The organism is Bacillus sp. T33-2 (genome assembly GCF_002860205.1).
Classification (GTDB): domain Bacteria; phylum Bacillota; class Bacilli; order Bacillales; family Cytobacillaceae; genus T33-2.
Window position 1 is genome coordinate 115,344 of sequence record NZ_PGVB01000007.1, and the last position, 40,717, is coordinate 156,060.

Sequence of the window (40,717 nt, forward strand, 5' to 3'; positions counted from 1 at the left end):
GTTGAATGGCCATTCTCATCTAGAGCCCAACCGCTTGGAATTTCAGTCCCTTGTTTGGCTGCCAAAATTATTTTCCCTCTCGCAGCAATACTGGTCGATAAATCAATAATGACTGGGGTATCATTACCAGTTGGAAACCCAAAGGCAATAGGATTTGTTCCAAAGAATGGCCTTCTTCCTCCCCAGGGAGCAATGGCAGAGGGTGAGTTGGTTAAACCTATACAAGCGAGGTTTTCTTTACATGCTAACTGACAAAAAAATGACGCTGTTCCAAAGTGATTGCTATTGTTTACACCAATCGCAACAACCCCGGATTCCTTTGCCATTTCAATGCCCTTTTTGATTGCATGATAACCAACAACCTGGCCTAATCCATTATCACCGTTTACCATCAGCAGTGAATTTGTTTTAACATCCAAATCAATCGCAGGATTCGGATTAATTCTTTCCCCTCCTAACCTCTTCAAATAAATTGGGAGTCTGCTGATTCCATGACTATTTACCCCCTCAAGATTGGCCTGGATCAAGGACTCACTAGCTATTGAAGCATCTCTCTCATTAACACCATAGCTCGTTAATAACTTTTCACAAAAAATCTTCAAGTCCTCCGCAGCATAAAATTCCACGACTAATCATCCTTTTTCAATTAATTTATCTATAAAAAACCATCTCCCTACAACAAAAGTAGTAGGGAGAATAAATTATTTTATGCACTTCTATAAAGCTTTGTCATAACGAACTCACGATGTCCTAACGCTTCTGCACTTGTAAGCCTTCCATTAATGGTTCGACAGATTGTTTCCATTAGAACGTCTCCCGCTTCTTCTAACGTAATTTCGCGAGATAACAATCCTTTTACATCCACATCAATATGTTCGCTCATTGTTGCTGCTGTGTTAGGGTTAGCTGTTAGCTTAATTACCGGTTCGATTGGGTTACCAATAATGTTTCCTTGGCCTGTCGGGAATAAGTGAAGGACAGCTCCGGCTGCAGCCATCAGCGTGATACATTCAGCTGCGGCTGAAGAGGTATCCATAAAGTATAAGCCGTTTCCATTTGATGGTGCTTCTGCCGGCTCTAAAACGCCAATCACTTGTTTTGATCCTGTTTTAGCGATATTTCCTAATGCCTTTTCCTCGATAGTAGAAAGTCCACCAGCAATATTTCCTTGTGTAGGCTGTGATCCTAATAAGTCCACACCTTTTGAGATAATTTCTCCAATGTAGTCATCAAAGATCGCCATGAATTTATCTTCTAATTCAGGTGTAGCCATTCTATTTCGAATGATGTGCTCCCCGCCTGTTAACTCAGACGTTTCTCCAAAAAAGACCGTTGCTCCAGCGTCTACAAGACGATCAACCGCTTGTGATACAGTTGGACAAGATCCCAAGCCTGTTGTAGTGTCTGACTCGCCACATTTAATACTGATGGTTAAATCTTTTAATTCAACGTGTTCTCTCTGAAGTTCAGAAGCCCATTGAACAAATTCTTTTGCTTTCCAAGAAGCATTTTTGATGGTTTCGAAATCCCCATTTCCTTCAATGGAAAAGTAGGCAACTGGTTTTCCAGTTTCAGCGATTCCATCTGCGATTTTTCTCGTCCAATTTTCCTCAATCCCGATGACAATGCATGCGGCAACATTTGGATTAGAACCTGTACCGATCATTGTTCGGAAATGCAAATCTAAATCCGGACCATATTGTAGACGTCCATATGCATGTGGTAGAGCAAGTGTTCCTTGAACCTGTTTTGCAACCGCTTCACAAGCGGCGTTTGAAATATCATCTACAGGTAAAATGATTACATGATTACGAATACCAACCTTGCCATTTTCACGACGATAACCAAAAATTTGTTTTTCCATTTTTTCTACCACCTCGCAGTTTTAATATTATGGGTGTGAACATAATCGCCAACAACCCAATTACTTGTAGTGATTCCGACTGGGACACCGTACTTTAATACAGGCTCGCCTTCTTTACGCTGAACTAATGAAATTTTATGACCTAGTGGAATATCTCCGTGTGATACGACTTGGATTTCGGTGTTATCATCCATGAATACGCCGATTACCTTTTCCCCTTCAAGGATTTGACTTGTTGCAACACCGACATGATCTCCTTTTTGGTGAATCAAAAACTTGTGAGTGGAAAGACTTTTAGACTCATCTTTCCGGCTTTTTACAGCTGTGCTAGATTGGCTATTATTACCCATTTTTGAACCTCCTTGTTTTTATTGGTTGAGTGACCCAACCAATGTACCTATATTCATTTAATCACCCTATGAGCGATCCGTCAACTATTAATTTAGAATTTTTTGAATCTTTTTAAATTAAACAAACAAATCATAATATAGTTTGCAGCTTACTAGCAAAATAGAATAGGCAGCTATTCTTTTCAGAGTGATAGACTTCAGTTTTTTCGTAATACGTCCCCCTATCTGAGCACCTATAATACCCCCGACTATTAACACTGCCACTTGGCCAAAATCAATGTCTCTCATACTTAATTTAGAGACCAGACTGCCAGCTGACAATAAAAAGCATGTGATTAAACTTGTGCCAATCGACATCTTTATGGGCAATTTATAAAAAAAGATCATCAAGGGAACAAAGATGAATCCCGCTGATAAACCAACCATCCCTCCTAAAATACCGATGAGGACACCAAAAATAATACTCACTGTCCAGACCTTTTTGTTTTTAGGAATTGGCGTGGGATCTTCAGCCTTATTGGTTGGGATTTGCATGAGAATTGCAGATATGATTGCTAGAGTCGCAAACAGTATCCGCAGGTTAAAATCCGAAATCTGGTTAGCAAATAATACCCCGATGGTTCCGCCAAACATCGCCGGAATTCCGAGCATGAAGATAATCTTTTTATCCACAAGTTGGTTGCTAATATAATAATAACCACCAGATAGAGAAGAAAAAAATCCTTGCATAATCGAAAAAGAGAAAATCGTATGCATCGAAAATTGTGTATTTAATAGTAACGGAGGAATAATCATTAAAGAGAAAATCAATATAATTCCTCCACCAATCGATAATAATCCTGTTACAATTCCAGAAAACAAACCAATAAGAAACAGTGATATTATCATCTACAGGTCTCCTTTTAGAAAAGAACCTAATTAAGCTGTTTAATCAGCTCATCCAATTTTACTTTGGCATCCTTCTTTATATCTTTGTACTTATTATTTCCATGCGAATCAATAGAAACAATGAGCGGGCCAAAATCTTTGACCCTGAATTTCCATATCGCCTCAGGCATCAAATCTTCCCACCAAACATCTTCTATTTCCTCTACTTGAGTCGTTTCTAGAGCAGCTGAGCCTCCTAGAATCGTAAAATAGCACCCTTTGAAATCTACCAATGCCTGGGAACCTTCCTCTAGAAGTCCGCCTTTACCAACGATGACTTTCATTCCATATGTCTCCATCAGCCCGCGGGTAAACCGGTCCATACGATAACTAGTAGTGGTACCGATACTTACTTTTTCATATGTTCCATTAGGCAGCTTTCTGACACCAGGTGCCGTATGAAGTCCAATGGAACCTTTAAGCTGTGGAATTAAATCCGCAGGAAGTTCAACTCCTTTGTCAAAAAGGCGAATTAAATTTGCGTCACGAATTCCAAAGATATGCCCGTCGAGTGTTACAGTATCACCTGCATACAATAGGTTAATATCATCATCAGTCAAGGGTGCTTTTAAATGATAATGTGTCATGCCTTTCCTCCTCCTTTAATATGTAATCTCCGGCTGGGTATCCTCGTGTCTAAACGTTGCTCTCATTCTTCTAGCTGGCCAGCACATCATATTGACAGCAACGGGATTACAGGTCATATGAGTATCAGCTGCTTCAATATGCACCGCTAAAGCTGTAGTATTTCCGCCTAATCCATGTGCCCCTATGCCTAGTTCATTAATCAATCCATATAATTCTTCCTCCAGCTTTCTTACCTCGGGATCCGGGTTAGGAGACCCTACTTCTCTCGCTGCTGCCTTTTTTGCTAATGCCGCACATTTATCCGCAGTACCACCAATACCAATCCCTACAATGGTAGGTGGACAAGGATTGGCACCTGATTCAAAAACACATTCTAATACATATTTTTTAATTCCTTGTATCCCTGCAGCTGGAGTTAACATCTTTAAATAACTCATATTTTCAGAGCCAGATCCCTTAGGAACGATGAGAAGTTCCAGCTCATATCCTTCGACGAATTCATAATGGAGAACCGGAACTTGATTTCCTGTAGAAGTACCATGGTTCTTCCTCGTTAACGTATTCACTATACTGCTCCGTAAAGGATGTTCCAGCGTTGCGCGTTCTGTACCTTTTCGGATGGCTTGTTCTAAGCGCAAACCATCAAAACGTACCTGGTTTCCCACCTTAATGAAAAAAACAGGTATACCAGTATCTTGACAGATTAATAGTTTTTGCTCATCAGCTGTCGAAACCGTTTTCACTAATGTTTCTAGTATTTCCTTACCGGTTTTCAATGTCTCTTTTTCTAAAGCATTCTGCAAGGCTGTTCTTACATCTGGCGGTAAATCCTTTAGTGATTCGATATACAGAGTTTTGCATGTTTCTTCTACACTCTGATAAAAACTTTCATCTAGTTCCCAGCTTTTTTGATAGTCAGCAACATAATCTTGAACGGCCATTGATCGCACCCCTTTATTTTGAAGTCGCTAAAACTTTATAACCTTCGATTTCACTTACGTTTGTATGAGTTTGCTTTACGTTTTCTGTCCAATAGCGTGGTTCATCATCATCCGTTTTGGTGACATAAATATTACTCAACCATTTTTCATCATTGCTCTCAGGATAATCTTCACGATAATGCGAGCCCCTGCTTTCTGTCCGCATCAAGGCACTTTTGGTTACCATTTTCGCGATTGTTACTAGGTTCCTGACATTCATATATTCCTGCCAAGTCAAATTATATTTCTGAGAACCTTTTACACTTACTTTATTAATTCTTTCTTCTAGTAATTGGAGCTGAATCTCAGCAAATTGCAAGTCTTTTTGATTCCGGACTAATCCTACCTTTTCCCACATTAAATTCTTCAGATCATTTCGGATATAAAATGGATTTTCACCTTCTTCACGTTTAAAAGGTTCGAGGATATCATTCATCATCGAATGAACCTGAGTATCTGAGACGTTTGCAAGGTCACTTTTATTTTGGATATAGGAAACCACTGCATCGCCAGCTCTAGCACCAAAAACGGTAGAATCACATACTCCATTCCCGCCAAGTCGATTAGCTCCATGAACGCCAGCTGCATCCTCACCAGCAACAAACAGTCCTTCAATATTCGATTCACAATTTACTGATACTCGAACACCACCCATTTGGAAGTGGGCTGCAGGTGAAATCTCAACAGGCTCGACACTTAAATCCCTGCCGACATCACGGCAGCGTTCAACCATTCCTGGAAACATCCGCAGAACATTTTCTTTCCCTAGGTGGGATACATCAATGTAAACGCCTCCAAGACGAGTTCCCCGTCCCTCCATAATTTCCATGTAGGCGGCTCTAGAGACACGGTCTCTTGTAGATCGTTCCATACGCTCTGGATCATAATTCTTCATAAAGCGTTCACCTAATGAGTTGATGAGGAAACCACCAGCACCACGAAGTCCTTCCTCTAATACGCCCCCATTTAAACGGGAATTTTCAGCAAGCAGACCTGTAGGATGAAACTGCATCATTTCCATATCCATAAACTCTGTTCCGGCTCGATAACACATCGCCATACCATCTCCGGCTTTTTCAAGACTTGGGGTTGCTATTTTATACATCGTAGCAGCACCACCTGTCCCAACAATTACGGCTTTACAGTGAACAACAATGAATTGCCCAGTTCTCATATTCAACATTAGGCATCCGGCAACACGCTGACGGTCCTCATCAATTAATAAATCAATCGCTCTTACTTCATCCCATGTGATGACATTGGGCTTAGCGAACAACTGATCTCGCATCCGGGAAATGATTTCAATACCTGTTAAATCACCACGGTGAACGGTCCGGTCAAAAGATTGACCAGCAAATGGTTTTTGATGAATGGTACCGTCTTCATTTCGATCAAAGAACACACCCATCTTGGTCTCTAACTCTCGAATCCTCTTAGGAGCATCGCTGACAAGTGCCCATGCCATTTCTTGATTGTTAATACCGCCGCCGCCTTTAATGGTGTCTTTAAAATGTTTTTCTAAAGAATCATCAGGATGAAGGACCACGTTATAACCGCCCTGAACCATTCGCGTACATCCACTTTTCCCTATTAGTCCTTTTGCTGCGACAATAATTTTCAGAGTTGGATCAAGGTCTGCTGCATGGTGAGCCGCAAATAGACCTGCTCCACCGCTTCCTAAAATAAGAATATCCGCTTCAACATGTTCCATAACATTCACCTACTTTTCTGTAAATTTTTGTTTCTATGAAACTAGGAAGAAAAAGGTCACTGCACATAAAATCGCTGCGATGATGGTAAAAAGCTTAAAAACGCTTCGATTGTCCTTAACCACGCCTACGTCGATTAAAATAACTCGGATTCCATATAAGGCATGAAAAATCAGAGCAAAAATTAAACCAGCGTCTAAAAATGCGTTCAAGTGTAAGGTGGAAAGGACACCGATTCCGGGCAGCTTCCCAGCCATTGCATAACCGCTATAGATTTTTAAAGGTAAAAAGATTAATAGCACTAATGCTGTTATTCGTTGTACCAACCATGAGATATAACCAACAAAGGGCCGTTGTTTTAACTTCAAGGGTGCTACGTTTTCTTGTGGTACTGCTTTTGCTTTTAATTGTGGATTCGCCATGTGCAACATCTCCTTAAAATTGATCACCATTTCAAACCTAAGGACTTCTTTACTTTCTTCATTTTTATTTTTTGGATGGTAACCATCGGTTTAATCCCTTTTGGACATACCTCTACACAGGCTCCAAAGGTGTGACATCCAAAGGCACCATCTTCTTCGGTGACCAGATCCAATCTCTCTTCTCTCGCTCCGTCTCTTTCATCGGCTATTAAGTTATAAGCTCTGCTCAAGGCAGCAGGACCAATAAAATCATTACCCCTAATGGCTACTGCATCACATGATTGGTAGCATAGGCCACAGGTAATGCAATCCTGATTTTCGTCAATGATTTCACGTCTGCCTGAAGAAGGAGGAATGATACTAAATTGGTCGGTATCTTCTTTAGGAACAAAGTAAGGTTTAACCTTCTCCATATTCTTAAAGAAGTTATCCATATTGACTGATAAATCTTTAATCACAGTTTGATTGCGCATTGGCTGAACGGTAATTTTATCACCCAGCTCTTCAATTTTTGTCCGGCATGCCAAACGTCCGCGGCCATTAATTAACATCCCGCAAGAACCACACATCCCCAACCTGCATGCGCAGCGAAAGGATAGTGTCGGATCTTGATCCTCTACAATTAAGAAAAGACTATCTAGCACCGTCATGTTCTTCTTCGCTTCAATTTGAAAAGATTGATACTTTGGACTTTCATTTTCATCAGGGTCGTAACGCAAAACAGTTACTTCTACTTTACTCACAAATAATCCCCCTTCATTTTTACAATACAAATTTGCTTATCGAGTACATGATCTCTTCCTATTAGCCCCCTTTTTAAGTCTATGTGGTATAGTGACCCAACCAGTATAGATTAATTTAATCATATTTTTAGTAAATATTCAATATTTTTAAAATATTACGATAAAATAATGTTTACATTTATACTATGTGTTGTACTCTATTCAACTTTGACATCAATTCAGCGAAAAAAGGCTGGAAGGCAACTCCAGCCTTTTTTATTCATTTTGGTGTGTTAGATAATTCTTTTTGTAGCCCAAACTATTTATATAATTAGAAAATCATGCAGTTTCTGGCGTAATTTCTTTTAGTTTTTTCCAAACGTAATATCTTTTATCTATAAATTCTTTTACAGTGCGCGCTTCTGCTGGAATTGGACGTGGCCGTGGGATATTTACATCAACAATTTCTATAATTCGCCCTGGGTGAGGTGCCAAAATTATAACTCTATCAGCTAAATATACGGCTTCATCTAGATCATGAGTTACAAAAATGATAGTTTTCTTGGTTTCTTCATGAATTCTTAAGACTTCCCCTTGTAAGGTTTCCTTTGTCTGTGCATCCAATGCACCAAAAGGTTCATCCATTAAAAGGATTTCAGGGTTTACAGCTAGTGCACGAGCTAATCCAACCCTTTGTTGCATACCACCTGATAATTGATTCGGATATTGACTTTTTGCACTTTCAAGTCCCACAAGTCTTAGATACTCCAGAGCAAGTTCTTTTCGTTTTTCCTTAGGTACAGATTTTAATTCCAAACTTAATTCAACATTTTCGACTGTTTTTAGCCATGGCATTAATCCAGGTTGTTGGAATACCATACCCACATCATGTCCAGAATCACTGAGTTTTTTGTCATTTATGAGTATTTCGCCGCTTGTTGAATTTGTTAAACCACTAATAATACGTAAAAGTGTTGTCTTCCCGCATCCACTGCCGCCAATGATTGCGATAACCTCTTGTTCTTTTACAGAAAAGTTGATATTCTTTAAAACCTGAACGGATTCACTTTTGCCTTTTTCGATAGGAAAGTATTTATTGATATTATTAATAACAACTTTTCCCACTACATTCACTCCTTTATCAATCTACTCTGATAATAACGGCATCAGCTTGCCCATAACCTCCACAAATAGCCGCTGCTCCATATCCACCGCCTAATCTTCTTAGTTCATATGCTAATGTCATAATTAATCGAGCACCGCTTGCTCCGGTTGGATGCCCCATTGCTACTGCACCACCATTTACATTTGTAATGGAACGTAATTTAGTTAATAACCCGTTATCTCCGTCACTTAACACCTTTGTACTAACTAACGGCATAGCTGCAAATGCCTCATTGATTTCTATGCGTTTTAAATCCTTTAAAGAAATATTTGCTTTTTGTAGTGCTTTTTGGATTGCAATCCCAGGATAAATAACGGAAGCATTAGGGTCTCCAGATACATTTACATAGCTTAGGATTGTTCCAATAGAATGTAAATTTAATTCTTGTTGTTTTTTCTGAGACATAACAGTCAATACTGTGGCTCCATCATTTAAACCCGGTGCATTACCAGCAGTAATAGTCGGGCTGTCATATACTGTTTTTAGATTTCTTAATTTATCATAGGAGGTATCAGGACGTGGTGATTCGTCCTTATTCACGATGATTGGTTCCCCTTTTCTTTGTGGTATTTCCACACTCATTAACTCATCTTTAAATTTGTTTGACTCAAACGCAGCAAAATATTTCATATGACTGCCAAGAGCCCATTCATCCTGTTGTTCACGATCCACACCATATTTTAAGGCTTCGTGCCCTGTTACGTACGCTACAGGTGTATTGGTAATGGGGTTTTTAATTTTTAATGGGTCTTCCGCAGTAATATCTCCTAACCTGCTTCCCCATCTAGCTTCTCTTAATAACAATGGTGTTTGACTCATAGATTCGATTCCACCTGCAAGCACTACGTCCGAATCACCCACCAGGATGTTTTTCATGGCTACTCCTACAGCAGTTATAGAAGAACAACAAGCACGATCAATTGTCATGGATTTAGTGGTCTCAAGCAGGCCAGATTTGAAAAGCATTTGTCTGGCAGCAACCGAGGTGGCTCCTGCCAGCATGGCTGATCCCATAATTACTTCATCGACTGAATCAGCCTCCATTTTTGTTCTTCTCATCGTTTCCTTTATGACCATAGATCCAAGAGTTACAGATGAGAAATTTTTTAAATTTCCCCCAAGTTTTCCAAAAGGTGTCCTAACCCCATCAATAAGAACAATATTTTCCACTTCTACCCCTCCAACTAACTTATTTAGTTGTCGTAAATGTTTTTTGACTTTGAATGACCTTATTTTTATAGAGATCGGAAATTTTTTCATCATCATACTTTAAAACATCTCTTAGGATCTTTTCAGTATGCTCACCTAATCGTGGTGCTGAGTTAGTAGGAACACTTTCTGCTTTAGATAGGCTTAATGGGGTTCTCGCCAGCACAAGATTACCAGCAACAGGATCTTTCACATCGATTAACATATTCCTAGTTTTTAACTGTGGACAATTGATTAAATCTTCACTTGTTTGGATCGGACCGACTGGTACTCCTTGATTATTAAAGATGGAAACAATCTCATCTCGTGTACGGCCAATTATCCAATTTTCCACTAATGGATTTAGAAAATCCTTATTTGCAGCCCTGGCTGTACCTGTTTTTGTTTTAGGATTATCAATTAAATCCTCTCTATTTATTGCCACACAAAAGCGTTTCCAAATCATATCGTTGGCTACAATTAATGCGACATAGCCATCATCTGCCGTTCTATAAACACCAGCGGGAGCTTGAAAATTTTCTTTCCCCCGCATAGCGACTTCACCTGTGAAGGAATAAAGCATGATTGCCCTCTCATTTAGGGAAACCATATTGTCATACATACTAGAATCGATAAATTGCCCTTCTCCGGTTCGTTCTCTCATGAATAAGGCGAGTAAGATTTGATTGACTGTTACAGTTCCCGTATATAGGTCTGCAAGCCCATAAAATCCCCACATGGGCGGATTGTGTGCCTCGCCAATTAGATGCATAATTCCTCCCATTGCTTGAATGACAGGGTCAAATGCTGGTCGATCTGAATAAACTCCCGGATTATCTTTATCTCGTCCGAAGCCGCTAATGGCTGCATAAATTAATTTAGGATTGATCTCTTTTAAAACTTCGTAGTCAATTCCTAACTTTTCAACAGTACCCGGCTTCATATTTTCAATAACTATATCCGCTACTTTAATAAGCTCCTTATAAATCTTCTTACCTTCCTCGGTTTTTACATCAAGGACTAAACTTTGTTTATTACGGTTGTAGCTAATGAATCCACCATACGCTTCATTACCATCCTCATCTTTGATTACTGGCATATAGTTTCTTCTCGGCTCACCGGTGTCAGGGCGTTCAATTTTGATTACCTCTGCTCCTGCATCAGCTAACCACATTGAGCAATATGGACCAGATATATATTGCTCTAAAGCGATTACTTTGACGCCCTTTAATGGATAATATTTTGTCATTCTGTCCCCTCATTTCAAGAATTTTCAGATAAATTATGGTATAAAAATATCTTTTTACTCCACATTTCTCCACTTAAATAGACGCTTTTCTAATCGTAATAAAAGTTCATTACTTATAAATCCGATTAAACCAATGGCAATCATGCCCACTACTATTTCATTGGACCTTAATAGTTCTGCATATTTTAATATTAATCTACCAAGACCTACCGATTCGCCGCCAATCATTTCAGCCGCTACAATACACATCCATGCTAAACCTAATCCTACCCTCATACCAGAAATGATATCTGGCAGAACACTTGGAATAATTACCTTTTTAATAATCTGTGATTTAGTACCGCCATAGATTTTGACAACATCTTTTAATAAGTTTTCAACCTTTGGAACAGAAACTAGGATATTAATAAAAATTGGAAAAAATGCACCCAGCCAGATGAGAAAAATATACCTTGAAGTTCCCGAAAGTAATACAATCGCCATCGGTACCCATGCTATTGGAGGAATAAAACGTACGGGTTCAATAATAAGTCTACTTCCTTGATAAAGTGATGGATATAAACCCATAACTAACCCTATCAAAACCCCGGTAATGGCAGCAACAGCAAAACCTAATAGAACTCTAATAGTACTTGCCATGATGTGATCCCACATTGTGTACCCTTCTAAGTCTCCAAAAGAAAACAAGTTTATTCCTGCTTGTAAGACACCAACGGGAGTTGGAAAATACATGGATTTAATTAGTAAACTTACAATCTGCCATAAACCCAAAAATAGAAGAAGAACAAGTAAATTTTGAATTGTCTGCTTTAATTCGTTCGTTCGAAGAACACTTTTAAACTTATAGACATTATTGTTTGATTGATACTCTGTAAGTGTAGGCTTAGTGTCCATTCCATCCCCCTCACTTCCTATTTATAATTCAAATATAGTGGTTAAAGATAAATAAAGTTATGGCTTCAATTGGTCTAAAATAGTATTATCTATATATTTCTCCATAAATTTATCAACATCTGGAACTTCTGCTTTCGAAATTTTTCCTGTTGCAATCGCATCTTCAACCGCAAATTTAACACTCGGCATATCTATTTTTGGATTCTCCATGTTAACAGCTTTAAGAGCTGTCTCAATTACTTCATTTGGTTTTCCTATTTTCTTCGCAATGCTATCGATGCTTTCTTTATTATTTTCAGTAAAAAACTCAATCCCTCTCAAGTAGGCTTTTAAAAATTTCTTAACTACTTCTTTATTTTCTCTATAAATGTCGCCATTAAATGCTAACCCCACACTTTCAGCATTCTCAATCACTGGGTTTTCTAGGACATAATGTGCACCATCGATTCTATTAACCGCATCTGCTGCTACCCACTCCCAGCTTGTAAATCCATCTATCTCACCTTTCTCCAATAGTGTTGGCAGATCGGTTACCTTTGCATGTATATGCTGTTTAAATTTTATACCATATTCTGCTTCTGCAACGCTTAACATCGTATTTTGTATGGTACCTATACCTGGAGTTCCGATTATTTTACCATCCAAATCTTTGAATGATTTAATATCGCCTCTTGCAACTACAGGTGCATTGTTTTTAGCCATCGAAGCAACAATCATAATATCTGCACCTTGTGAAGCCGCCTGCAGCATTGGTGTATACCCAGTTTTAACGGCCACATCCACATCCCCATTGGCCATTGACATCATTAATGTTGGACCATTTGCAAATACTTTTTTTTCGATGATTATACCCTCTTCTTCAAAGAATCCCTTCTCAATAGCAACATCCATAGGAGCAATCATTTCCGCAGCAGAGATATCTCCAATCGTTAGGGTGATTTTTTCATCTTTTTCATCTTTATTCGGCTCTTTTGATTCTCCTGAACTTTCATTACTATTACTACACCCTGCTACGAATAGGATAAGAAAAATCGTTAATAGAAAAACTTTATTTTTTATTGAAAAGGTTTTCATTTTTATCCCCCTCATGATTAAAAAACTTGTTTAACTTTGTAAGAGCCATTTTGTACAAAGAATGAACGCACATTCCTTCTTTTTTCAAGTTCTTTTATTAATTCAATTAAAGGTTGACTTGTCGAGATTGGTAGTTTCAAATTCTTCTGGTTTTGATAAAACTCATTCATTGTTCGCTTGCTATTAAAAATATTTAATAACAAATCTTCATCTGACATCGTATGGCCAAGCTCGGCCCTTGCTTTCTTTATATACTCGTCATTGAAATTAGAAGTTGGATCAAGCATATCACTTTCACCGTCTCTTAATACCCTGTCGAGAACATTTTGATCAATAGGTGCTGCGAATTCTCCATAATAGCCTCTGACATATAAACGCAGATCTTCAGGAACAGTATGATACCTTTTCCCTTCCAACACGTTGAAGGTAGCTTGAACACCCACAAGTTGAGATAATGGGGTAACCATAACCGGATAACCCAATTCTTGACGAACTCTCCCAGCCTCTTCTAGTACCTCTGGTAATCTATTTTCAATTCCCAGGTCCTTTAATTGGCTTACGAGATTAGACATCATTCCACCAGGGATTTGATGAGATACATATTTATCAAATTCAATTTGATTAAAAGGCTCTGATTTACCTACAGGCTTTTGTTCTTTATAAGCAACCCAATGTAAGTAATCATCTAGTTCGTTAATATACCTTTCATCTAGACCTACATCGATCCCTAGCTTTCTCGCATCATGTATAATTTTTATATGGGATGGGACAGATTCACCTTCTGATAAAGGTAAAGCTGCTGTAGAAGCAACATCGATTCCTTCTTTAATGGCTTCGATATAACATTCGTTCGCTTGCCCAGTACTGCAGTGTGATTGAAATTGGAGTTCAACTTCACCTGCTGCCCTTCTTAAAGAAGCCATTAAGGATTTCGTGCGTTGAGGTGTTAGAACACCACTGGCATCTTCGAGCATTATGGAATCTACACCTAATCGTTTAAAATGTCTTGCTTTCTCTGCAAAATACTCATCTGTATGGACAGGACTCTCAGAGTATACAAGTGCTCCATTCACCTTCATCCCATAACTTTTTGCCACTTTAATATGCCATTCCAAATTCCGAATATCGTTAAGGCCGTCAAATACCATAATCCAATCTATACCAATGTTTTTTAGTGCTCGAATCGTCAGTTCAACTACATCATCTGGAAACCGTTTCCATCCTAATACATTTCTTCCTCGTAAAAGAACGCTTAATGGTGTATCAGGTATTTGCTGACGCAGTAACCTCAGACGGTCCCACGGATTTTCTCCTAGAAATTTCACACATGTTTCAAAAGCGGCACCACTAATGGATGTTACATAATGAAAACCCGCTTTATTGAATGCTCTGGCAACAGGAAGAATGGATTCCGTTTTCATACGAGTCGCCCATAATGATTGTTGGCCATCCCTTAAGGTTTCATCTACAAATTCAAGCCTTCTTTTCAAAGAAATACACCTCTAATCTGAATAGATTTCTTGTTTATTAATCGAGTGGATAAAAACTTCTTCCCCCCAACGTGTATTAAAATCGTTATTTTGAAAGGTTGAGTCACTCATAAGCTTGTTATGAAACAAGATTGTTGAAGGTACTCCATTGATGACAAACTCACTTAGAGCTCTACGCATTCGTTGAATGGCTTCTGCTCGATTCGCCCCGACAACGATTATTTTTGCTAAAAGTGAATCATAATAAGGAGATATTGTATACCCCTCATAGCAATGACTATCGACACGAACACCAGGACCAGAAGGGATTTGAAATTTAGTTAACTTTCCTGGACTCGGACTAAATCCATTTTCAAAATCTTCAGCATTTATTCTGCATTCTATCGAATGTCCACATAGTAATACATCATCTTGAGTAATGGTTAAAGCTTCACCATTTGCAATCCGAATTTGTTCTTTTACAATATCAACACCCGTAATAAACTCTGTTACTGGATGTTCAACTTGTACTCTAGTATTCATTTCAATAAAATAGAACTTTTGTGTATCTAAATCTAGTAGATACTCAATGGTTCCAGCACTATAATAATTCACATGTTGAGCAAGTTTTACTGCTGATTCACATAGTTGCTTCCTTACATGATCATTGATAACCTCACAAGGGGCTTCTTCTAAAAGTTTTTGGTGACGTCTTTGTACACTACAATCCCGTTCCCCTAAATGAATGGTATTTCCCTTTTTGTCACTGAGTATCTGTACCTCTACATGTCTAGCATTTTCTATATATTTTTCAACATATAAGGAACCATCTCCAAAAGCTGCTTTCGCTTCAGCCTTCGTGCGTAAAAATTCGTCCCGTAATGAATTTTCATCGTAAACAAGCTTCATCCCCTTACCACCACCGCCAGCAGCGGCTTTTAATAGGATCGGGTAGCCCGTTTCATTTGCTACAGCAATAATTTCATCTAAATTATCAATTTTGTTCAATGTACCTGAAATAACCGGTACACCTGCTGCCTTTGCAATTTCTTTGGCAGCAATTTTATTGCCCATCTGCCGTATGAGTAATCCTGACGGCCCAATAAATTGTATCCCGTTTAACTCGCATAGATCTGCGAATTCATCATTTTCCGCTAAAAAACCATATCCTGGGTGAATCGCGTCTGCCCCCGCTTTAATAGCTGTTTCGATAATATTTTGCATATTTAAATAGCTTTTACTGGCTGCTGGTTTCCCAATATTTACAGCAGTATCGGCCATTTGAACATGTAAACTATCTTTATCCGCATCTGAAAAGACAGCAACGGTTTGAATACCTAGTTCTTTACAAGCTCGAATAATTCGAACGGCAATTTCTCCACGGTTTGCAATAAGAACTCTTTTAATATTAGTCACCCGTTCAACCTCCTTCTAGTAGATTAGAATCTATATATTATTTAGCTTCTAGCAGTACGATAACTTGATTTGTTTCAACCAGATCCTCATTTTCTATTAATATATCTTTAACAACACCGCCACAGGGGGCTTTTATTGAATTAAATACTTTCATTACTTCAACGATTCCAATTTGGTCGCCAGCTTTCACTTCAGACCCAATACTCACGAAAGGCTCTGCATCTGGTGAAGGTGACGTATAAAACACACCCATAATCGGTGCTTTAACTTCAACATAATCACTATTCAATATGACTGGATTTACTTCTTGCTGCTTTTCTCGCTGATCTCCTATACTACTTTCCTTACTGCTTACTTCTGGGGTTTCAACCTTTTGAACTTCTCTTTTAATAGAAGAAACTTCTTTCTCCTGGCTTTGCTTTTCTTTTTCAATCTTTAACTTAAAATCACCCACTTCTATGTCTAAGCTCGTATAATTGTAATTGTCAATAAGAGATAAAATTTCAATCAAATTCTTAAAACTCAGCTCATACTGAACTGAAGTATTTTCCAGTGAATTGGTTAATTTAAGCTCTTTAATAATATTTTCTTCTAGTTTTTCTTTCACTTCAAAATCACTAACCAATATAATCCCTCCTTGATATTTAAAAAACGTTTTTTAATGGGAATTTACACTGTTATTTGCTTTTGTTTTTCCAATCAATAGCAATGAACCAGAACTGACCAATGCCCCTATAAATGCCTCGCCTGGAAAAGCATAATCCGCGATCCATCTCAGCTCATGTAGCCCTAAAACCGCTTGAGGTGATACCATCATCCATAACCCAATTAAAAAAACAATATAACCTACTATCCTCATTTCTATGCCACCTCTTTTCCTGTTTTAGGTGCAAACCGATCCTCAACCATTGCCCCAATGAGACCATCATCAGTCGTATTAACAGCAGTACAAATCATCGGTATTAATCCGGAATACATGGTAATAAATGTAGTTACAAATAAGGTAGGATCCGGCACTTGTAATATTATTGCAATAACGGGTGACATAAAGAATCCAGCACCGCCTGGTACTCCAGGAGATTCTAATCCTAATATCCACATCGGCAATACTAATAAGAGAATTTCATAAAAGGAAAGAGGAATATCCATCATTGCACAGGTTGTGACTGTTACGATTAAAACCGCCATGGTGGAGGTACTTTTATTAAGTACAGTACCAAATATGATAGATGTCTCGGCAAATTCAGGTTTAAGTTTTAGGTCTTTTTCAGCTGAAATAATATTAACCGCAAGAGTGTCGTAGGATCCTCCTGTACCAAAACCTGTAGAAAAAACCGTAAAATAGTAGGACAGTAGCTGTTTCCAGGTTCTTTTTGATATTAGTTTCGTGGCAATAAGCATTACAATTGTCCACGACCCAGCTAATAGAAGAACCCAAAGGACGGTTTTACCATAAAACGCCACCCCATTACTACCAAACTTTAATGGGATATTAATGGCTAAACATCCGATCATGATCGGATAATACCATAAAAACCATTTAAATAACTTTAATACATAGTCACTAATATTCATGATGGAGTTTGCGATTGGATGGAATTTTGGCTTGACGGCTACAACCCATCCTACGACAACAGAAGCAACCAATATCTGTAAAAGAGGCTGCTGTGTAATAATCGTTTTGAACGTGTTTAAGATGCTCATAACAAAGGTGGAAAACCCTGCAGCTTCTGCACCAGCTTGTGAAAGTGGTAAATTTAAAAAAGCTAGAATAAACATACATGCAAAAATTAATGCAGCTATCCCTAGCGTAAAATATAAAATAAAAATTCGTCCAAAAAGTTTTCCTGCTGTTTCCTTGTGCACCATAATGAGCCTAGACGTAGCTCCAGCTAGAAGGAAAAAAATGATAGCTGTTGCAAAAGTTACAATTGTTTTAGGAAAATATTCTCCGCTTATAGCAAGTGCTTTTACTAAAGGTTGGTCTGGAGAATAGCTTCCAAGTAAGAATCCAACGGCGAGAGTAATAAAGACCCAATATGGATATGGTACCCTTTTAAAAATATTTTTCTTGGGAAGACTGTACTCTGGTTGAATTTCACTTCTTACACTATTAATATTTTCCATGAAAACATCTCCTTTTTAATGGAATGAACAACAGTAATTTTATCTAAGTCCCCCTAAAACAATTCTCTCATTGTAAACGCTTCCTTTTTTGACTGAAATATCTTTCAAGATCCCCTTCTTTATACCTCCTTTCTGATTTGGACTCGAAGTTTTCACATTCATACAACCGGTTATTTGTAAATAAATCATTTCCAGGCGATGTTTCCACTTTGTGGTTCAGTGGTCCAATCACCTTACCAAATTATCATTAATTTATTAAATTTTCAATATATTCTTTAAATTTAGTTATATTACATTTCTTAATCTATCTTATAAAAAACTAATATAGGTACTTTTAGAAGCTCAAAAAGACTACAGGTACCAATAACCTTTTCATTTATATAGTATTTCTTTATTAAATGTATAAAAAAATGCAATAAATGTTTTCTTTCAACTTGTGTTACTTTAAAACTAATCACTTACTTTCAAAAAATTGTTTGAGGACTAATCCGAAGGAGAATGATAATCTATGCCACAGCCTTATGTAAGAGAAAAAATTTACGCCCCAGCTCAATTAAAAAGAACTGAAAAACCGCACATGTTAATGAGATTATTAGGTGGGATTGGGTTTACCTTTTTTATCGCTTTGTTGGGCTTAGGCCTATCGAAGATTACTGGGTTCGATCGAATTGGATCACTTGCCTGTTCCATCATTATTGCGGTAATCATCAGACAAATTTGGGATTACCCAGAAAAACTTCGAGCTGGAATTGAATTCTCTTCCAAGAAGTTACTTAGATATGCGATTGTATTGTACGGACTAAAGTTAAATATTGTGGTGATCTTTAATCAAGGAATGCCGCTATTGATTCGAGATATTGGGACGATTGTTTTTTCTATTGTCATCACTTTATTACTTGCAAAATGGTTAAAAGCAGATTTTTCTATTTCTCTATTACTTGGTGTTGGTACAGGAGTTTGTGGAGCAGCGGCTATCGCTGCAGTTTCTCCTATAGTGAAAACGAAAGAAGAGGATACGGCGATTGGTGTAGGGATTATTGCATTGATTGGAACCGTTTTTTCCATACTCTATACTGTGCTGCGTCCCTATCTTCCAATGACGGGTATGGATTATGGAATCTGGTCTGGTGTTAGTTTACATGAAATTGCACACGTTGCTTTAGCGGCAGCACCCGGTGGTGAGGATGTATTAGCGATTGCGCTCCTTGCTAAACTAGGGCGAGTATTCTTATTAGTACCATTATGTTTTATCCTCATGTATTGGATGAACAAGAGGAAACCAAATCAAGCAGACAAAACAAAAATCGATTTTCCATGGTTCTTAATTGGTTTTATCGGAATGAGCTTATTCGGAAGTTATATCGTTGGGAAATATATTCATATATCTGCTGAAGTAATGGGTCAGATTGGGAATCTTTCAACCTACATTTTAACAATGGCAATGGTCGGATTAGGCTTAAATGTAAGCTTCCAAGTATTAAAGACAAAAGCTCTCAGACCAGTAATGGCAATGGTTATTACCTCTATCCTGTTATCAGCCCTTACATTTTTTAGTATTTTTTAAAAGGGTTTTCACTTTATAAGTGGAATTAATATGAAACGAGAGCGGGTGAAAAGGGGGAAAAGCGTTGAATTTCGATCACTTAAGAATTTTTTATATGGCTGCGATGAAGAAGAATTTTTCAGAAACCGCTAAAGCATTGCATATGTCACAACCGAGCGTCAGTCTCCAAATTCGTCAGTTGGAAGAATCATTGGATACGAAGCTCTTTAACCGAACGACTAAAAAAGTTTATCTTACTCCTGCTGGCGAACTACTTTTTAATTCAGCAAAAAACATATTAAAACAAGTAAATGACACAAAAAAAGAAATAAAACAACTGGAACAATCGGTTCACGGAAATTTACTTATCGGTGCAAGCTTAACAATTGGCGAGTACATCCTTCCCTACTTATTTGGTGAATTTAAACGAAAATTTCCCAATGTGAATATTATTTTGAAAATATATAATTCCCAACAAATTGCTGAAAAACTAGATGATGAAGAAATAAATTTAGGATTTATTGAATCGATGATTTCCTATCCACAGTTTGTTCAAGAAGCATTTTTAGATGATGAATTGATGGTTATATCGTCGGATCCTATTCCTGACGCAACAGATAGCGAAATTTCGATAGAGCAGCTTTTTAATCTTCCGTTAATCTTGCGTGAAGAAGGTTCAGGTACAAGGCAAGTGATTGAGGAGTCATTACGGAAGTATAATTTTAATCCTGCCAGGTTAAAAGTCATTCTAGAACTTGAAAACACAGAATCGATTAAATCCTCTGTTGAATCTGGCATGGGTATTTCCATCATTTCAAAAGTTGCTGTTCAGAAAGAACTCACACTAAAAACATTAAAAAGTTACTCAATTAAAGATATAAATTTGAAGAGATCCTTGTACTATATCTATAATGATACAAATCTTTCACTGCCTAGCCAGGTGTTCTTGGAATTTATATCAGAGTTTTATAAAAATCAAAATCATCAATTGAAGCATTCAATAAATAAAAAATCATTTACTTAAAAAAGTATTATTATATAAGGAAGAATGTTTTTTCGATTTACAGAGACTCGATTTTTCATTCATTGTTTGTGTTCTGCTCTGCCTCTTAAGTATTTAACTTGTGGACCCAATAATACGACATCTACTTTTTCCTTCGCTAAAAATTTGTCGGCTATTGTTGAAGCGATTGCCATTACTTCGATATATATGCCCCGTTCTTCAGCACACTTTTGCATTTTTGTCATCAACATACTTGTACTCATTCCTGCAGAACAAATTAGCAAGATGCGGTTTTTATCCATTGCTATTTCCCCTTTGTATATGCCGTGGACTTCATACTGTTTTTCTAGAATGTATGCGCTTTATTTTTAAGTTGCGGTTTTTCCGTTGATAACGTAAATCGTTTTATGGAATCAAAAAAAGCCTATTGCTAGTGTTGAAGGCAATAAGCTCAGTTACCAATTTGGCCATGCATGATATTAATGATTTCCTCTTTAGATTGGATTTTGATCAGCCTCTGAACAACTGATTTATTTTCGATCACTTTAATCAATTGCTGATACATACCACTTAAACGTTCTTCACTCCCCTTCTAAATATTTAATTAAAAACAACGGTATTGAAAAAACGAAGTCTATATCGGAGAACAGCAATTCCTGGAAGGAGAAGATACAAAAATGGCATTCCAGGACAATGACCTGCCGGCGGGCAAAAAATTATTAAGAAGACAAAAGAAACCCTTCCTGACTTTGGAAGGGTTTTTGACCTGAAATAGACTTATATTTTGTCCTGTTCGTAAATTACACTAGATAAATGTGTCTTCCGTGAACTAGGCGTGAACAGATTACAGCAGATGCTTCTGTTCTTTCCTCAATGCGTCCCCGGCCCTCACATAATTCCAACTACGATATAACTTTCTTATCATCAGTATTGAATACTTCTTCTGCAGCCTCTTCTTTCAGGTCAGCATTATCCATAAGCTTCACAAACGGATAGTAAATGACAACCGTTAAAACAAGAGTGATAGCCTGGATTACTGCGCCGCTAATTTTACCTCCAGTTGCGAGATAACCACTGATGATCGGAGGCATTGTCCAGGGTACAATAATGCCGGCTGGTTTAGCGACTAATCCCATAGCCATACCAGCGTAAGTAACAACTGCAGCAACTACTGGAGCAATAATGAACGGGATCAGTAATTTAAAATTCAACACTACCGGCAGCCCAAACAAAACCGGTTCATTGATGTTGAAGAATCCTGGTGCAACTGTGAGCTTACCCATTGCTTTGTTATTTTTACTCTTTGTAAATAACCATAAGCAGATAACTAGTCCAATGGTAGCTCCTCCGCCACCCATCCAGACAAAATTCAACATGAATTCATTTGTAACGATGTTCGGCAATTCTTTTCCGGCCTGGAATGCGATTCGATTCGCATCAGAATTTTGCAGCCAGATAGGCTGAATGACTGGAATAACTGTATTCGCACCATGTATGCCAAGAAGCCATAAAAATGAATTTAATGCTATGATGATCAATGTTCCCCATAAACTGCTGCCTAGTACACCAAGTGGTTTTCCTAGCGTATTGGTTAACAAAGTATGGATATTGTCGATTCCAGCGAATCCTAACAATAAATAGATTAAGCTCCAAACCAATATAACCATTAATCCAGGTATTAATGCAGCAAATGATTTCTCAACAGCTACTGGTACACCCGCAGGCATTTTGATTGTAAAATTCTTTTGCACAAAGAACCTGAATATTTCAGCTGATATAAGTCCCACTACAATCGCTACAAATAGCCCGCTGCTGCCCAGGTAGATATAAGAAATTCCAGAACCAGCTTTTGAAATTAAGTCGGGGGTTACGATAACAAAACTTGATAATGCAATGATCCCCGCAGAAATTTCATCAACATCATAAAATTCCGCCAGACTTTTAGCGATTCCAAAAACAGCCACAAGTGCCATCAGTCCAAATGAACCGTTTACAATTTTAGCAAAAACAGGTGCTAATCCAAGGTCATTCAACCACTCGGTATACCCGCTTATCGGTAAATTGCCTAAAATAAGAAAGATTGACCCTATAATAATTAGCGGCATCCCTAATAAAATTCCATCACGCAATGCTCTTAGATGTCGTTGTTCTCCGATCATCCCTGCTATATATTCAATTCTTTCTAACATTTTTTCACATCCCCATTCGAGTTCTTTCGCTATTAACCGATTATATTTTCTTCAACACAAAGCTCGTCCATGGCTTCAGATAGTCTAATAGAAACGTTGACTCTTCTGTAAGCCGGCCTACTACATTTCTGTCGTCGTCGTTGTCCATGTCCGTCAATGCAATTTGTGTTTCACCTTTGTAATGACCAAAATGGTTATTGCAAATTAATATGTCACCTTTCTTGATCGGAACTGTGTTATTCGCTGGAAAATCCTCAGCTTTGTATTTTATTCGTGTGGATGTCGAGCGAATCATATATTCAGAGCGGTCGCCTCTGTACTGATGAATTTCGTCAAGAACGATTTTTTTTTCCACTTCCGAAATGTCGGAAAATAACTCAATTTCAAATGCTGGGTGGCTATTAAGATACGCTTGTGACATGGTCCGCAATTCATCTTCAGTAGCATAGGCATTTCCAATCAATAAATCATCAATTGTTCCCATTAATCGGAAATGTGTAACCTGAGTATGAATAGAACGATTTCTATGGTGCTCCAAAGTGCAAAGCCCCTTTTGAACCGGCCATGGGCCAAGCTCGCCATGCTGCGAAGTGACAAAAGCACCCGTATGTATGCGGTTTTGATTAAACACACTTGTTGTTTGTTCAAAATGGTCCTGAGAAATGCCTGTATATTTTTGCGGATAAAAATTGTGAGACGCGTACAAATAGTCAATATCAGGCTGGTAACTCATAATATTATCAATGTACTTTGTTCCGCTGCTCATATTGATTTCGATAATCAGCCCATAAGGATTCCTGGTCATCGCAGCTTCCTCTGCACCAGTAAAACCTAGGTCCAGACGGATTCCTGTTGCCCCTAAATCCTTGAAGAATTTCAGATCATCATAGCTAATATTCAACTGCTTGAACAAACTCGGATTGATGTCCAGGATTGTTTCCATCCCAATTGAATTACCATACTCAATAATCTTTTTGAACTTATTAATGACTTCACCTTGATCCCCGACTATTTCTAACAAACTAGTAAATATTCGCGTGAATCCATACTTTCTGGCAAGGTCCAAATATTCCTTATCAGCTTCATATTGGCTTTGTGATGGATAAATCGATACACCAAGCTGCCTCATTCCTTTTCCCCCTCTTTAAAAAGTCAATTGGTTTCGCGTTGCCTCAGTTTATGAATTCGGCTGAGTTACAGCCAGTTTTTTATGGACATCAATTACTTCTTTCGCCAAATCCAAGAAAGTAATGGCATTCATTAAATGATCCTGAGCATGAATCAGCAGTAAAGTAACTTGAAAATTTTCTCCAGATGCTTCCTGTGTCAATAAACTTGTTTGTGAATTGTGTGCTCCTGTTAATTCATTGTTAGCTTCTTCAAGTTTTTGGTCAGCCAACTCGAAGTCGTCTTCCTTTGCTGCTTGAATAGCTTCCATTGCAAGACTTTTGGCATTGCCGCTAAGCATGATCAAATTCATAACTGCTTCTAAAGCATTGTTTTCTTGCACTTATAACATCCTTCCTGGAATCTATTTTCCATTGTTGATTAAGTCTAATGCAGTATTTAAAACATTTTCACCATTCATCTTGCCGTAGTCTTTCATGTCAATTACTGCCAGAGGAATATTGTCTTTAGCCAATGATTTCTCATATCTGCCTCTTAAGTATTTAACTTGCGGACCTAATAATACGACATCTACTTTTTCCTTCGCTAAAAATTTGTCGGCTGTTGTTGAAGCGATCGCCATTACTTCGATATCTATGCCCCGTTCTTCAGCACACTTTTGCATTTTTGTCATCAACATGCTTGTACTCATTCCTGCAGAACAAATTAGCAAGATTCGTTTTTTATCCATTGCTATTTCCCCTTTGTATATGTCGTGGACTTCATAATGTTATTCTAGAATGTATGCGCTTTATTTTTAAGTTGCGGTTTTTCCGTTGATAACGGAAATTGTTATATGGAATCAAAAAAAGCCTATTGCTAGTTGAAGGCAATAAGCTCAGTTACCAATTTGGCCATGCATGATATTGATTATTTCCTCTTTAGATTGGCTTTTGATCAACTTCTGAACAACTGATTTATTTTCGATCACTTTGATCAATTGCTGATACATACCACTTAAACGTTCTTCACTCCCCTTCTCAATATTTAATAGACACACAAATTGAACCATTTTGTCATCATCCCATTGAATGGGGGATTTTAATGTACATATTGTCCAGAAAGTATCACTTGTTTCGGCTCTTATTGGATGGGGTACAGCAACTAAATTTCCAAAGCAAGTAGCTGCCAGCTTCTCTCTTTCTAAAACAAGTTCCGCATAATTTTTTGAAACAAGACCTTGCTTATGTAATTCATTACACAGGAATTGAATGGTGCTTTCTTTATTTTCAAACTCTTTATGAATAAAAATTCTTGAGGGATCTAGATACTCTTGTTTATCATTTTGATTGGATGTTAACTTATTTTTTATTTTTATAATGTCTGCATCCTCTAAGAAAGTATTTACAACCAGAACTGGTACACCCAGGTTTTCTTCAATTGGAATGGTACTGATGATGAAGTCAATATCAGATAAATTGTACGCGATTAATTTATAATAACTGATCGTATCTACTATTTCGATTTCACCTTGAAAGACATTTTCCAAATGATAGTAAAGTAAGCTTGCGCTCCCCACACCCGATGCACAAACAATTAAAACCCTTTTCACTTTTTTCTGCTGTTCCTTCATTCTCTGAAGCGCAACTCCAATATGCAATGCAAGATAGGCGATTTCATGTTGACCCACTTCTTTATCTAAAATCTCCTCTATACTTTTACTTGCTATGACCGCTCCTTCAAATGCACTTGGATATTTAGTCTTGATTTGGCTCAATAATGGGTTTCGTATATTCAGGCCATATTTCAATCGGTTGATTGCCGGACGAAGATGTAAGGTTATTGACTTAATAAACTCTTTATCACCGGAAAAGTCCCAATTTAACTCTGTCTTTAATTTTTCCAGTATTCTATTCACAATCGTGTGCACATCATCAAACTGATCAGAATCCTGGTTTGTCAATAATTTCGTGCCTAATAAATGAACAATAATATAGTCTATCTCGGATTTAGGAAAGCTTAATTTCGTTAACGACTCTACCTCTTTAATAATTTCTGCTGAAACGATTTTCTCAAATGTATGTTCTTTATTAAATTCGATATGAATTGGTTCTATAATAAATCCTTCCTGTAATCGTTTGCATGCAATCGCGATATGAACAGCCAGATTTTCCAGTTCAAAATCAGAAATGTTAATGTTATGATTATTTGCTTTCGTTATCAGAATAGCCCTGATGTTTTCAAGTAATTCTTTATCCAACAATTGATCGGAATCCATATGCACCATGCTGCGCCTATTTCTATTTAGCATGGAATCAGACAAGCATAATCTTTTCATATATTCGTCCCCTTCAATCTTTGTTCCATAATGGGGACGGTTTATGATATTTAATTTATATTTTTGTATCATTTTCCGGACTAATTTCAGGTCAGTTTGCAGCGTTGATTTTGAAACAAACGTTTCTTCTTCCAAACTTTCCAGCTTCAGAAAATCCTGCGCGAGCAATAATCTTTTTAATATATATCTAACCCTGTATTCTTGTTCTTCAAAACTATTAATTAACTGATTGTTCTCTTGAGAGAAATGAGAAGTTGCCTTTGCAAACAATTCTCGATGTAAAACTTTTATTATATAACCTTTACCCCGTATTGATTCAATATTGATACCTAACATACTGCTGTTTTGTTGAATCTGCTTTAATTCATCGCGGACAGTCCGATCACTTACACCTAACTCTTTTGCAATCCAGTCGGCTGGTATGGGTTCAGACGATTTTATTAAGTACATTAAAATATCTTTCTGGCGTTTTGAAAGTAATAACATTCAATCTATCCTTCCTACCATCGAACTAATTTACCTTTTATTATGAAAGATGAGTAATTCTTCTCTATATTACGTAAGTATGTAAAGGCTTCTAACGTATAATGCAGGTTGACATAGTAAATTTACGCACTATTTGGAATCCATATACTTAAGAAATGAATAGCATAATATAGTAAAATAATAATGCTAATTTAGTAATGAATCAACTGTATTAAGCAGAAACAATATTAACTGCGTTTCTCTCGTATGTTTGTCTCCAACCGATAATGGCAAATTGTTTTCTTTAACTGGAGCTAAGCCAACTCACAATATTCATGTACTTAACCCTTTCTTACGGCAATACCTCCCCCATTCCGGAATTTTCCTAAAAAAATTATTTTAATTGCCCACACATACAAATTCTGACAAACTTCACAACACACTATCTTGTAGAATAGGAAAAGAGAAAAATGAACAGCTCTTTAATGCAACCCAGGGCTTAACGTCAAAGGACAACTAGAACTGGTTTTAAAGTACGGGGGGATATTTGTGGCAAATGCTTTAAAATTAAATGAGGAAATTGACAAACCATCCAAATGGTTTACAAAGTGGAGACTTATAACAACAATTGTCGTCATGGTTATGATCCTCCTGCTTGCGGGGATCAGCTATTACCAGGCAAACTACTTTAATGCAAATATCACAATAAATGGCATAAATGTTGGGGGACTCACGGCCGATCAGGCACTTCAAAAATTAAAAACAACGGTATTGAAAAACGAAGTCTATGTCGGTGAACAGCAAATCCTGGATGGAGAAGATACAAAAATGGCATTCCTGGACAATGACCTGCCGGCGGTCAAAAAATTATTAAGAAGCCAGTGGTCATTTTTTCCTTCTTCACAGGCAAAAAGTTATTCTTTAACCCCAAACAAAGAGGATCAGTACCGAAGCGTGACGATGAAAAAACTGGTGGAAGATAAGCTTGCATCATTGAATGAAAGCTTAAAAGCGCCGCAAGATGCCAAAGCTTATGTGGAAGAAGGCAAAGTGGTAATCTCGAACAGCTCCAGCGGGGAGCAATATGATGTCGCAAGCCTGTTAAAGGAATTCGAAAAGCAGGAATATATGAGTGAAACCCGTTTGAATCCTGTATATATACAGCCGGTCAAAGAAGACAGCCAGATTGTCAAAGACCAGGAGGCAAAGCTGCAGGAACTCCTCGGACGGATCGTTGAATATAAGGTGCAGGATAAAGTTTATCCATTAAAAGCCAGTGAATTGATTAAAAAGGCCTCAATTTCGGCAGATTTGAAGATTACGATTGAAGAAAGCAATATTCATCATAAAATTTCTGAAATCAATGATTTGCAATCCACACTCAATAAAAATTTCACCTTTACAACCCACTCAGGTTCAACCATATCTGTAAAAGGACAGGGATACGGGTGGGCACTGGATACCGAAAAAGAAACTGCGCTCATTCAGGAAGCATTCGTAAAAGGTGAAAATTCGGTTTCTGCTGCCAATGTTTATGGACATGGCTGGAAAGGTGAAGGTTATGGCTTTGAAACAATAACCAACAATGGAATTGGCGATACTTATGCTGAGGTGTCCATTGCAGAACAGCGTATTTGGCTGTACAGAAATGGACAAATGGTCTTCACCACGAATGTGGTGACCGGCAAACACAGCACCGGTGAAGATACATCACCAGGAGTATGGTATATCCTCTTCAAGCGCACTCCGTACACCCTTAATGGCACTAGCGCTGGCGCCGGGGACTATTCAATTGAAGTTGATTACTGGGCACCCTTTACGAACAGCGGGCAGGGTTTCCACGATGCAAGCTGGCGGACAAACTGGGCAAGCAATGCCTATCTTACAGGAGGGTCTGGCGGATGCGTGAACGTACCGCCGAGTGTGATGAAAACCGTGTATGATAACCTTAGTCCATACCAGCCGGTTGTCGTTTATTGAAACACGGGGACGGTTCTTTTGCTTCCAATAAAGCATCAGAACCGTCCTGTGCTGTTAACCATACCCACTGTTTAAAAATAGCTGCACTAAACGACTCTGAAACAATGTCAAGACAATTTACTTTCAATAGAAGTGTATCCTCATTTAACTTGCCATCATTTCCATACCCTTCTTAACTTAAACATTTCCTGCGTATATCCCCAGACTGAAACCGGACTCATGATGATCTGATAAAACAATACAAATATAAAAAAACCCCTCATGTTTTTTCTGATTTTCAGGTTCAAGCTTTTAAATACGCTTTTTTGATAGAAGTATAATATCGCATAGCTAATCAAAGTTAATGGGAGCACCAATAAAGTGGTTATTCCTACAATCCAATAGACTCCAAAAAACGCCAGTATCAGGCCTGGTATCCAAAAAAACGTGTAAGAAATATCAATATACGGCATGATAAAATTTACGCCCGTTAAATACTTTGTATATCCAGATGGCTGCTGCCAGGGCTTTACCGCTCTTAATCCTTCGATCATACCCCTCGCCCATCTGCTGCGTTGTCTTCCCAAATGTACAAGTTTCACAGGCACATCTGTAAAGGCAACGGACAAAGGCTCAAAATATACCTTTTTACCCTGTTCGAGAAGCTTCCAGGTAAGTACGATATCTTCGCCGATCGAATCAGACCAACCCCCGACCTCACGAATACACTCTGTCTCAAACAAGCTATAGGCCCCTTGTGCAACCAGCGTCCCCTGATATAAACCTTGTAATCTTTTAACCGATGCAATACTTAAAAAATAATCCCATTCCTGGACGCGGGACCAAATATTTTCACGGCTGTTCCTCACCAGGATAGCACCAGCTATCGAGCACACTTCCTGTGGAGCGGATTTCTTCCTGGAAACCAAATGCCTGACAGCAGATTCGTGCAGTAAAGTATCAGCATCTAAAGTGATCAAAAAGGGCGTATCGACATAATTTAATCCTTTATTTAATGCCCGGTGTTTCCCAGGTCTCTTTTCTTCTTTTATTAATAACAGCAAACCTATTTCCTCAGCCGTTGCTCTTGCTTTACTTATCGTCCCGTCCGTTGAACCATTATCAACCAAAACGACTGATATCTTGCCAGCATAGTCCTGGTTTTTTATATAAATAAGTGAATTTGATATTCCCAGCTCTTCGTTTTTAGCAGCAATGAGAATGGTTATGTCGTCATTTGGATTGCTGTATTTTACTTTCGGCTGCCTGTCCAACAGCAAACTTACAACAAGGAATGCATTCAAGTAACCAGGAATATATGAGATTCCCAATAATAATGAACAAAGCCATAAAGGTACCGACAACTTCACTTAAATCTACTATCCAACTTCTTGATAAAAAGATAGCCAGGCACACCCACATGGCAGCGAATAAATGGCTGATGTAGTACTTTGATCGGACTGGAATATAAACATTTTTCTTCATTTCTCACACTCTTTGAGGTCTATTCTTGATGCATTGTTTATGGAAAAAGTTACTTCATTTTATCAAAAGACAATAGTTGTTATTAAGTTGAAAATAGTGGGAATGCTGCCCGTAGTATTTTTCCGTAATATTAATATCGGCAACGATAATGATGTTTCAATCTTTGGATGCTATCAGCCCAATTAATAAAAATATCCTCCCGAATAATTCTCCCAGGAGGATAACATTAGAATATTAAACTCTCTTCAATAAATCCCGATTCAATTCCTGAACATTGCGTTTTCCTGACAAGGCTAAGGTTAGATCGAAATCAGCGATTAAATTTCGCAGCACCTGTTTCACACCTTCTTCTCCTGCCAATGCTAAACCATACATATACGGGCGCCCTACAAGCACTGCTTTTGCACCCAAGGCCAAGGCTTTGACAATATCAGAACCTCTCCTGATTCCGCTGTCCATCAAAACTGGCATTTCATCTTTTACGGCATCGACGATATCTGGCAGAGCTTCAATCGCAGAGATGGCTCCGTCGACCTGGCGCCCGCCGTGATTGCTGACAATGATCCCATCCATGCCATGTTCAAGTGCCAGTCTGGCATCATCCGGATGTAAAATCCCTTTCAAGATGATTGGAAGAGAAGTTTGCATCTTAATGAACTCTAAATCCCTCCAGGTTAAAGCAGGATTTCCGAATACAGAGGCCCAAAGCATGATGGCTGATTGCATATCTTCATGCGGCGGGCAATCAAGCCTTGAGCAAAATACAGGGTCTTCCAGGTAATTACCGATCCCTTGGGCTTCCAGGAAAGGCAGATAAGCATGCTCAATATCTTTTTCCCGCCAGGCGAGCATCGGGGTATCGAGTGTAATGACAATCGCACTGTAGCCTGCTGCTTCCGCTCTTTTTACCATACTTGCAGCAATTTCGCGGTCATTGCTCCAATACAATTGATACCAACGATGAGAATCTCCCATTTCGCTGGCGATCTTTTCAAGACTGTATGTAGATGCGGTGCTAGCGACGAATGGAACATCCATCGCAGCGGCTGCCCGGGCCGTTGCCAGTTCACCGTCAGGATGGACAATCGACTGTACACCTACTGGTGCGAGCAGCACCGGATAATTGATTTTTTTGCCAAATAGCTCGATACTCAAATCCCTTGAAGAGGTATCACATAACATCCTCGGGACAATCTGCCACTTGTCAAATGCTTTATTATTCTGTTTTGCCGTTATCTCCGCCCCTGCAGATGCCGCTACATAATAATAAGGCTTGGCATCTAAATGTTCCCTTGCCTTGGCCTCCAGCTCCTCATATGATACCGGAATGATGTTCTTCTCGATCTGCTGATAAACCTTCAATTGAACCTGATTTCCAAAACTCATTAATCCCCCACCCCTTTTAATATAGCGCTTTCATTTTCTGGTTGCTTGAATTATCCGTTAACATCTTTCAGCTTTTCTCTTCCCTTTCACCGTCCATGACTCGTGCTTAATACCACGCGAATGCAAGATAGCACACTTAACGTAGGCTTGTCCGTTCCTGAACGGGCTTCTTCTATTAGCATATCATTTACAGAATATTCAGGTCAATTTATGCGGCGGCTATCTTTTAAAATCTTATTGCTACTTCCCTATTAAATCAATTGAAAATAAATTCCGTGTAACACTTCGAGAATACAGGCAAGATTTATTTACGACTGGATAACCGTACTTTCGACATCGTTGAAGCAAATGGCAATAAGCCGCATAGCATTTAAAACGGAGAAATATAGATATTTTTGATTGTATTTAACTGCTATATCACGTCCAAATTTATCATAATTCGATGCACATTAACGAAATTTAGCAACCATCTTAGTTTTGAACAAACCCATTGTACTGCGTGTTTGTCGCTTCTTCTTTCGGCGTTCCGGTCCAATACGTGATATGCTTGGATTAGCGATTAGCACCAAAAAACAAACGCACTACATGATCCGAACTCGAAAGGGGTAAATATGTTGATCAACAATATGGCTCAGTTTACAAGCAGAATCAAAGAAAATGGAGGTGGACACATCCTGTATTTTTCCGACAGTGAAGATCAATATGTCGCTAATGCCGTCGAGTTTATCATATCCGGCATCAAAGAAGGCGAACATATTCTGTTTGTGGAAAATGATAGGCTCTATCCTCGCATCGCCGACCAGTTGGTCACACGCCTTACAACTGAGGAAATAAAAAGGATTCAGGCAATCAATAATTTCGATTTTTATTGTTCCGAAGGGAACTTCCATCCCGTGACTATACTTAACTTTTTCTTCAATACCATTGACCCGTATTATGAAAAAAAATTGATCATTCGGGCATGGGGCCACGTAGAATGGGGTTCCCAGCAAGATATCGAACGTACTATTGCAAGTTTCGAATTTGAATTGGACAGGCTGATGCCTGAAATGGATATGGTCGCCGTTTGTGCCTATAATTCCGACCGAGTCTCAGATGACCTTAGGGAAAAATTGATGAACTGTCATGGGTATTTGATGACAGACTCAGATATCCTAGCTCTTTCGGAAAAGGAAGCGGAATTAACAGGTGAATTGTAATCAGTATATAGGTGATCGTGATTCCCCAAATTGTTGGATTATATAATATTTAATGATGACTATGAGGATACAAAAAGCATGGTCACGAAAACCTTTGAAGCAGACAATCGAATACAATATGCAGCAATATTAGATGAGAAACTTATTGATATGGTTTCCGTCAGCTTCCTGTATTTCCAATGCAACTGACGATAGGAACATAAGGGGAGATTTATCTTTCCCCTGCCCTGCTAGCCCATTCAAGAGCTTGTTTCTTAGATTGAAAATAGCTCACTTTATCCTGAGACAGCACTTTTTTGACAGGCTGTTCATCAGCCACCACGTTAAAGGGTACACTTACTAAACCATTAGGAGTGTGAACAAATACGTGAGGCTGACCATGCCTTCTTGAGTAAAACTGATCGATTGATTCACACCTAATCTAAATTGGAGTTTTTTCTTAAAAAAAATGGTCTCAACAAAGTCCAGTCCAGACCATCTTAATTTAGTTAACAACCTTTTCTCTAACCTCATCACTCTTCAACAACTCTTTAACCTTTCGATCAATCCTCTCAATTTCTGCGGAGGGATTTCTCCACCAGTTTCGGCTCCAGATCCGCTCAATAGTCCAGCCTCTGCTTTCTAGGAACCGCTGACGATAGACATCTCTTTCCTTAGCGTTAGCAGAGCTGTGGTACATCGCACCGTCACATTCAATACCAAGGATATATCTCGAAGCATCATTTGGATCAACAATGGCCAGGTCAATCCGATAGCCGGACATCCCCACTTGAGTAGTTGCTTCATATCCAAGGTTTCTTAACTGTTTATACACTTGCTCTTCAAAAAGGGAGTCGAAATGCAATTCTTTTTGTTGTTCCTGCGTATTTACATTTTCATTGATTTCCTGGACAACAGCTAAAATTTGTTCTCGTTGGGCATAAGCAACTGCTTTGACATATTTCAAATATGACTTTAACAGTTTCGGTCCTCTCCCAGATGTGCCAGCCACATTGAGTTCCTCAGGTTCGATACTCGATACAACAATAATTTCTTCCTTAGCCCGTGTTACCGCCACGTTAAGCCGGTTTTCTCCGCCTTTTTGGTTCAGCATGCCAAACCGGTTATAAATTCTTCCTTCTTCATTTTTGGCATAACCTATTGAGAAGAGGATGATATCCCTCTCATCTCCTTGGACGTTCTCAATGTTCTTTACAAAAACCCGTTCATCCAAATCCCTGGACATCATTTGATTATATACGGCACTGAAGGACTCATCTTCCCCTGCCATCTTTTCAATTAGATCCATTATTTTCGACTGCTGTTTAGCGTTAAAGGTGATAATGCCGACCGTTTTGTTTGGCCGTTTCTCAAGTATATTCTTCAATGTATTTACTACTTCAATGGCTTCAACCTCATTGCATTGGTTGATCCACCTTCCCTCAACCTTTTTCCTTTCCATGGCGGGTGGATTTGTGAAAGGCACCACATTCGGTGCAATTTGAACATGTCCATTATAAAACGCATGGTTGGAGAAATTGATCAACTCTTCATATTTGGAACGATAGTGCCACTGAAGAATCTTTTCCGGAAACCTTCGTTTTGCAAGGTTCAGCAAGCTAAGGGAATCATCTGTATCATACTGTTCTTCCTCATCTTCGTCATTCACTACAGACGACTGAAACATATTGAATGGAGGAAGCTGCTTTTCGTCTCCTGCCACAATCAGCTGCTTGGCCCTATAAACAGCTGGAATGCCACTTTCCACCGTACATTGGGACGCTTCATCAAAGATCACAAGGTCAAACAGTCCTTCTTTTAACGGGAAGATTGAGGAAACAATCTCGGTAGACGCAAGCCACACAGGCAAGATGTCCACCAATCCATCCCTCGCAAACTCGTTAACCAGTTTTCGCAGAGACCAGATCATGCGCTTTTTTCCAACCTGGTGTTTTAGCTCTTTTATCCGTCTTGAATGCTGCTGTTGTGCCTGGTCTACATTTGACGTTAATGTATAGATTAAGTACTGTCTAGCTGCCTTCCGTTTTTCATCAATGAGTTTGGCAAAAGACTCTCTAATCCTTGCAAACTCATTGGTAGAAACCTTCTGAACCTGCGGGTACTTTTGCTCTGTTTGATCAATCCAGTGAACATAGGCAGAATTTCGGAACAGATCGACCCAAAAGTCAGGCAGCCCTATTTCGCTGTTATTGGGTTTCGTCTGCAGCTTCAAAATCACTTTTCTATCAATTTCTGAGCAGCCGTTCCAATAACTGTCCATTTGCTGAAGATCTTCAAAATCCCGGTGGATGTACTCAAGCATCTTATCCAGCTCATTTAAAGGAATGTCTCCTTCAGCTATGCGGGTCTTCAGCTTTTCGACAAAATTCTCTTTAAAGTAGCTTTTAAGATGCTCCATCTCATCTGACATCTGTTTTGTTTGCTTGCCAAGCTGATGCAACGTGATAAGCGACTTCTTCACTTTGAGCCACTCAGTAGAACTGGTACCTTTGAATTTCTCTCCTTCAATCAATTCCTCAATGATTGACTTTCCAGAAAAGAACGTCCACCACCATAAACGTAATCCCTGCAGTGTTCGCCTGTTGCCATCCTCCAGATCGGGATAAATTTTATCCAACTTATTCTGCACTAACCAGGTGTAAGCCGGAGTGATTTTCTCATTATCAATCGAATTCAGGTATTCTACTGACTTCCTGGCCTTCAAGATTAATTGATCCATTAACTCAACCATTTCCAGCTTATCTTTCATACTTACTGCATCAAACGATTTCCGCTCTTTTAACGGGTAGTCATCACCGCCAAACTGTTCGTACCATTCAGCATAGGTGAAGACTTTTTCCGACATGTCATCTAACAAATCACGGTTTAAGGCTGACAACACGTCGGTCAAATCCACAATTTGTGTCGTATCTCCCCGGATTGGCGTTTCCGTATAGATCGTACAATCGGAAACCAAAGTCCTGATATTCGTATATAGCATTCGCAATGCTGTTTAATAACTCCTCTTGGGAAGCCAGTTTTTTTGAAACAGATGCTAAAAATTGGACCGCTTGTTCATAATTGACCTGATTATGCTCTCCCAAGTGATTGTGAACTTAATTACCGATGCCCTGAAACAGGAGAAGAGAGTTCTCGTGGTATGCCAGAAACGAGCTGCTTTGGACGTGGTCTATCAAAGGCTGGATTGATTAGGGTTAAGCAGCCATATTGCCCTTGTGCATGACGAAAAGAATGACCGAAAGAATTTGTATAGTAAAATTGCTTCTGTCCTCCTTGAGAATTTCCGGTGAACCGTCCGCTTCCAGGAGATTGAGAATATCAAGGTTCTCTCTGTTAAACTCTTCTTCAATATCTTCGTCTTCAATTCTTACGTGGTCATCCGGCGCAACTAATTCGCCAGCCAAGCCTAAGGTGCTTTCTTCTGACAGTTCAATCAGGGCATCATAATCCTTCACCAAGGAGGAGCTTCCTTGAGGGAAATTACCAATAACGGCATTTTCCAATAATGTCAGATTAGCCACTTCAGGAATATCCTCTTTTTTATATTCCTTTAATTTCGACAGGCCACATGGGATAAAATTAACTTTCATTTCCCGTTCCTTTAAAAAGGTAAGCCAAGCTTTGTAGTCATAGGACTTGGCAACTTCCGAAGCTTTCTCAAAAAAATCCTCCGTAAATGTAAAGCTATTCAGCTTCTTGAATGCCAAAAATAAGGTGCGATTTATCTGCGGGCCACCTTCATCCAGATTTAACACCCACTTCTGTAAATTCACGTGATTCTTTTCAAGTCTTACCGGATATAAAAACAACGGTGCCTGAAAAAAAGTACCATCAGCTAAAGTTCCTGACAAGAACGGAAAACCCAGATAGAAATCATGCACCCCTGTTTCTTCTTCTATCCCTTTCATGTTTCTGTTCAGGTCTGTCAGTTTTCTTGACACAACCATCGATTTCTCATCATTAACCGAAGGTTTCAGAAGTACTATTGCACTCTTGCTTTGCTTGATGACCTTTTCCACGATGGATTTACTAACCACTTCATCTGCCAAGCCGTCCAGCTCTGTCAAATCAAAGCTCCATTTATTATAAAGCTTCAGCATTCGAATCGAGCGATTCCGCCGGCTAATATCATTTAGCTTATCCCTCATATGGATCAATTTATCTTTCATGGCAAAGACCTCTTTCTTTTGCAAATTCCCATTCGCACCATGTTATGTATATGCAGAGAAAGAACTGATATAGTCTTAAGAATTAATTAGGAAACAAATGGGGTTTTTGCCGAATAAGCGAATTACATTTTTAAATATTATAGCAGAAGATGGAAAAAAATGACGAACGAATCTTATTCATTGGATACAGAATAATAACTATTACGTAAAAAAGGCTTCCTTAAAGGTTCGGAAGCCTACATAAGTGGTATTATTGGTATTGATTTGATGAATATACTTATATTGATCTCTTATATTATATCTTTCGATAAAGTATGAATGTACTCTATAGTCTTTTTGTAAAAGCAAAGAACTCCCTCTAAACATTCCCAAGCTTGCCAAATATAAAGCAAGGTAAAGACAAGCTTTGTCAAATACCTCCTCTTCATTAAGCTTTCTATGGTTTTTATGAAAATAGGAATAACAATACTCCCAAGATTTAAAGCGGTGATGCTGATGCTGGATAGATAGAGAGTGATAATTAGAGTAATTTCCCTCTTTTTCTTAAAAAATAACTTATGTAGCAGTTACTTTGAGAGAAACTCAATATCCTTCTTAATCCATTCAATAGCCTCATCTACAGTACGGATTCCCAATTTATTTTTGGACACCCACTTTCCATCGGCATATAAAATAAAGCTGCTCCCGGTGGGACTGATATCTCCCACAACGTTCTGTCTACGATGATGCGGTTGTCGGGTAACACACTCCCCATTGTATAGATCATTCTTTGGGTGTTTATGTATTTTCAATCCCTGTATTTCTACAAGTTTCTCCAGAAAAATTTTATTGTCCATTTTCACAACCCCTTTTATTGTTGATCCGGAAGCACTTCGTTCCCTCTGGTTAAAATGCATGGTTGAATCCCATCCGCAAGTTTAATTGCAGTTACCAGCCTACCCTCTTTATTTTCGATTCTTGTGGTTTGAAAAAGACAATCCCAAAACGGTATGCCGTTTGAAAGCCTGCTAATGTTCTGGCGGATATTATCTTCTGAAAGTTTCCTGCCCCATTCCGCTGTCTTTTCTTGTATCTTCTTATAGGTCATATGTTCAAAAGCCGTAAAAATACTATAGACAATATAAAAAGCTGTGATATTTAACGGTGGTGATTCTGCGTTCATAAACAAAATTTCCCGCCCCGCGCCTGAACACTTTAAAAAAGCTTCATTTATATCAGGTTTCATTGTATTAAACTCGTACTCACTTATACTTTCTTCTATTCCATTCGTAATTTTACAGTAAAACATTTTGTTGAAAATCTGCTCATCCAATACAAGAATTTCTTTTTCATAACGTTCAATTTTCTCTGTATCGATGTCGACATCAACATTGCCTTCCAGATCGCTTAAATCCTTAAGAGCCCCATAAGCAATTTTCATGCCGCAGTTGACAAGAAACATCTGTGCCAACATACTCTGGGTATCATTTAAACCTTCTTCAACAGAACCTGTAATCGCCCTCTCAAAGTGAGTCACAGCTTTTGCATATTCACCTTCCCGGTAAAACAAGTAAGCGAGTCGATAATTGGCAACCGGGTGATCCGCTTGCAAGAGCAACGCTTTATTTAAACAGCTTTTCGCTGAATATGGGTCTGGGCGATCGCCCATCTTGAAATATTCACCCTGTGTGACATAAAGTTTGACCAATTTTTTCGTCAGCTTATCAACTATATCTTGTTCACGATTTTTCTTCGCCTCGTTTAATCCTGCCCTTAATTGCTGTGCTTCTTTGTATGGAAGTAATTCCTCATCAACGTGCATACTATTTCACCTCATCTATATACATTCTCTTTTTCTCCATTAACTCCTTTTTTCCTGCTGTGACAGCTATTCACACCGCCTTGGTACACTTTGTTTAACAATTCAAAGGAGATGATAAGATGCAAAACAATAACAGTACACTTGCGAGGCACGGACTTTTGGCTGAGGATGTTTTTAAGGATTTTAACGGTGGAGTCAGCAACGCAGCAGCTTTGGTAAAAGGGCTTATTGAAAGGAACGGCCTTAAAGATTTCTCGAATGTACCTGACCATGAACTGATTGCAATGCTAAAAGAAACATCCAGGGGTATTCAGTCTCCCGGCCCCGGGATGCTGATTGACCCGGTACAGGGTGACCTTCCGTTAACCGATTTCGACCCATATATCCGTGGAATAGTCCGTTGGCTGAACGAATTAGGAATTTACACTTTTGGCAGCTGTGACGGACATGGAAGAACGCCCGCAATGATTCTATTAAAAAAATTCCCTAACGCTAAACAACTGGAAGTACTTAAAACTGCTGCTCTAGAAGAAATTGATTTCCGCTGTGAAGGCAAAAGAGTAAGTCTCCGCTATCCCGAAGATAAGCAGGAATTGTTACTTAATATGGCAGAAAATCTTTATCGCCTCTGGAACAATCCTGGCTACCTTACTGACCTCCAGGCAATGAAATTTAAATCCTTTCTAATTGAAATGCTTTCTATTCCTGGGTCAAGCGGTAATGAAAGAGCAATAACTTTACGCTTGCGGAACAAATTGCTTCGCCTTCTTGATCACACGTATATAGACAAGAAAGGCAATCTTCTTGGATTCATCGAACTTGGTCAGGGCCCGACCATTCTTCTTTCATCTCATATGGATACAGTGGAAGAAATCGAAACTGGCCGCGAAATTATGGTAAACGGAACAATGCTAAGCAGCTCAAAAGGTATTCTTGGTGCTGATGACAGGGCCGGGATTGCAGCCATCATTGAAATATTAAGAAGACTACCCAAAACCAATTTCAGGGGAACGATAAAAGTAGCATTTACGGTAGAAGAAGAAATTGGCTGCCTTGGATCCCGTGGAATTGACCGGGATTTTCTCGAGGACGTACAGGCTGCGATTGTAATTGACCGGAGAGGGAATCGCGACATCGTCACATCAAACCGTGGCTTTCCCTTCTGCCCGGAAGAATTCGGCTTCATCATGGAGAAAGCAGGTAAATTTGCTGGAATGGATGACTGGAAAGCTGTTCCTGGTGGTATAAGTGATGCGAAAGTCTTTTCAAGCTTTGGTATCCCGTCCGTCAACCTCTCAGTGGGATATCAGCATGAACACACAGATTTAGAAACTTTAGATTACAGGGCTACCTTTGAAACAGTGTTACTGGTCGAATCCTTTTTCCATCACATATTGGGCGAAAAGAATGAAAATATAACTCTTTCAATCTAAACTACTCAGGCCATTATTGAAAAAATCGGTATCATGAGTGGCTGTAAGTAAGGCTTAATTAGCTACAGCCACTTGTAAAGCCGATGATACTCCGAGCACAAAGTGAATAATAGGATGGTAAAACAACGACTGAAAATCTAGCTCATGCGTCCCACATGAAGACGATTTCAATATTGACACCAAAGGAGGAAATAGAATGGAAACAAAAATAATCAAGGTTGAGCACACTGAACTTGGAATTAAACGATTAAAAAAAGAAATGCAACTGGCAGCAAAACAAGGATATAAGCTTGCTTTTGATTTAACAGGAATAAAAGATAGGAAGAGGAAAGTTGAAGTTATTATGATGACCAAGCAAAATAAATGTCTATAAAATTGTAAGGGACGATTTAATTTCTGAAAATTTAACTACATCAATCTTAGCGGAATCGTAGAGAATGTAAAAAGTTTTGTGTAATTGGTTATACTTTCCAATAAGGAGATGATCAATTATGCA

Annotated in this window: 36 protein-coding genes and 1 pseudogene (1 of these 37 running past the window's edge); 6 read left to right on the forward strand and 31 right to left on the reverse strand. The window is 38.6% G+C overall.

What is annotated here, in order from left to right; translation table 11 throughout:
- The 19 genes from CVD19_RS05330 to CVD19_RS05420 form a co-directional block, all read right to left on the reverse strand.
- Positions 1–626, reverse strand: the 5' portion of a protein-coding gene (locus CVD19_RS05330; protein WP_101580830.1) for an Ldh family oxidoreductase. The gene continues 439 nt to the left of window position 1, outside the view; only the first 626 of its 1,065 coding nucleotides appear in the window; it begins with the start codon at positions 624–626; the stop codon falls past the left edge of the window.
- Positions 627–706: 80 nt separating this feature from the next.
- On the reverse strand, positions 707–1,864 hold the full coding sequence (locus CVD19_RS05335) for a UxaA family hydrolase (protein ID WP_101580831.1): 1,158 nt from the start codon (positions 1,862–1,864) through the stop codon (positions 707–709).
- Positions 1,865–1,869: 5 nt separating this feature from the next.
- A complete protein-coding gene (locus tag CVD19_RS05340; RefSeq protein WP_101580832.1) occupies positions 1,870–2,214 on the reverse strand; it encodes a UxaA family hydrolase in 345 nt (114 codons plus the stop codon).
- A 117-nt stretch (positions 2,215–2,331) separates the two neighbouring features.
- Entirely contained in the window at positions 2,332–3,102 is a 771-nt protein-coding gene (locus tag CVD19_RS05345) for a sulfite exporter TauE/SafE family protein (protein ID WP_101580833.1), read from the reverse strand.
- Positions 3,103–3,128: 26 nt separating this feature from the next.
- Positions 3,129–3,728 (reverse strand): fumarate hydratase C-terminal domain-containing protein, encoded by a 600-nt coding sequence (locus CVD19_RS05350; protein WP_101580834.1) that lies wholly within the window; start codon positions 3,726–3,728, stop codon positions 3,129–3,131.
- 15 nt (positions 3,729–3,743) lie between these two features.
- Positions 3,744–4,670: a fumarate hydratase gene (locus tag CVD19_RS05355; RefSeq protein ID WP_101580835.1), complete on the reverse strand. Its 927-nt coding sequence runs from the start codon at positions 4,668–4,670 to the stop codon at positions 3,744–3,746.
- A 13-nt stretch (positions 4,671–4,683) separates the two neighbouring features.
- Entirely contained in the window at positions 4,684–6,420 is a 1,737-nt protein-coding gene (locus CVD19_RS05360; protein WP_101580836.1) for an FAD-binding protein, read from the reverse strand.
- Positions 6,421–6,453: 33 nt separating this feature from the next.
- A complete protein-coding gene (locus CVD19_RS05365) occupies positions 6,454–6,840 on the reverse strand; it encodes a hypothetical protein (protein WP_101580837.1) in 387 nt (128 codons plus the stop codon).
- 23 nt (positions 6,841–6,863) lie between these two features.
- Entirely contained in the window at positions 6,864–7,583 is a 720-nt protein-coding gene (locus tag CVD19_RS05370) for a succinate dehydrogenase/fumarate reductase iron-sulfur subunit (RefSeq protein WP_101580838.1), read from the reverse strand.
- Positions 7,584–7,901: 318 nt separating this feature from the next.
- On the reverse strand, positions 7,902–8,687 hold the full coding sequence (locus tag CVD19_RS05375) for an ABC transporter ATP-binding protein (RefSeq protein WP_101580839.1): 786 nt from the start codon (positions 8,685–8,687) through the stop codon (positions 7,902–7,904).
- 16 nt (positions 8,688–8,703) lie between these two features.
- On the reverse strand, positions 8,704–9,897 hold the full coding sequence (locus CVD19_RS05380) for an acetyl-CoA C-acyltransferase (RefSeq protein WP_180953533.1): 1,194 nt from the start codon (positions 9,895–9,897) through the stop codon (positions 8,704–8,706).
- A 19-nt stretch (positions 9,898–9,916) separates the two neighbouring features.
- Positions 9,917–11,164 carry a CaiB/BaiF CoA transferase family protein gene (locus tag CVD19_RS05385; protein WP_101580841.1) on the reverse strand — a complete coding sequence of 416 codons (1,248 nt, stop codon included), beginning with the start codon at positions 11,162–11,164 and terminating at the stop codon, positions 9,917–9,919.
- Between the two features lie 54 nt (positions 11,165–11,218).
- Positions 11,219–12,058 carry an ABC transporter permease gene (locus CVD19_RS05390; RefSeq protein ID WP_101580842.1) on the reverse strand — a complete coding sequence of 280 codons (840 nt, stop codon included), beginning with the start codon at positions 12,056–12,058 and terminating at the stop codon, positions 11,219–11,221.
- Between the two features lie 57 nt (positions 12,059–12,115).
- Positions 12,116–13,132 carry an ABC transporter substrate-binding protein gene (locus tag CVD19_RS05395; protein WP_180953534.1) on the reverse strand — a complete coding sequence of 339 codons (1,017 nt, stop codon included), beginning with the start codon at positions 13,130–13,132 and terminating at the stop codon, positions 12,116–12,118.
- Positions 13,133–13,149: 17 nt separating this feature from the next.
- Positions 13,150–14,622, reverse strand: coding sequence for a pyruvate carboxylase subunit B (locus CVD19_RS05400; protein WP_180953535.1), 1,473 nt, complete (start codon positions 14,620–14,622; stop codon positions 13,150–13,152).
- 12 nt (positions 14,623–14,634) lie between these two features.
- Entirely contained in the window at positions 14,635–16,017 is a 1,383-nt protein-coding gene (gene accC, locus CVD19_RS05405; RefSeq protein ID WP_101580845.1) for an acetyl-CoA carboxylase biotin carboxylase subunit, read from the reverse strand.
- Positions 16,018–16,054: 37 nt separating this feature from the next.
- Positions 16,055–16,642 carry an acetyl-CoA carboxylase biotin carboxyl carrier protein gene (locus CVD19_RS05410; protein WP_101580846.1) on the reverse strand — a complete coding sequence of 196 codons (588 nt, stop codon included), beginning with the start codon at positions 16,640–16,642 and terminating at the stop codon, positions 16,055–16,057.
- A gap of 33 nt (positions 16,643–16,675) precedes the next feature.
- Positions 16,676–16,876: a hypothetical protein gene (locus CVD19_RS05415; protein ID WP_101580847.1), complete on the reverse strand. Its 201-nt coding sequence runs from the start codon at positions 16,874–16,876 to the stop codon at positions 16,676–16,678.
- 2 nt (positions 16,877–16,878) lie between these two features.
- Positions 16,879–18,144 (reverse strand): cation:dicarboxylate symporter family transporter, encoded by a 1,266-nt coding sequence (locus CVD19_RS05420; protein ID WP_101580848.1) that lies wholly within the window; start codon positions 18,142–18,144, stop codon positions 16,879–16,881.
- Between the two features lie 577 nt (positions 18,145–18,721).
- Between CVD19_RS05420 and CVD19_RS05425 the strand changes: the two genes are divergently transcribed.
- Together CVD19_RS05425 and CVD19_RS05430 are read left to right on the forward strand one after the other, a co-directional pair.
- The gene (locus CVD19_RS05425) at positions 18,722–19,708 is read left to right on the forward strand and encodes a YeiH family protein (protein ID WP_257985043.1); all 987 of its coding nucleotides are present in this window, start codon (positions 18,722–18,724) and stop codon (positions 19,706–19,708) included.
- 64 nt (positions 19,709–19,772) lie between these two features.
- Positions 19,773–20,711 carry a selenium metabolism-associated LysR family transcriptional regulator gene (locus CVD19_RS05430; RefSeq protein ID WP_101580850.1) on the forward strand — a complete coding sequence of 313 codons (939 nt, stop codon included), beginning with the start codon at positions 19,773–19,775 and terminating at the stop codon, positions 20,709–20,711.
- Between the two features lie 59 nt (positions 20,712–20,770).
- On the opposite strand, the gene CVD19_RS05435 is transcribed toward CVD19_RS05430, so the two are convergent.
- The 6 genes from CVD19_RS05435 to CVD19_RS05460 all read right to left on the reverse strand — a co-directional run bounded on the left by CVD19_RS05435 (position 20,771) and on the right by CVD19_RS05460 (position 26,810).
- Positions 20,771–20,992, reverse strand: a complete 222-nt coding sequence (locus CVD19_RS05435; protein WP_257985037.1) for a hypothetical protein — start codon at positions 20,990–20,992, stop codon at positions 20,771–20,773.
- 600 nt (positions 20,993–21,592) lie between these two features.
- Positions 21,593–22,879: a PTS cellobiose transporter subunit IIC gene (gene celB, locus CVD19_RS05440; RefSeq protein WP_101580852.1), complete on the reverse strand. Its 1,287-nt coding sequence runs from the start codon at positions 22,877–22,879 to the stop codon at positions 21,593–21,595.
- Between the two features lie 40 nt (positions 22,880–22,919).
- Complete coding sequence (locus CVD19_RS05445; RefSeq protein ID WP_101580853.1) at positions 22,920–24,008, reverse strand: DUF871 domain-containing protein; 1,089 nt, start codon at positions 24,006–24,008, stop codon at positions 22,920–22,922.
- A gap of 48 nt (positions 24,009–24,056) precedes the next feature.
- The gene (locus tag CVD19_RS05450; protein WP_257985038.1) at positions 24,057–24,389 is read right to left on the reverse strand and encodes a PTS lactose/cellobiose transporter subunit IIA; all 333 of its coding nucleotides are present in this window, start codon (positions 24,387–24,389) and stop codon (positions 24,057–24,059) included.
- Positions 24,390–24,410: 21 nt separating this feature from the next.
- Positions 24,411–24,737, reverse strand: a complete 327-nt coding sequence (locus CVD19_RS05455) for a PTS sugar transporter subunit IIB (protein WP_101580854.1) — start codon at positions 24,735–24,737, stop codon at positions 24,411–24,413.
- A 147-nt stretch (positions 24,738–24,884) separates the two neighbouring features.
- Complete coding sequence (locus CVD19_RS05460) at positions 24,885–26,810, reverse strand: BglG family transcription antiterminator (RefSeq protein WP_101580855.1); 1,926 nt, start codon at positions 26,808–26,810, stop codon at positions 24,885–24,887.
- A 528-nt stretch (positions 26,811–27,338) separates the two neighbouring features.
- Here CVD19_RS05460 and CVD19_RS05465 point away from each other — a divergent pair.
- Positions 27,339–28,769, forward strand: coding sequence for a L,D-transpeptidase (locus tag CVD19_RS05465; RefSeq protein ID WP_257985039.1), 1,431 nt, complete (start codon positions 27,339–27,341; stop codon positions 28,767–28,769).
- Positions 28,770–28,924: 155 nt separating this feature from the next.
- On the opposite strand, the pseudogene CVD19_RS05470 reads toward CVD19_RS05465, so the two are convergent.
- A pseudogene (locus CVD19_RS05470) lies at positions 28,925–30,233 on the reverse strand (glycosyltransferase).
- 234 nt (positions 30,234–30,467) lie between these two features.
- On the reverse strand, positions 30,468–31,619 hold the full coding sequence (locus CVD19_RS05475) for a lactate 2-monooxygenase (RefSeq protein ID WP_101580856.1): 1,152 nt from the start codon (positions 31,617–31,619) through the stop codon (positions 30,468–30,470).
- A gap of 614 nt (positions 31,620–32,233) precedes the next feature.
- Between CVD19_RS05475 and CVD19_RS05480 the strand changes: the two genes are divergently transcribed.
- A complete protein-coding gene (locus CVD19_RS05480) occupies positions 32,234–32,818 on the forward strand; it encodes an MEDS domain-containing protein (protein ID WP_180953536.1) in 585 nt (194 codons plus the stop codon).
- Positions 32,819–33,302: 484 nt separating this feature from the next.
- On the opposite strand, the gene CVD19_RS05485 is transcribed toward CVD19_RS05480, so the two are convergent.
- The 4 genes from CVD19_RS05485 to CVD19_RS05505 form a co-directional block, all read right to left on the reverse strand.
- Positions 33,303–35,798 carry an AAA domain-containing protein gene (locus tag CVD19_RS05485; protein WP_101580858.1) on the reverse strand — a complete coding sequence of 832 codons (2,496 nt, stop codon included), beginning with the start codon at positions 35,796–35,798 and terminating at the stop codon, positions 33,303–33,305.
- A 214-nt stretch (positions 35,799–36,012) separates the two neighbouring features.
- Positions 36,013–36,987, reverse strand: coding sequence for a DUF4011 domain-containing protein (locus CVD19_RS05495; RefSeq protein WP_101580859.1), 975 nt, complete (start codon positions 36,985–36,987; stop codon positions 36,013–36,015).
- 566 nt (positions 36,988–37,553) lie between these two features.
- Complete coding sequence (locus tag CVD19_RS05500; protein ID WP_101580860.1) at positions 37,554–37,823, reverse strand: hypothetical protein; 270 nt, start codon at positions 37,821–37,823, stop codon at positions 37,554–37,556.
- A gap of 14 nt (positions 37,824–37,837) precedes the next feature.
- Positions 37,838–38,788 (reverse strand): tetratricopeptide repeat protein, encoded by a 951-nt coding sequence (locus CVD19_RS05505; protein ID WP_101580861.1) that lies wholly within the window; start codon positions 38,786–38,788, stop codon positions 37,838–37,840.
- A 119-nt stretch (positions 38,789–38,907) separates the two neighbouring features.
- On the opposite strand from CVD19_RS05505, the gene CVD19_RS05510 reads away from it, so the two are divergent.
- Positions 38,908–40,221 carry a M20/M25/M40 family metallo-hydrolase gene (locus tag CVD19_RS05510; protein WP_101580862.1) on the forward strand — a complete coding sequence of 438 codons (1,314 nt, stop codon included), beginning with the start codon at positions 38,908–38,910 and terminating at the stop codon, positions 40,219–40,221.
- Positions 40,222–40,417: 196 nt separating this feature from the next.
- Positions 40,418–40,594, forward strand: a complete 177-nt coding sequence (locus CVD19_RS24605; protein ID WP_180953537.1) for a hypothetical protein — start codon at positions 40,418–40,420, stop codon at positions 40,592–40,594.
- Positions 40,595–40,717: the final 123 nt, after the last annotated feature.

Bases quoted from the DNA above. Each gene is read 5' to 3' on its own strand.
- CVD19_RS05335 (WP_101580831.1), bottom strand. From the start codon at position 1,864: ATGGAAAAACAAATTTTTGGTTATCGTCGTGAAAATGGCAAGGTTGGT.
- CVD19_RS05340 (WP_101580832.1), bottom strand. From the start codon at position 2,214: ATGGGTAATAATAGCCAATCTAGCACAGCTGTAAAAAGCCGGAAAGAT.
- CVD19_RS05345 (WP_101580833.1), bottom strand. From the start codon at position 3,102: ATGATAATATCACTGTTTCTTATTGGTTTGTTTTCTGGAATTGTAACA.
- CVD19_RS05350 (WP_101580834.1), bottom strand. From the start codon at position 3,728: ATGACACATTATCATTTAAAAGCACCCTTGACTGATGATGATATTAAC.
- CVD19_RS05355 (WP_101580835.1), bottom strand. From the start codon at position 4,670: ATGGCCGTTCAAGATTATGTTGCTGACTATCAAAAAAGCTGGGAACTA.
- CVD19_RS05360 (WP_101580836.1), bottom strand. From the start codon at position 6,420: ATGGAACATGTTGAAGCGGATATTCTTATTTTAGGAAGCGGTGGAGCA.
- CVD19_RS05365 (WP_101580837.1), bottom strand. From the start codon at position 6,840: ATGGCGAATCCACAATTAAAAGCAAAAGCAGTACCACAAGAAAACGTA.
- CVD19_RS05385 (WP_101580841.1), bottom strand. From the start codon at position 11,164: ATGACAAAATATTATCCATTAAAGGGCGTCAAAGTAATCGCTTTAGAG.
- CVD19_RS05390 (WP_101580842.1), bottom strand. From the start codon at position 12,058: ATGGACACTAAGCCTACACTTACAGAGTATCAATCAAACAATAATGTC.
- CVD19_RS05395 (WP_180953534.1), bottom strand. From the start codon at position 13,132: ATGAAAACCTTTTCAATAAAAAATAAAGTTTTTCTATTAACGATTTTT.
- CVD19_RS05415 (WP_101580847.1), bottom strand. From the start codon at position 16,876: ATGAGGATAGTAGGTTATATTGTTTTTTTAATTGGGTTATGGATGATG.
- CVD19_RS05420 (WP_101580848.1), bottom strand. From the start codon at position 18,144: ATGGAAAATATTAATAGTGTAAGAAGTGAAATTCAACCAGAGTACAGT.
- CVD19_RS05425 (WP_257985043.1), top strand. From the start codon at position 18,722: ATGTTAATGAGATTATTAGGTGGGATTGGGTTTACCTTTTTTATCGCT.
- CVD19_RS05435 (WP_257985037.1), bottom strand. From the start codon at position 20,992: ATGGATAAAAACCGCATCTTGCTAATTTGTTCTGCAGGAATGAGTACA.
- celB (WP_101580852.1), bottom strand. From the start codon at position 22,879: ATGTTAGAAAGAATTGAATATATAGCAGGGATGATCGGAGAACAACGA.
- CVD19_RS05445 (WP_101580853.1), bottom strand. From the start codon at position 24,008: ATGAGGCAGCTTGGTGTATCGATTTATCCATCACAAAGCCAATATGAA.
- CVD19_RS05455 (WP_101580854.1), bottom strand. From the start codon at position 24,737: ATGGATAAAAAACGAATCTTGCTAATTTGTTCTGCAGGAATGAGTACA.
- CVD19_RS05460 (WP_101580855.1), bottom strand. From the start codon at position 26,810: ATGTTATTACTTTCAAAACGCCAGAAAGATATTTTAATGTACTTAATA.
- CVD19_RS05475 (WP_101580856.1), bottom strand. From the start codon at position 31,619: ATGAGTTTTGGAAATCAGGTTCAATTGAAGGTTTATCAGCAGATCGAG.
- CVD19_RS05485 (WP_101580858.1), bottom strand. From the start codon at position 35,798: ATGCTATATACGAATATCAGGACTTTGGTTTCCGATTGTACGATCTAT.
- CVD19_RS05495 (WP_101580859.1), bottom strand. From the start codon at position 36,987: ATGAAAGATAAATTGATCCATATGAGGGATAAGCTAAATGATATTAGC.
- CVD19_RS05500 (WP_101580860.1), bottom strand. From the start codon at position 37,823: ATGGACAATAAAATTTTTCTGGAGAAACTTGTAGAAATACAGGGATTG.
- CVD19_RS05505 (WP_101580861.1), bottom strand. From the start codon at position 38,788: ATGCACGTTGATGAGGAATTACTTCCATACAAAGAAGCACAGCAATTA.
- CVD19_RS05510 (WP_101580862.1), top strand. From the start codon at position 38,908: ATGCAAAACAATAACAGTACACTTGCGAGGCACGGACTTTTGGCTGAG.
- CVD19_RS24605 (WP_180953537.1), top strand. From the start codon at position 40,418: ATGGAAACAAAAATAATCAAGGTTGAGCACACTGAACTTGGAATTAAA.